The organism is Streptomyces sp. NPDC002309 (assembly GCF_053593375.1).
The window spans coordinates 228,343-286,013 of sequence record NZ_JBSFCI010000003.1; the positions used below are offsets into that span (position 1 = coordinate 228,343).

A 57,671-nucleotide genomic window follows, 5' to 3' on the forward strand; every position below is an offset into this window, starting at 1 on the left:
GTCCACGTACGTGACCTTGTCCTTGCAGAAAGCGCAGACCTTCTTCTTCGGCTTGCGCACAGGCGGCTTCGCCATGGTGATTCTCCTGTGTGATCAAGAAGTGTGGGTGGGCCCACCTTCAGCCGTGAGGCTTAGAAGGGGGGCTCGTCCGAGTAGCCGCCACCGCTGCCGCCGGAGCCGCCGCCCCAGCCGCCGCCACCGCCCTGGTTGCCACCGGCGGGAGCGCCGGTCGCCCAGGGGTCGTCGGCAGGAGCGCCGCCGGCCTGCTGACCGCCACCGGGGCCACCGCCCCAGCCGCCGCCACCCTGCTGGCCGCCACCGCCACCGCCCTGGCCACCCCGGCCGGCGGTCTTGGTGACCTTGGCCGTGGCGTTGCGCAGGCTGGGGCCGACTTCCTCGACGTCCAGCTCGAAGACCGTGCGCTTGACTCCCTCACGGTCCTCGTAGGACCGCTGCTTCAGCCGGCCCTGCACGACGACGCGCATGCCTCGCTGGAGCGACTCGGCGACATTCTCCGCCGCCTGACGCCAGACCGAGCAGGTCAGGAACAGGCTCTCGCCGTCCTTCCACTCGTTGGTCTGACGGTCGAAGGTGCGGGGCGTGGACGCGACACGGAACTTCGCGACCGCCGCACCGGAAGGGGTGAAGCGCAGCTCGGGGTCATCGACAAGATTGCCGATGACCGTGATGACGGTCTCGCCTGCCATGGGGGAACCTCTCGGCGGGTTTGCTGCTGGCTGCTGGTGTTGCTACTCGAATCCCGGGATCAGCTGAGCGGAAGCTCAGTGGGTCTCGGGACGGAGGACCTTGGTCCGGAGGACCGACTCGTTCAGGTTCATCTGGCGGTCGAGCTCCTTGACGACCGCAGGCTCGGCCTGCAGGTCGATGACCGAGTAGATGCCCTCAGGCTTCTTCTTGATCTCGTACGAGAGACGACGACGGCCCCAGGTGTCGACCTTCTCGACCTTTCCGCCGCCATCACGGACGACAGAAAGGAAGTTCTCGATCAGCGGGGAGACAGAGCGCTCCTCGAGATCGGGGTCGAGGATGACCATCACCTCGTAGTGACGCATGTGGAACCCACCTCCTTTGGACTCAGCGGCCACGGTCGTTCCGTGGCAGGAGGGTCGTGATGCGTGCGCAACGGTATCGGCCACCACTGACAATCGGAGGTCCTTGTCGGAGCTTCCTGCCATGGCCCGGGCAGACACCGGTGCAGACCGTACAGACTACCCGCACAGCGGCTTCCGGTTGAAATCCGGCCGTGGTGACCGTCAATCTGTACACGTCGGGTGTGTATGGCGCTACGATGCGCCGTTTTCCGCAGGAGGTGCCCCATGACACAGGCATTGCGACCCAACACCGCCGGATCCCTTCTCGCCACGGACGGCCGGGCCCATCCCGTTCAGGACGCGCTGCTCGCGGTGACCTTGCTGCTCGGAGTGGTCTCCTTCGTCACGGCCATGTTCCACAACCTTCATCTGATCAGCTCCTGGACCGGCCTGGTGGGAATCCTCACCGGGGCGTACGGCCAGTGGATCTCGGAGACGACCCGCGAACGCTTCGGGCTGATCGTGGGCCTCGGTGCCTCTGCCATCGGCTTCTTCCTGGGCATGGCCCACGGTGGTCTGTTCGGCGGACTGTTCTGACCCTCCCGGGCACACTGTTCCGATACCGCGCCGAGCCCTCCGGGGCCCGGCGCGGGCCGGGCCCGGCCGCGACAGGCCAGGGCCAATGATGTGCACGCCCAGTAAGGGCGCTCGTGGGGCGCAGTAGGCTTCGCCGCGAGAGCCGGAGCCCCTGAACCCATGGGGACACACCAGCCCGAGGAGCGCCCCGAATGAGCCTGACCCTGAGGACCATCAGTCGAGAGCAGCATCTGGCCTATATCCAGAGTCTGCCCTCGGCTAGCCACATGCAGGTCCCGGCCTGGGCTGACGTGAAGGCGGAGTGGCGCTCGGAAAACCTCGGCTGGTTCGACGAGCGGACCGGCGAGCTGGTCGGCGCGGGCTTGGTCCTCTACCGCCAGCTGCCCAAGATCAAGCGCTACCTCGCCTATCTTCCCGAGGGCCCGGTCATCAACTGGTTCGCGCCGAATCTGGACGACTGGATCCAGCCGATGCTGGCCCACCTCAAGCAACAGGGCGCCTTCTCCGTGAAGATGGGCCCGCCGGTGATCATCCGGCGCTGGGAGGCCACGTCCATCAAGAGGGGCATCCAGGACCCCGACGTCAAGCGTCTGCGGGACATCGAGGCCGACTTCATCGAGCCCCGCGCCTTCGAGGTCGCCGACAAGCTCCGCCGGATGGGCTGGCAGCAGGGCGAGGACGGCGGCGCCGGTTTCGGTGACGTACAGCCCCGCTACGTCTATCAGGTGCCGCTGGCGAACCGCTCCCTGGAAGAGGTCCACAAGGACTTCAACCAGCTGTGGCGCCGCAACATCAAGAAGGCCGAGAAGGCCGGCGTCGAGGTCGTCCAGGGCGGATACCAGGACCTGGAGGAGTGGCAGCGGCTGTACGAGATCACGGCCGTACGCGACCACTTCCGGCCCCGGCCGCTGGCGTACTTCCAGCGCATGTGGACGGCCCTCAACAGCGAGGACCCCAACCGCATGCGGCTGTACTTCGCCCGCCACAACGGAGTGAACCTGTCCGCGGCGACGATGCTGATCGTCGGCGGGCACGTCTGGTACTCCTATGGCGCCTCGGACAACATCGGCCGTGAGGTCCGGCCCTCGAACGCGATGCAGTGGCGGATGCTGCGCGACGCCTACGCGCTCGGCGCCACCGTCTACGACCTGCGCGGCATCTCCGACTCGCTGGACGAGTCCGACCACCTCTTCGGACTGATCCAGTTCAAGGTCGGCACCGGCGGCCAGGCCGCCGAGTACCTCGGCGAGTGGGACTTCCCCCTGAACAAGCTGCTCCACAAGGCGCTCGACATCTACATGTCGCGCCGCTGAGCGACACCGGCGGCCCCCGCCGTTCGTCTCGACAGCTCCGATCGCTTCCACACCTCTGATACACCGCAGCCACGAGAAAGGTTCCAGGTCCGGCCATGGCGCTCACGCTCTACGTCGACACCGCGCGCTGGCGGGCGCATCACAAGCACGTGCAGGAGCAGTTCCCGGGTCTCGTCCCGGTCTGCAAGGGCAACGGCTACGGCTTCGGGCACGAACGCCTGGCGGAGGAGGCCACCCGTCTGGGCTCGGACGTCCTCGCCGTCGGCACGACGTACGAGGCCGCGCGCATCAAGGACTGGTTCGGCGGCGACCTGCTGGTGCTGACGCCGTACCGCCGGGGCGAGGAGCCCGTGCCGCTGCCCGACCGCGTCATCCGCTCCGTCTCGTCGATCGACGGCGTGTACGGCCTCGTGGGTGCCCGCGTGGTCATCGAGGTGATGTCCTCGATGAAGCGTCACGGCATCAGCGAGCAGGACCTGGCGCAGCTGCACTCCGCGATCGAGAACGTGCGCCTCGAGGGTTTCGCCATCCACCTGCCGCTGGACCGCACCGACGGCTCGGACGCGGTGGAGGAGGTCATCGGCTGGATGGACCGGCTGCGGGCCGCCCGGCTTCCGCTGCACACGATGTTCGTCAGCCACCTCAAGGCCGAGGAACTCGCCAGGCTGCGCCAGCAGTTCCCGCAGACTCGTTTCCGTGCCCGTATCGGCACCCGGTTGTGGCTGGGGGACCATGACGCCACCGAGTACCGCGGCGCCGTCCTGGACGTCACCCGCGTCGCCAAGGGAGACCGCTTCGGCTACCGGCAGCAGAAGGCTGCCTCGGACGGCTTCCTGGTGGTCGTGGCGGGCGGTACGTCGCACGGGGTGGGTCTGGAGGCCCCCAAGGCGCTGCACGGCGTCATGCCACGCGCCAAGGGCGTCGCGCGCGCCGGCCTCGCCACGGTGAACCGGAACCTCTCGCCGTTCGTCTGGGGCGGCAAGCAGCGCTGGTTCGCCGAACCCCCGCACATGCAGGTGTCCATCCTGTTCGTGCCCTCGGACGCCCCGGAACCGAAGGTCGGTGACGAACTGGTGGCCCATCTGCGGCACACCACGACGCAGTTCGACCGCATCGTCGACCGCTGACGGCGGACTCGCCCCCGACAGCATGAAAGGCCGTTCACGGCATCTCCGTGCACGGCCTTTCCTCTGCGCCCGTCCCGGCGGACGACCGGACGACCTCCCGGGGGCCCAGGCCCCCTGAAGGCCTGTTCGCTCACAGTGAACTACCGGCCGCCTTGCCGTCGCCCCACTCCACCTGCGGCCCTTCGAACGGGGCCGCGTGCCGCGGCGGACGCGCCGCGGCCCCGAGTACGAACACGTCCTCTGCCCGGTCGAGCACACCCCCGGACGGATCGTCGTCACCATCGCGGCGTACCACGTCCCGGTCCGGCATGAGGATGTCGCGGACGACGAGGGCACACAGGTACAGGGTTCCGATCAGGTGCACGCCGATCGCCCAGTGATAGCCGTCGGTCGGCAGACCCTTGTGGGCGTCTCCGCTGGTCGTGTACGCGAGGTACATCCAGATCCCCAGGAAGTACGCGACTTCGCACGCCTGCCAGATCAGGAAGTCCCGCCACTTGGGCCGGGCGAGCGCGGCCAGCGGGACCAGCCACAGCACGTACTGCGGTGAATAGACCTTGTTGGTGAGGATGAACGCGGCGACGATCAGGAAAGCCAGCTGAGCGAAGCGCGGGCGGCGCGGCGCGGTGAGGGTGAGAGCCGCGACGCCGACGCAGCACAGCAGCATCAGAAGTGTCGCGAGCGTGTTGACCGTCTCGGTGCTGAGCGGGTCGCTGGAGTTCTGGACCAGGATCAGCCAGAAGGATCCGAAGTCGACGCCCCGCTCCTGGCTGAACGTGTAGAACTTCGACCAGCCCTCGAAGGCGAAGAACATCACCGGCAGGTTCACGACCAGCCAGGCGACGCCCGCGCCCGTGAGCGCCTTGCCGAAGTCCCGCCATTTGCCCGCACGCCAGCACAGCACGAACAGCGGACCCAGCAGAAAAAGCGGATAGAGCTTGGCGGCCGTGGCGAGACCCAGGAGGACGCCGAATGCCACGGAGCGACCTCGCGCCCACATCAGCATCGCCGCTGCCGTCAGGGCCACCGCCAGCAGGTCCCAGTTGATGGTGGCGGTCAGGGCGAAGGCGGGCGCCAGGGCGACCAGCAGACCGTCCCAGGGACGCCGCGCGTGCGTCCGGGTCACACAGACGGCGATGACGGCCACGCAGACCATCAGCATCCCGGTGTTGACCATCCAGTACCACTGCTGCTGGTCCTGAATACTGCCGCTGCCGGGCGTGATCCAGGCGGCGACCTCCATGAAGACACCGGTCAGCACCGGGTACTCCAGGTACTCCATATCGCCGGGGAGCCTGTCGAAGTACGGCACCAGCCCCTCGGAGAAGCCGCGCCCGCTGTACAGGTGCGGGATGTCCGAGTAGCACGCGTGCGTGTACTGCGAACTGGCGCCGAAGAACCAGGCTCCGTTGTAGCAGGGCGCCTTCTGGACCAACCCGAGGGCGAACACACCGATCGCCACGAGCACGATCACGCGCACCGGGGTCCACCACGACGTCCCGAGCAGGGCACGTCGCCCCACGGGACCGCCGATCAGCTCACTGCCACTCGCGGCGACCTCGTCGGCCTTGGTGGGCCGCACCACGTCCGGCGCGTGCTCGCTCGCTTGTGTCGTCTCTGCACTGGGCATGGGGCACATCCTGCCGTACGTGTCGAGGGATACGCCGAGGGCCGCCGCACCTGAGCGGTACGGCGGCCCCTCGTTTCACGTGAAACACTCATCCCGTTTCACGTGAAACACCCGTGATGGGCGGTTCAGCGGCTAATCGTCCGGGCCTCCGAAGAGGCCGCCCTGGCCGCCGTTGTTGTTGCCGCCTCCGTTGTTGTTCCCCTCGTCCTCGGACTCCGAGGGCGACGGTGACGAGGTCGTGCCACCGTCCGTACCACCCACATCGTTGCCACCCGGCCCCGTGCCACCGGTCTCGTCACAGTCCCAGTCGAAGGGCCGGCAGGTGTCACTCGGCGAGGGCGAGGGAATGATCTGGGACTCCGTGGGCGTCGGAGTCGGCGACGGGCTCTCTTCCTCGGTCTCAGTGACCGACGGAGTCGGCGTCGGCGACGGCTCGTCGTTGATCACCTCACCGATCGGCTCGGGGACCGGGAATTTCTTGGCCGGCTGTCCCTTGAGCGCGACCTCCATGTAGTCGTGCCAGATCTCGGACGGGAACGAGGCACCGTGGATCGATTCCTGGTCACCCGTTCCGTACATCTCCAGGAACGTACGGTTCTTGATGGACTCGTCGTCGGGATACCGGAACATGCTGATCGCGGTCGACAGCTGGGGGGTGTACCCGACGAACCAGGCCGACTTGTTGCCATCGGTCGTACCGGTCTTGCCGGCCACCTCCCGGCCCGTGAGCTGGGCGTTGGAGCCCGTGCCCTCCTCGACCACGGTCTTCAGGACGTCCGTGACGTTGTCGGCGACCTTCGATTCGAAGGCGTTCTTGTCCTTCGCCTCATGCTCGTAGAGCGTGCCGTCCTTGTCGCTGACCTTCTGCACGGAGTACGGGTCACGCTGGGTACCGCTGGCCGCGAAGGTGGCGTACGAGCCGGCCATGCGGATCGCGCTGGGGTCGGAGACACCCAGAGAGAACGACGGATAGTCCATGCCCGCAAGGCTGTCCTTCAGGATGCCCGCGTCGGTAGCCACCTCTGCCACCTTGTCCAGGCCCACATCCATGCCGAGCTGCACGTAGGCAGAGTTCACCGAGTTCCGCATCGCCTCGCGGAGGTCGATCTTGTACTTCGGTGCGTCGCCGTAGGTCGCGTCACCATCGTTGACCTGCAGCCACTCCTTGCCCTTGTCGTCGTGCCAGACCGTCCCGTCATAGTTATTGATCTTGAGCTTGTTCTTGCCGCTGTAGAGGCTCTTGGCGCTGACGACGGTGCGTTCGTCCTGGGCCTGGGTCTCTCCGTGCTCAGGATCGCGGACGCCCCACTTCATGGCCGCGGCGAGCACGAACGGCTTGAACGTCGAGCCGACCTGGGCGCCGGTCTCGTTGGCGTTGTTGGTGAAGTGCTGGGTCGCGTCCTCACCGCCGTAGATGGCCACGATGGCGCCGGTCGCCGGATCCACCGAGGCGCCACCGAACTGGACGTGTGTGTCCGTCTTCGGGCGCTTCTTGGGATCGATGTTGGCCTTCTGGACCTTCTTCACAGCCTTCTCGAGCGCGTCGATCTTCTTCTTGTTGAAGGTCGTCTTGATCGACAGGCCGCCCTCACGGAGCTTGCGCTCGGTGACGCCGGTCTCCTCGCTGTGGTTGACCAGGTAGCCGTTGGCAAGGTCGACGAGGTAACCGATCTGACCGCTCAGCGCCCTGTTGGCCCGGGGGTTCTCGACCTTGGGGAGCGTGCTGTGCTTGGCGCGCTCCGCGGGGTCCAGGTGGTCGTACTCGACCATCTTGGTCAGCGTGTCCTGCATCTGCCGCAGGGCCCGCCGCTTGTTGCCCTCCGGCGTGGCGGCAGGGTCGATGGAGGTGGCGCCGGCCGGGTCGTAGTACGTGGCGCCCTTGAGCATGGCGGCCAGGAACGCGCACTCGCCCGCGTTCAGGTCGATGGCCTCCTTGTTGAAGTACGCCCGGGCCGCCGCCTGGATACCGAAGGCGCTACGGCCGTAGTACGCGGTGTTGAGGTAGCCCTCCATGACATCGTCCTTGGAGACGGAGGTGCCCACCTTGATGGAGACGAAGAGTTCCTTGAACTTACGCGTGGCCGTCTGCGACTGGTCGTCCAGCATGGCGTTCTTGACGTACTGCTGGGTGATGGTGGATCCACCCTGCGTCGCGCCACCCCGGGCCATGTTGAAGACCGCGCGGGCGATGCCCTTCGGGTCGACGCCCTTGTCCTCCATGAAGGTCTTGTTCTCCTGGGAGATGACGGCGTACTGCATGTCCTTGGGGATCTGCGCCAGATTGACGATCTGCCGGTTCGTCTCCCCGCCCGTGGACACCATCTCGGAGCCGTCGGCCCAGTAGTACACGTTGTTCTGCGCCGTGGCCGTGTCGGCGACGTTAGGCACTCCCACCATCGCGTAACCGATGCCCGCTGCGGCGATCATGCCGCCGAAGAAGCCCAGGGACAGACCGGAGACGAGTTTCCAGGAGGGCGTCCAGCGGCGCCAGCCGTCCCGGCCGGCCCGCGGATAGTCGATGATCCGCTTCTTGCCGGGATCCATGCGCCCGCGACCGGGTCCGGCCGTGCCTGGGCGCCGGCCGCCCCGGTCGGGGTCTGCTGCTCTGCGGCGACTGCCACCACTCTTCTGTGCCGCGCGCCGGGCTTCGGCACGGCCGTTGTACGGCCTCTCCTCGCCTCCCGGTCCAGAGGAATCCGACGCGTACGCGTCGGAAGGAGACCCGGTGGCGCCTCGCGGTGCCGCTCGGCGGCCAGTGGACGAACCGGACTGGCCGCGTCGGGCCGCGGCACGTCCGCCTCCCTGCGGCGGCTGCGGTTTGCGACGGTGCTCGCTCATCGAACGACTACTCCTAGGGCAGGCGCACCCTGGCGCGCCTGGAAACGGCGGCTGGTTTCCGGTCCCCCCGAAGTACGGATGTGGTCGGTTCCTCACTCACCCGTACTGCACCAGGGACAAGGACGCCCCCGGAGGCAACTTGGTTCCCGGTGGTGTGCATGCCGCACAGACTACGCAGCTCCAAAACCCGCCTAGTCCTGAAGTTCACCCCAAAACAGGCAAGTTGCTTCCTGCGAATCGGCGATGTGACGCCGCTCACGATTCCCGCTCTTGTCGCATTCCAGGGAGCGTTCTATCGTGCTGATGTATCGAGTCGATACATCAGCACGGCATAAAGACCGTGCCGTCACGATCGCGGCAGAGAGGAGGCGACCATGAGCCGTCGTTCCGGCATCCTTGAGTTCGCCGTACTCGGCCTGCTCCGCGAATCCCCGATGCACGGCTACGAGCTGCGCAAACGGCTCAACACGTCACTGGGTGTGTTCCGGGCGTTCAGCTACGGGACGCTTTACCCCTGCCTCAAGACGCTGGTCGCCAACGGCTGGTTGATCGAGGAGCCGGGCAACACCTCGGAGGACGCCCTCGCCGCACCGCTCGCCGGTCGTCGCGCCAAGATCGTCTACCGGTTGACGGCGGAAGGTAAGGAGCACTTCGAGCAGCTTCTCGCCCAGACGGGTCCGGACGCCTACGAGGACGAGACCTTCGCGGCCCGGTTCGCCTTCTTCGGCCAGACCTCCCGTGATGTACGCATGCGCGTGCTGGAGGGCCGTCGCAGCCGGCTGGAGGAGCGCCTGGAGAAGATGCGCGCCTCCCTCGCCCGCACCCGGGAACGACTCGACGACTACACGCTCGAGCTCCAGCGCCACGGGATGGAGTCCGTGGAGCGCGAAGTGCGCTGGCTGAACGAGCTCATCGAGAGCGAGCGGGCCGGGCGCGACCTGCACGGTTCCGCCACCGGGGGGTCCGCTCAGCAGGACACCACATCTGGAGCGTCGGGCGACCTGCCCCGGACCGGGGACACCTCCCGGCCGGATTCGCCCGACGACACCGCCACGTGAGGTCCCCGTCAGGGCCTCACCGAATACACACAGGGAGCAACCGGAATGGGTTCGGTTCGCGTAGCCGTCGTCGGCGTGGGCAACTGCGCTGCGTCGCTGGTGCAGGGAGTCGAGTACTACAAGGACGCCGACGCGGCGTCCAAGGTCCCCGGCCTGATGCACGTCCAGTTCGGCGAGTACCACGTCCGTGACGTGGAGTTCGTCGCCGCGTTCGATGTCGACGCGAAGAAGGTCGGCCTCGACCTCTCGGACGCCATCGGCGCCTCCGAGAACAACACCATCAAGATCTGCGACGTGCCCAGCACGGGTGTGACCGTCCAGCGCGGCCACACCCTGGACGGTCTCGGCAAGTACTACCGCGAGACCATCGAGGAGTCCGCCGAGGAGCCGGTCGACGTCGTCCAGGTCCTCAAGGACAAGCAGGTCGACGTCCTCGTCTGCTACCTGCCCGTCGGTTCCGAGGCCGCGGCGAAGTTCTACGCCCAGTGCGCCATCGACGCCAAGGTCGCCTTCGTCAACGCCCTCCCGGTGTTCATCGCCGGCACCAAGGAGTGGGCTGACAAGTTCACCGAGGCCGGTGTCCCGATCGTCGGCGACGACATCAAGTCGCAGGTCGGCGCCACGATCACGCACCGCGTGATGGCCAAGCTGTTCGAGGACCGCGGCGTCGTCCTGGACCGCACGATGCAGCTGAACGTCGGCGGCAACATGGACTTCAAGAACATGCTCGAGCGCGAGCGCCTGGAGTCCAAGAAGATCTCCAAGACGCAGGCCGTCACCTCGCAGATCCCCGACCGGGACCTCGGCGAGAAGAACGTCCACATCGGCCCCTCCGACTACGTCGCCTGGCTCGACGACCGCAAGTGGGCGTACGTCCGCCTGGAGGGCCGTGCGTTCGGTGACGTCCCGCTGAACCTGGAGTACAAGCTCGAGGTCTGGGACTCCCCGAACTCGGCCGGTGTCATCATCGACGCCCTGCGCGCCGCGAAGATCGCCAAGGACCGTGGCATCGGTGGCCCGATCCTCTCCGCGTCGAGCTACTTCATGAAGTCCCCGCCGGTGCAGTACTTCGACGACGTGGCCCGTGAGAACGTCGAGAAGTTCATCAAGGGCGAGGTCGAGCGCTAGAGCTCACCCCCTGCCGGGCAGAGGGTCCCCGAGGCATGGTGCCCGGGGACCCTCCCCGTATGTGAGGCTGTGCCCATGGCCGTCGTACGCGATCTACGCGTCCTGCTCCGTTTCCGGAACTTCCGGCATCTGCTCGCGGTGCGGCTGCTCTCCCAGGGCGCCGACGGCGTGTACCAGGTCGGCCTCGCCACCTACGTGGTCTTCTCCCCGGAGCGCCAGACCTCACCCGTCGCGATCGCCTCGGCCATGGCGGTACTGCTCCTTCCGTACTCCCTGGTGGGCCCCTTCGCCGGCGTTCTGCTCGACCGCTGGCGCCGCCGCCAGGTGTTTCTGTACGGCAACCTGCTGCGCGCCCTGCTGGCCACGGCGACGGCCATCCTGATGGTCAGCCAGGTCCCGGACTGGCTCTTCTACGTCTCCGCCCTGTGCGTCACCGCCGTCAACCGCTTCGTCCTCGCGGGTCTGTCCGCGGCGCTGCCCCGTGTCGTTGACGAGGACCGCCTGGTAATGGCCAACTCCCTCTCCCCGACGGCCGGGACGCTCGCAGCGACCGCAGGCGGCGGCCTCGCCTTCCTCGTACGGCTGGTACTCGCGGACACGGACGCCGCCGTGGTCCTTGTCGGAGCCGCGCTGTATCTCTGCTCGGCGCTGGCGTCACTGCGCATCGGGCGCGAACTGCTGGGCCCCGACCGCACACTGGTGCACCCGCGGCTGGGGGCGGCGGTCTCCGGCACGGCGCGCGACCTCGTGGCGGGCCTTCGCCATCTCGCCGCGCCCGCACGGCGGGAGGCCGCCTGGGCGCTGGCATCCATGACGCTGATGCGGTTCTGCTACGGAGCCCTGACGGTCATGCTCCTGATGCTCTGCCGTTATGCCTTCAGCTCGAACACCGACGACGGACTGGCCCTGCTCGGGCTGGCACTGGGCGTTTCGGGGGCCGGCTTCTTCGTGGCGGCGGTCCTGACGCCGTGGGCGGCCGGGTGGCTCGGCCCCGCACGCTGGATCGCCGTCTGCGCGGCTTCCGCCGCCGTTCTGGAGCCCGCGCTCGGCCTGCCCTTCACCACCGAACCCGCGCTCGCCGCCGCCTTCGTCCTGGGCCTGACCACGCAGGGAGCGAAGATCTCCACGGACACCCTCGTGCAGTCGTCGGTCGACGACGGTTTCCGGGGCCGTGTCTTCTCGCTCTACGACGTCCTGTTCAACGTCGCCTTCGTCGCGGCGGCCGGAGTGGCCGCCCTGATGCTGCCACCGGACGGACGCTCGGCCCCTCTCGTTCTGACGGTGGCGGCCATCTACGCGCTGGTTGCGGCAGCTATGACCCGCTTTGAACGCCGGTAAGTGTCACATCAAAGACACAGAGTCACTCCTGGCCACCTTGTTGTCAGCGCCGCGCTGTAACTTACGTGCGTCTTATGCGCGGGGCTTCCCGTGCTTCTCACGTCCACATTTCCAGGGGGACCCCAAGTGACCACTCCGCCGCCGCCTCAGGGCAACCCATACGCGCAGGGCCAGCAGCCTCAGGGTCAGAACCCCTTCGCGCAAGGCCAGAACCCGTACGCGCAGGGCCAGCCCCCGCAGCCCGGCTTCCCGCAGCAGGGCGCCCCGTACGGACCGGTCCCGCCGGAGCAGCCGCGCCGCAGGCTGGGCTTCAAGAAGATCAAGAACATCGTGGTGGGCATCGTGGTCGCCGGCGTCGTGATCGGCGGGTTCATAGCCAGCCGGGACGACGCCAACACGGCGTCGGTCGGCGACTGCATGAGCATCTCCAACCCGAACAGCATCACCGACCCGGACCTGGAGGTCGTCGACTGCGGCGACGCCAAGGCGGAGTACAAGGTCGCCGACAAGAAGGACGGCACGTCAGACGGGTGCGACCGCACCAAGTACAGCGAGTACACCGAGACGGGCGGCGGCAGCGACTTCACGCTCTGCCTGGAAGAGCTCTCTGCCCAGTAGTACCTGGATCTGCCGAGGGGCGATGTTTCACGTGAAACATCGCCCCTCTCCGCTTCCCGGAGAAGCCCTCGAGACCCTGCGCCCGGTCTGTGTTTCACGTGAAACACAGACCGGGCGCAGGGTTTCCGTGCCTCAGCCCTGCTCGGCCCACCACTCCTTGAGTGCCGCAACCGCCGCACGATGCTCCATCGGCCCGTTCTCCAGGCGGAGCTCCAGCATGTGCTTGTAGGCACGGCCGACCGCGGGACCCGGCTTGACGTCCAGGATCTCCATGATCTGGTTGCCGTCGAGGTCGGGACGGATGGAGTCCAGTTCCTCCTGCTCCTGGAGTTGAGAGATGCGCTCTTCAAGCCCGTGGTACGCCCGTGACAGCGCCGTCGCCTTGCGCTTGTTGCGCGTAGTGCAATCGGAGCGCGTCAGCTTGTGGAGGCGGTCGAGAAGAGGCCCCGCGTCCCGGACATAGCGGCGGACGGCGGAGTCGGTCCACTCACCGGTTCCGTAGCCGTGGAAGCGGAGGTGGAGCTCGACCAGACGAGAGACGTCCCTCACCATCTCGTTGGAGTACTTGAGCGTCGTCATCCGCTTCTTGGTCATCTTCGCGCCGACCACCTCGTGGTGGTGGAACGAGACCCGGCCGTCCGTCTCGAAGCGACGTGTCCTCGGCTTGCCGATGTCGTGCAGCAGAGCGGCCAGGCGAAGGCTCAGATCGGGACCTTCCTCCTCCAACGCCATCGCCTGCTCCAGAACGATCAGCGTGTGGTCGTAGACGTCCTTGTGACGGTGGTGCTCGTCACTCTCCAGCCGCAGGGCCGGCAGCTCCGGCAGCACATGATCGGCGAGGCCGGTGTCGACCAGCAGGCTCAAGCCCTTGCGCGGGTACCGGGAGAGGATCAGCTTGTTCAGCTCCTCCCGGATCCGCTCGGCCGAGACGATCTCCAGCCGTCCGGCCATCTCCTTCATCGCCGTGACCACCTCGGGTGCCACCTCGAAATCGAGCTGGGCCGCGAATCGCGCCGCACGCATCATCCGCAGCGGGTCGTCCGAGAAGGACTCCTCGGGAGTGCCCGGAGTGCGCAGCACCCGCGCGGTCAGATCGTCGCGACCGCCGTGCGGGTCGATGAACGTCTTCTCCGGCAGTGCCACGGCCATCGCGTTCACGGTGAAGTCACGCCGGACCAGATCCTGCTCGATGGAGTCGCCGTACGAGACCTCCGGCTTGCGCGAGGTTCGGTCGTACGCTTCCGAGCGGTAGGTGGTGACCTCGACCTGGAAGCCGTCCTTCTGCGCGCCGATCGTGCCGAAGGCGATCCCCACGTCCCACACGGAGTCCGCCCATGGCCGGACGATCTTCAGTACGTCCTCGGGGCGGGCATCCGTAGTGAAGTCCAGGTCGTTGCCGAGCCGGCCGAGCAGCGCGTCCCGGACCGACCCGCCGACCAGCGCGAGGGAGAACCCGGCCTCCTCGAAACGGCGGCCGAGGTCGTCGGCGACAGGCGCGATCCGCAGCGACTCGTTCGTCGCGGTGGGCGGCACCTGATTCAGGTCACGGATGTCATCGTTGGCGTTCGGCACAACAGAACAGGGTACGTGGCCCGAACCACCGCGAGCGCCTCGATCAAGGGCGTGCGAACACCGCTCCCGATCCGGCACAAGACCAGCTCTCACGACGTTCGGAAGCGTTCCTCTTCATAGGCCCCCATACGGGACAGCGGCCGCCGCTCCCCCGATCTTGAGGACCGGACCGCGGCACTTCCCCTCAGCGGGCATCGTTACCATGCGTGGACGCACATCCGACGACCACTGACGACGAGGGACGGGCAACCGCGTGGCCGAGGCGGCAGACTTCCAGGGGACGAGTCCCTCAGCTGCCCGCCGGTGGCTGAGGCGCACCGGTGCGCTGCTGGCCGGGGCGCCGCTGCTGGCAGGGCTGTTCCAGCTGCCTGCGGCCCCTGCCGCGGAGGCCGCGGGGCACGACTCCGCACAGCGGGCCTCCGGCTCCCGGACCGTGTCCGTCGCCCTCGACTCGCTCAGCCCCAGTGCCCCCACGGGCGGCGACATCCTGACGATCTCCGGCACGGTGACCAACAAGGGCAAGCATCCGATCACCGACGCCCATGTGGACCTGCGCACAGGACCCGAGATCGACACCCGCTCGTCGATCGACAGCACCGCCAAGCGCACGGGCCATTCTCCGGACGCCGACGGCACCCAGATCGACGACACTTACCGCCAGGAGTTCGCCGGCCTCACACCGGGCGTCGCCCAGCGGTTCAGCATCGCCGTGCCCGTCGACGAGCTCGACCTCGGCGACGAGGGCGTCTACCAGCTCGGTGTCACCCTCTCCGGTGAGACCTCTGCGGAGCCGTGGGACCAGGTGCTGGGCATCCAGCGGACGTTCCTGCCGTGGCAGCCCGAAGAGGCGGGCACGAAGACGCGGACGACGTTCCTGTGGCCGCTGATCTCGACCGCGCACATGACGGCGGAGACGGGTTCCAACGAGCAGCAGACGCCGGTCTTCCGCAGCGACGAGCTGGCCGAGGAGATCTCCCGCGGCGGCCGACTGGAGCAGCTCGTCTCGCTCGGCAAGGACCTCGACGTCACATGGGTGATCGACCCCGACCTCCTCGCTTCCGTGGACGCGATGGCCCGCGGCTACCGCGTCCAGGGTGAGGGCGACTCCACCGTGCCCGGCAGGTATCAGGCGGTCGCGAAGCAGTGGCTGGCCGATCTGCAGAAAGCGGTGGCGGACAAGGAAGTCGTCGCCCTGCCCTACGCCGACCCGGACCTCGCCTCCCTCGCCCACAACGGCACGAACGTCAACGGCTCGCTGAGCCGCCTCAAGGAGGCCACGGACGTCGTCGCCAACACGGTGGAACCGATCCTCCATGTGAAGCCGAACACGGACTTCGCCTGGCCCGTCGACGGAGCCGTCGACCCCTCGATCGTGAAGGTCGCCACCTCCGCGGGCGCCGACAAGGTGATCGCGCGCAGCGACAGCCTGGAGGAGACCGGTGCTCTGTCGTACACGCCCTCCGCGGCGCGTCCCATCGGTGGCGGCACGACAGCCGTGGTCGCGGACGAGCGGCTGTCCAGGGCCTTTCAGGGCGATCTGACGCGGGCCTCCGCGAAGACCCTCTCCATCCAGCGCTTCCTGGCCCAGAGCCTCGCCCTGAACCTCGAGACGAACCAACAGCGCAGCATCGTCGTCGCACCCCAGCGGATGCCGACCGCCAGCCAGGCCCAGGCCATGGCCGAGGCGATCTCGTCACTGCAGACCGGCGGCTGGAGCGAGGCGCAGAACCTCGGCGCGGCCGCCAAGGCCAAGCCGGACCCCGCGGCGTCCACGAACGTGCCGTCGGCCTCGGAGTACCCCTCCCCCTTGCGCAAGCAGGAACTGCCGCGCGGGGCCTTCGAGCAGATCGCGCGGACGCAGGCCAAGCTCGACAACTTCAGGGTCATCCTCACCGACCAGTCCCGCGTGGTGACCCCCTTCGGCAGGGCCATAAACCGAGAGATGTCCACGTCCTGGCGCGGCCGGGCCACCGAGGCGCAGAACTACCGCGACGGTGTGGAGGACTACCTCGACGGCCTCGCCGCGGGGGTCACGCTGATCAACAAGTCGGAGACCAAGCTCTCCGGCCGCAGCGCCACGATCCCGGTGACCGTCCAGAACAACCTGGTGCAGGACGTCGACCATCTGGTCCTGCGGCTCACCTCGACCAGTCCGACCCGGCTCGAGTTCGGCGGGAACGGCCACGCCGAGCAACCCGTCACTGTCTCGGGCGGGCACAGCCAGTCGGTCAAGTTCGGCACATCGGCCAACGCCAACGGCCGGGTGACCGTGAAGGCCCAGTTGTTCACGAAGGACGGCAAGGCTTACGGCCCGCCCGTCTACTTCGACGTCAAGGTCACCGAGATCACCGCCACGGTGATGCTGGTCATCGGCGGCGGCGTGCTGCTCCTTGTCCTCGCCGGCTTCCGGATGTACACACAGCGCAAACGTGCGGCCGTCCGTGAGACCGAGGACGAGGGCACGGACACCTCCGGCGACGCGGCCGGGGCTCCGCAGAACCCCGAGGGCCCTTCGGACCGTCTCCAGGAGGAATCCGGCTCGCGGCCCGGGGCAGGCGACCCGGAGCAGCCGAGTGACCCTGGACCGGACACCCCAGCGGAAAGCACCGGCCCGTCCGGGACGGGTGAGAGAGTGGACCGTTGACATGTCGTGGCCGGTGGGCCCGGGACGATGAGGTGGGGCAACCATGAACGCGCCGTACGACGGTGACCGCGGCCAGGCCGCGGGCAGCTCGGGGCACCCCGAGGGCCCGCCGCCCGAGCACGGCCCGGTGCCGCCGCAGCACCCCGCGGACATGTACCTCCAGGACGCCTACGAGCAGGACCCCTACCGGGCGCAGGACCTGGCTGCCCAGGACCCGGTCACCGAGGCGCTCTACGACCGCGCGGCGCACCCGCCGCCGCCCCCGGGCACGTATCCGCCGCCGCAGCAGCTGTACGCCCAGCCGCCGCAGTCGCCGTACGCCCCCGACCCACGCGTGTGGGCCCAGACCCCGGCCCCCGAGCCGGCGGGCCCCACACAGCACCTGCCGTACGGCGACGACCCGCGCACGACCCAGTACGTGGGGGTCGACGACCTGGTGACCGAGGCCGGTGACCAGCGTCACGAGCCCGATGCCTTCGCCCATCTGTTCCGGGACCAGCAGCAGACCGGCGCCCGCCCTCCGGCCGACCACGCGGGCGTGCCAGCGCCCGCCGCACCGGGCTCCGGGAACGGTCCGGCCGGCCAGTACGGGGCAGCCGCCCCCGAGGGCCGGTACGGCGGCGCCCAGTCGCCGGCCGGGCACTACCAGGCGCCCGCACCGCGGCACGCCCCCGAAACCACCCCCGCCCCCGCGCCCGCCGCCCCGGCGAAGAGCGGACGGGCCGCGGGTCTGCTGAAGTCGAGCGCCGTGATGGCGGCGGGCACGATGGTGTCCCGCCTCACCGGGTTCATCCGGTCGGCGATGATCGTTTCGGCGCTCGGTGTCGGCCTGCTCGGTGACACCTTCCAGGTGGCGTACCAGCTGCCGACCATGATCTACATCCTGACCGTGGGCGGCGGCCTCAACTCGGTCTTCGTCCCGCAGCTCGTACGCGCCATGAAGGAGGACGACGACGGGGGCGAGGCCTACGCGAACCGGCTGCTGACCCTCGTCATGGTGGCGCTCGGCGCGCTCACCGTGCTCTCGTTCCTCGGCGCGCCCCTGCTGATCCGCATGCTGTCCGACGCGGTGGCCAGCGACCCGGCCGCCAACGAGGTCGGCGTCACCTTCGTGCGCTTCTTCCTGCCCTCGATCTTCTTCATGGGCATCCACGTGGTGATGGGCCAGATCCTCAACGCCCGCGGCCGGTTCGGCGCGATGATGTGGACCCCGGTCCTGAACAACATCGTCATCATCGCCACGCTCGGCATGTTCCTCTGGGTCTACGGCACGGCCGAGCACTCGGGGATGAAGGTCACGAACATCCCGCCGGAGGGCGAGCGGCTCCTCGGCCTCGGCGTACTGCTCGGACTCGTCGTGCAGGCGCTCGCGATGATCCCGTACCTTCGCGAGACCGGCTTCCGGATCCGGCTGCGCTTCGACTGGAAGGGCCACGGCCTCGGCAAAGCGGTGACCCTCGCGAAGTGGACCGTCCTGTTCGTCCTCGCGAACCAGGCCGGCGCCATCGTCGTCACCCAGCTGTCCACGGCGGCCGGCAAGGACTCGCCCGTCGACGGCACGGGCTTCGCCGCCTATGCCAACGCCCAGCTGATCTGGGGCCTCCCGCAGGCCATCATCACTGTCTCCCTCATGGCCGCCCTGTTGCCCCGCCTCGCGCGCTCCGCCGCGGAGGACGACGCCGGTGCCGTCCGTGACGACATCTCCCAGGGCCTGCGGACGACCGCGGTGGCGATCGTGCCCATCGCCTTCGGCTTCCTCGCGCTCGGCATCCCGATGTGCACGCTGATGTTCGGCTCCTCCGGCAGCAGCGAGGCCACCAACATGGGCTTCATGCTCATGGCCTTCGGCCTCGGCCTGATCCCCTACTCCGTGCAGTACGTCGTCCTGCGCGCCTTCTACGCGTACGAGGACACCCGCACCCCCTTCTACAACACGGTGATCGTGGCCGGCGTCAATGCCGGTGCGTCGGTCCTCTGTTACTTCGTCCTGCCCTCCCGCTGGGCCGTCGTCGGCATGGCTGCCTCCTACGGCCTCGCCTACGTCATCGGCGTCGGGGTCGCCTGGCGCCGGCTGAGCAAGCGGCTGGGCGGCAGCCTCGACGGGGCCCGCGTGATGCGAACGTACGCCCGCCTGAGCATCGCCTCGGTACCCGCCGCACTGCTCAGCGGCGCGGCCTGCTACTACATCACCCAGGCGGTCGGACAGGGCGTCGCCGGATCGTTCGCCGCTCTGGTCGCCGGCGGAGCCGTCCTCCTGGGCGTCTTCTACGTCGCCGCCCGGCGGATGCGGATCGAGGAGCTGAACTCGCTCGTCGGTATGGTCCGAGGGCGTCTGGGCCGCTGAATCGGGGGGTACGCGCACAACCATCGTCCGCCATCGTGTGTCGTGCATAGCGGCGGACTGTGGGCACAATTGGTTTCGGCGTCGAACGGCGCGCGACGGAGTTCGCCGGCGCGCTACGAATGGGGAGGCGGGAACGACGGTGGCGGAACGGAGCACGGCTGCCGTCGACGTGGCAGACAACAGCGGCGACGAGCCGCTGACCGCCAAGGCGGACCAGTCCACGGCCGACGGGGTGGCCAAGAACCCGGAGCGGGACACGGAACACGACCAGGCACAGGGGAGCGGCGGGACCGAGGGTCCCGGATCCATGGCGTCACCGCCCGAACTGCACAGCGGTCACAAGCTCGCCAGACGCTATCGTCTCGAGGACTGTGTCACCCGTCTGGACGGTTTCAGCAGTTGGCGTGCGTTCGACGAGAAACTGCGCCGCGCCGTCGGCGTACATGTCCTGCCGGCGGACCACGCGCGGGCCCGTGCGGTGCTGGCCGCGGCCCGCTCGTCCGCACTGCTCGGTGACCCCCGCTTCGTCCAGGTGCTGGACGCCGTCGAGGAGAACGATCTCGTGTACGTCGTACACGAGTGGCTGCCGGACGCCACGGAGCTCACCACGCTCCTGTCCGCGGGGCCGCTGGAGGCGCACGACGCCTACCAGATGGTCAGTCAGGTCTCCGCCGCCATGGCGGCCGCCCACCGCGAGGGCCTCGCCCATCTCCGGCTGAACCCCAACGCCGTCCTGCGCACCTCCAGCGGGCAGTGGCGTATCCGCGGCCTGGCCGTGAACGCCGCGCTGCGCGGCATCGCTTCCGACACCCCGCAGCGCGCCGACACGGAGGCCATCGGCGCCCTGCTGTACGCGTCGCTGGTGCAGCGCTGGCCGTACGAGAGCGACGCCTACGGCCTGTCGGGGCTACCGAAGGACGTCGGCCTCATCCCTCCCGACCAGGTCCGCGCCGGGGTCCATCGCGGCCTGTCGGAACTCGCCATACGCGCGCTCGTCAACGACGGTGCGACCGCCTCCCGACACGAGTCCCCCTGCACCACGCCGGAGGAACTGGGCAAGGCGATCAGCGAGATGCCCCGCATCCGGCCGCCGGAGCCCGCGTTCACCGCGCCACCGGACTACCAGCGCACCACGTACCAGCAGGGCACGTACGGCCGCACGGCCTCGCACCCCGGCGTCACCCAGCCGGTCCCGTCCCCGCCGCCCCCGCTGCAGACCCGCACCGGAAAAGCCCTGAAGTGGGCGGTCTCCGCGCTGCTCATCGCCGCGCTGGGGCTGGGCAGCTGGCAGCTCGCGGACGCGCTGATGGAGCGCGGCCACCAGTCGGACGACCCGAACAAGTCGCAGACGACGGACGGGAACGAGAAGGGCTCCACGGAGAACAAGGTCACCACCAAGCCGCTCACCATCGAGGGGGCACAGGAATACGTCGCCAGCGGTGATGCCCAGGCCGCTGCCGATGTCGGCCTCACCCACGACGGCGACAGCTCGACGTACTGGCGCACCAAGCGCTACACGGACGGTCCGGCACTGGCTCCCTACAAGCCCGGCGTCGGCATCGTCTACGACCTCGGCTCCTCCCAGGACGTCTCCGCCGCCTCGATAGGGCTCCGGTACATGGGCGACCACACGACGGTCCACCTCTACGCGACCGACTCCCTGACCCCCTCGACCGGAGTCGACGGGATGCAGGAGATCGGAACCGCCACGACGAGTGGCACCTCTCTGAACGTGAAGGCGTCGAAGCCGGTGAGGACGCAGTACGTGCTGCTGTGGATCACGGCAGTGCCGAACGCGCCCAGCGACGGCTACAGCAGCGCCGGCTGGAAGCAGGCCGTGACAGACGTGAAGTTCACGGGCTGACGTCTCACCGAAGGGGGAGGGGGTCCGGATGGCGGAGCGCGCCGGGTACGAGACGGCGAGCGATCAGGATCTGCTCGCCCGCCATGTGGCGGGCGACCCCGATGCCTTCGGTGAGATCGTCCGGCGTCACCGCGACCGTCTCTGGGCGGTCGCCCTGCGCACGCTGGGCGACCGCGAGGAAGCCGCTGACGCCGTCCAGGACGCCCTCGTCTCCGCCTACCGGGCCGCCCACACCTTCCGCGGCCAGTCGGCCGTCACCACCTGGCTGCACCGCATCACGGTGAACGCCTGCCTCGACCGCGCCCGCAAAGCAGCGTCCCGCAAGACCTCCCCGGTCGATGACACCGAGCGGCTGGAGCAGCTGCTGGAGCCACACGAGTCGGCCTCGGCACCCGCCGAACGCAACGATCTGCACCGCCAGCTCCTCGAAGCGCTCGGCACGCTTCCCCCCGACCAGCGAGCCGCCCTCGTCCTGGTGGACATGCAGGGCTACCCGGTCGCCGAAGCCGCCCATGTCCTCGACGTCCCGACCGGCACGGTCAAGAGCCGCTGTGCCCGCGGCAGAGCCAGACTGCTCCCGCTGCTCACCCATCTGCGTCCGGGGAGCACCGGGCACGACGGCGAAGAGCCGGCCGCCGGACGGAACCGGACGCAGGGGACATCCGTCCCACCGGCAGCGGGACCGCACGACGCGGGCCCGGGCGATCCAGGGCCAAGCGACTCAGCTGCTGTGAAGGGCGGAGGTGGGCGAACGTGACTTCCACGACGGGCACAGCCGGGCACCCGGACGTCTCGGAGATCTCCGACCTCACCGAAGGCCTGCTCCCGCCGTCCCGGAAAGCGGAGGTGCAACGCCATCTGGACGAGTGCGAGCTCTGCGCGGACGTCTACGCCTCGCTGGAGGAGATCCGCGGCCTGCTCGGCACACTGCCGGGCCCTGCCCCGATGCCCGCCGATGTCGCCGAACGCATCGACGCCGCCCTCGCCACGGAGACACTGCTCAACGCCACGACGCCCGGCACGGTCAGCGCCGCCCCTCCCGCCAAAATGACGCTCGGGAGCGACGACGCGCATGTTTCACGTGAAACATCGCCTCCGGCCGCTCGGCCCGCGGGTCACGCTCGTACCTCCACCACCGGTCCGGGCCGCAAGGAGCGCAAACCCGGCAGCCGCCGCCGGGTGGCCATCCTGAGCGCCGTCCTCTCCGTCGGCGCCCTCGGACTGGCTTCCCTGCTGGTGTCCTCGATGGAGAGCGACCCGGGAGACACCACCGAAGGGCGCCACACCACGGCCGCGGACACCCTCACCGAGGAGAAGCTGGAACAGCGGGTCGTGGACCTCCTGGCCAAGAGCGAGGCCGGCATCGTCTCGGGTACCCCCCGCGATCAGGGCGTGGAATCCGCCCCGGACACCAGAGGTCCACGCACCCTCACCAAGCCTGCGGTCCCGGTGCCCGAGTGCGTACAGAACGGCATCGGTCGCGACGACGAGGCCCTGGCGACCGAACCCGGCACATACAAGGGGACGACCGCCCTGCTCGTCCTCATGCCCGACACCTCGAACCCCGCACAGGTCACGGCCTACGTCGTGGATGCCACATGTGTGAAGGAGTTCCCTTCCGGATCGGCCGAGGTCCTGCTGAAGCAGTCCTACAAGCACTCGTGAGCACGCCGGTACTTCTCAGGACACAAGTCCTTCCGCGACGGCACACCCACCCCCGGCCTGGCCCGTTCCCCCATGGGTATCTCCTCCGGAAACGGGACTCCGTGTGCCCGGGCACAGCGGGAATGCAAGCCCCTTAGGATCCGTTGGGTGGGGTGAGAGTCCCTAGTGGACTCCCACCCGGTCGAAGACGCCGTCCAGAGACGAGGAAACAAGCCGTGAGCGACGTCCGTAACGTGATCATCATCGGCTCCGGGCCTGCCGGCTACACGGCTGCGCTCTACACCGCGCGCGCGTCGCTGAAGCCACTGGTGTTCGAGGGAGCCGTCACCGCCGGCGGCGCCCTGATGAACACGACGGACGTGGAGAACTTCCCGGGCTTCCAGGACGGGATCATGGGCCCGGAGCTCATGGACAATATGCGCGCCCAGGCAGAGCGTTTCGGTGCCGAACTCATTCCGGACGACGTCGTCTCCGTCGACCTGACCGGTGAGATCAAGACCGTGACCGACACCGCCGGAACGGTGCACCGGGCCAAGTCCGTGATCGTGACCACGGGCTCGCAGCACCGCAAGCTGGGCCTCCCGAACGAGGACGCGCTGTCCGGCCGCGGCGTTTCCTGGTGTGCCACCTGTGACGGCTTCTTCTTCAAGGACCAGGACATCGCCGTGATCGGCGGCGGTGACACCGCGATGGAGGAGGCCACTTTCCTCTCCCGCTTCGCGAAGTCCGTCACCATCGTCCACCGCCGGAACACCCTGCGCGCCTCCAAGGCGATGCAGGAGCGTGCCTTCGCCGACCCGAAGATCACGTTCGTCTGGGACAGCGAAATCGCCGAGATCCAGGGCGACCCGAAGCTCGCCGGACTGAAGCTGCGCAACGTGAAGACCGGTGAACTCTCGGACCTCCCGGTGACCGGGCTGTTCATCGCCATCGGCCACGACCCGCGCACCGAGCTGTTCAAGGGTCAGCTGGAGCTGGACGAGGAGGGGTACCTGAAGGTCGAGGCCCCCACCACCCGGACGAACCTGACCGGTGTCTTCGGCGCCGGTGACGTGGTGGACCACACCTACCGCCAGGCCATCACCGCGGCCGGCACGGGCTGCTCCGCCGCCCTGGACGCCGAGCGCTTCCTCGCCGCTCTCGCGGACGAGGAGAAGGCCGAAGCCGAGAAGTCCACTGTCTGATCCCCACCCACGCACCAACCAGTTAGGAGCCCGCCGTGGCCGGCACCCTGAAGAACGTGACCGACGACTCCTTCGAGCAGGACGTCCTCAAGAGCGACAAGCCCGTACTGGTGGACTTCTGGGCCGCCTGGTGCGGCCCTTGCCGCCAGATCGCGCCGTCCCTCGAGGCGATCGCCGCCGAGTACGGCGAGAAGATCGAGATCGTCAAGCTCAACATCGACGAGAACCCGGGCACGGCAGCCAAGTACGGCGTCATGTCGATCCCGACCCTGAACGTCTACCAGGGCGGAGAGGTTGCCAAGACCATCGTCGGCGCCAAGCCGAAGGCCGCGATCCTGCGCGACCTCGAGGACTTCATCGCCGAGTAGGAGGCCGCCGTCGACCGGCGGTGCATGTTTCACGTGAAACACGAATGGGCCAACCCCGTCGGGGTTGGCCCATTCGTTCTGCCCAGAACCGTGGCGCCGGACCGCGACAGTTGTAGCAGGGGATGACCTCGGTCGCTGTACCCGACTAGAGCGGTCTCAACGCCGGCTCCTTCTGGACGGCCCCGAGCAACCGGTCCAGTGCCATCTCCACGTCTTCCTTCCAGGACAATGTGGTCCGCAGCTCCAGCCGCATCCGCGGGAACGTGGGATGCGGCCGAACCGTCTTGAAACCCACCGCCAGCAGATGATCGGCCGGCAGTACGCAGGCCGGTTCCTTCCAGCGCGCGTCCCCGAACGCCTCGATCGCCTTGAAGCCCCGCCGCAGCAGATCCTTCGCGACCGTCTGGACCATCACCCTCCCGAGTCCCTGTCCCTGGTACCCCGGCACGATGAACGCGGTCATCAACTGCACCGCGTCCGGTGACACAGGACTTGTCGAGAAGGCCGTCGAACGCGGCACATACGCCGGGGGCGCGTAGAGCACAAAGCCCACCGGTACGTCGTCGACATAGACGACCCGGCCGCAGGAACCCCACTCCAACAGGACGGCCGAGATCCAGGATTCCTTCTCCAGGGCGGACCTGCCCGCCTTTACCGCGGCTTCGCCGCTGACCGGGTCGAGCTCCCAGAAGACACACGTGCGACACCGCCGGGGAAGGTCCGGAAGGTTGTCCAGCGTGAGCGGTACGAGCCGACGCCCCATGAAGGCTGTTCCTCGCTTCCCTCGCCCGCAGCGTCACGGGCGGCAGTCAGAGCACTCCGTTCCCTGAGCAGGCTGCCGACGAACCCGCCGACGGCTCCCAGGCCCAGTCCCGCGCTCAGCAGTCCGGTCCGGCTCATCGTTCGCATGGCCCCCGCCTCCCCATAGACGTACCGCAGACGTACTGCCAGGTGGATGCGCCATACCCGATCGCATCGTATCCATGAAGCGATTCCATCGATACCGCCAGAAAGCAAAGGGCGGGCCGTGTTCCGGTACACACCGGACACGGCCCGCGCGAGCAGCCACGGAGCGGGGACACGCCGCCCCGGGACTCTCAGTCTTCCGTCTCCTCGGACTCGCCGCCGTCCAGCAGGCTCCTCTGCAGGACAGGGCCCTCACCCGGGGCGAAGGAGCCGAGAATCCGCTCAAGATCCTCCATGGAGGCGAACTCCACCGTGATCTTGCCCTTCTTCTGACCGAGGTCGACCTTGACCCGCGTCTCGAAGCGATCCGAGAGGCGCGTGGCGAGATCTGTGAGCGCCGGGGAGACTCGGGCACCGGCCCGCGGCCCCTTGGAGCGCTGAGCCGTCGTGGGTCGCGATCCCATGAGGGTCACGATCTCCTCGACAGCACGCACCGAGAGGCCCTCGGCGACGATCCGGTGGGCCAGCCGGTCCTGCTCCTCCGAGTCCTCCACGGAGAGCAGCGCGCGTGCGTGTCCCGCGGACAGCACACCCGCCGCCACCCGGCGCTGAACCGCCGGGGAAAGCTTCAGCAGACGCAGTGTGTTGGACACCTGCGGACGCGACCGGCCGATGCGATCGGCCAACTGGTCGTGCGTGCAGTTGAAGTCCTTCAGCAGCTGGTCGTACGCGGCCGCCTCCTCCAGCGGGTTCAGCTGCGCTCGGTGGAGGTTCTCCAGCAGCGCGTCGAGAAGGAGCTTCTCATCGTCCGTGGCACGCACGATCGCCGGGATGGCATCGAGACCCGCCTCACGGCACGCCCGCCAACGCCGTTCGCCCATGATGAGCTCGTAGCGGGCGGGACCGAGCTGGCGCACGACGACCGGCTGGAGAAGACCGACCTCCTGAATGGAGGTGATGAGCTCCTGCAGCGCGTCCTCGTCGAAGTACTCACGGGGCTGGCGCGGGTTGGGTGTGATCGAGTCGAGCGGCAGTTCAGCGAAGTAGGCACCCATAGGAGGTGCGGGCACGTCCACTACGTCGTCCACCGAAGGATCTTCGGTTTCACGTGAAATAGGCGGCAGCGTGGCCACCTTGGCCGCGGCCACCCCACGGTCGGACGTCAGCACCGGCACCGCCGTGGGTGACGCGGATGCAGCACCCCCCACCGCGGCCTGGGCCGGCGTCCTCTCAGTCGGGGCCGCAGGGATCAAAGCCCCGAGACCACGGCCCAGTCCCCTCCGTCGCTCGCTCACTGGATGCCCTCCACCATGCTGTGGTCGCTCTGAGCGCCGATATGGGCCTGCGCCGCGTCGTAACCGACGCCGACACCCTTCAGCGCGATTTCACGTGCCGCCTCCAAATAGGAGAGGGCACCACTCGAACCTGGATCGTAGGTCAGAACCGTCTGCCCATAGCTCGGCGCCTCGGAGATACGGACCGAGCGCGGGATGCTGGTCCGCAGCACCTCGTCGCCGAAGTGGCTGCGCACCTCGTCGGCAACCTGGGAGGCGAGGCGCGTCCGGCCGTCGTACATGGTGAGCAGAATGGTCGAGACATGCAGGTCGGGGTTCAGGTGTCCCCGCACCAGGTCGACGTTCCGGAGCAACTGCCCGAGTCCCTCCAGCGCGTAGTACTCGCACTGGATCGGGATGAGGACCTCCTGGCCCGCCACAAGTGCGTTGACCGTCAGCAGGCCCAGCGAGGGCGGGCAGTCGATGAGGATGTAGTCCAGCGGCTGCTCGTACGCCTGGATCGCTCGCTCAAGACGGCTCTCACGCGCCACCAGAGACACCAACTCGATCTCCGCACCGGCGAGATCGATCGTGGCGGGGGCACAGAAGAGACCCTCGACATCGAGGACCGGCTGAACGACCTCTGAGAGCGGCCTGCTCTCCACCAGCACGTCATAGATCGATGGGACTTCGGCGTGGTGGTCGATCCCCAGAGCGGTGGACGCATTGCCCTGCGGGTCGAGGTCGATCACCAGGACGCGGCCGCCATGCAGAGCCAGCGAGGCAGCCAGGTTGACGGTCGTCGTCGTCTTGCCCACCCCGCCCTTCTGGTTGGCGACAACGATGACACGGGTCTGTTCAGGCCTTGGCAGACCTTCCCCGGCCCGCCCCAGAGCCTCCACCGCCAGTTGGGCAGCACGACCGATGGGAGTGTCGTCCATCGGGGGCGGTGTTTCACGTGAAACATCCTCCCCCGGCGACTCGGTTCGGGGACCGGGGACCGGATCGGTCATCGGTCCCGCGATGTTGGCGTCGGACCGCAAGGATTCACTCTCCTCGACTTCAGGCTCGCAATGAACAGAGCCTCCCATGTCTTCGGGGTCGCGAACCAGTGAGGCCTGTTGTTCTGTGGAGAAATCCACCTCTGTGGACAACTCCGGACCCCTTGAGGGGGATGGAGTGTCATCGAAAGCGGCCGAAGCCCCGCCGAGTGAACCCAGGGGCTTACGGTCTCGGGGTTCGGCCGCGGCCCGGCCGCGGCCGATGATGCCGTGCAACAGTGAGCGACGTTTCACGTGAAACACGATGCACAGCGGCCGTGACCGGACAGTCGCGACACTCCGGGATGCATAGGTTTGGCAGCTTGTGTGGAGTACGTCTCGTCCTCAGGACGGATCAGCGCCGTCGGCGCACCGTCAGCGGCGCCGACGTACCCGACCCGTCCGTGCGGCCTTCGCACGCTTCGCGGCGAACCGCACGCCGCCGGGACTCTCCCCGACCTCGACCCGCACCACGGTGGACAGGGGATCCACGACGCCCTCACCCACATGCAGGACGGACGTGCCCACAGCCCCGAGCTTCGTCAGCGCGGCGCCGGCAGCCTTGAGCTCCTCCTCCGCAGTGTCACCCTTGAGCGCGAGCATCTCGCCGTAGGGACGCAGCAGCGGAATGCCCCAGGTGGCCAACCGGTCCAGCGGAGCCACTGCCCGGGCGGTCACCACATGGACCGGAGGGAGCTTGCCCATCACCTCCTCGGCACGACCACGCACGACGGTGACATGGTCGAGGCCCAGCAGCTCGACGACTTCGGTGAGGAAGTTCGTCCGCCGCAGCAGGGGCTCCAGCAGCGTGATCTTCAGGTCCTCCCGGACCAGGGCCAGCGGGATGCCCGGCAAACCGGCACCGGAGCCCACATCGCACACAGTGACACCCTCGGGAACGACCTCAGAGAGCACCGCGCAGTTCAGCAGATGCCGCTCCCAGAGACGGGGTACTTCCCTGGGGCCGATGAGTCCTCGCTGCACGCCTGCCTCGGCCAGCAGCTCCGCGTACCGGACCGCGTCCGCGAAGCGATCGCCGAACACCGTACGCGCTTCCTCGGGAGCGGGGGGGAGCTCCGCTGCCTCCGTCACGGGGACCGTCCTTCCGTACCCTCCAGCGCACACGCGCTGATGAACAGGCTGACAAAGACCGGCCCCGTCTGCGCAACAGACGGGGCCGGTGAAGCATGAGACCGCTCAGGCGGGCAGCACGACGACGAAGCGCTGCGGCTCCTCGCCCTCCGACTCACTGCGCAGCCCCGCGGCCTTGACGGCGTCGTGCACGACCTTGCGCTCGAACGGCGTCATCGGCTTGAGCTTCACGGGCTCACCGCTGTTCCTGGCCTCATCGGCAGCCTTGGCGCCCAGCTCGGAGAGCTCGGAGCGCTTCTGGGCGCGGTATCCGTCGATGTCGAGCATCAGCCGGCTGCGGTCACCGGTCTCCCGGTGCACGGCCAGGCGCGTGAGCTCCTGGAGCGCCTCCAGCACCTCACCGTCTCGGCCGACCAGCTTCTGCAGGTCTCGGCCGCCCGCGTCGCTGATGATCGAAACAGCGGCGCGGTCGCTCTCGACGTCCATGTCGATGTCGCCGTCGAGATCGGCGATGTCGAGCAGGCCTTCGAGGTAGTCCGCCGCGATCTCGCCCTCCTGCTCCAGGCGGGTCAGGGTGTCTGCGCCCTCGGCAGCGGCGGACGTGGTGCCTTCCGTCACGGGATGGACTCCTTCTTACTTCTTGGAAGAGGACTTGGGCCGCTGCGGACCCTTGCGCTGGCCGGACTGGGCCCGGCTGCGGCCCCCGCTACCGGTCTTGGGCGCCGCCTTGCCGACCGCGTCCGCCGATCCGGCGTCCTGCGGCTCGTCGGACTTGCTGAGCGAGATCGTCGGCTCGGTGCTCTCGGCGCCAGACTTCTCGGCACCGCCCGCGGGCTTGGGACCGCTGCCGGCCTGGCGCTTCGCCTTGGGCTGCTGCCGCTTGGGCTGCTGACGCTTGGGAGTCCCGGCGGCGGTGGTCGGCATGCCGTCCTCGGTCACGGTGGCCACCGCGCCCTCGCTCTTCACGACGTTGCCGTCGGGCTGGGCCGCGAGACCGGCCTTGCTCAAGCCGTTGATGAACTTACGCTCGTACTCGTTGCGGTCCCGGCCCTTGGCGACGATGGCCTTGACGACGGCCCGCTCACCGCGGTTACGGGTCTTGCCGTGGTGCGTGACGTGCTTGGTCAGACGCTCCAGGTACGCGGCCTGCGCCTTGGAACCCGGAGTCGGGTTGTTGTGGATGACGTACATCTGCTGGCCCATGGTCCACACGTTGGTCGTCAGCCAGTAGACCAGGACACCGACCGGGAAGTTGATGCCGAAGACGGCGAACATGACCGGGAAGATGTACATGAGCATCTTCTGCTGCTGCATGAAGGGCGTCTTCACCGTGGTGTCGACGTTCTTCGTCATGAGCTGGCGCTGCGTGTAGAACTGCGACAGCGACATCAGGACGATCATGATCGCGGTGATGATCCGCACGTCGACGATCGACGAGCCGAGCGCCTCGACCTTGTCCGCGTTGTCCGTGAACTTGGCGGCGAGCGGGGCACCGAAGATGTGTGCCTTCTGCGCGCTCGCCAGCAGCCGCTCGTTGATCACGCCGATCGTGTCGTTCGACGCGATGCTGTTGAGCACTTGGTAGAGGGCGAAGAAGAACGGAGACTGCGCCAGGATGGGAAGGCACGAGGACAGCGGGTTGGTACCCGTGTCCTTGTACAGCTTCATCATCTCTTCGGACTGACGCTGCTTGTCGTTCTTGTAGCGCTCCTGGATCTTCTTCATCTCGGGCTGCAGCGTCTGCATGGCCCGGGTCGCCTTGATCTGCTTCACGAAGAGCGGGATCAGGCAGATACGGATCAGGATCACCAGCGACACGATGGACAGGCCCCAGGCCCAGCCCGTGTCAGGGCCGAAGAGCGCACCGTACAGCGAGTGGAACTGGACGATGACCCATGAAACGGGTGTGGTGATAAAGCTGAACAGGCTGGCAATCGTGTCCACTAATCATGCTCCTTGGGCATGGGACGAGGTCTCTGCGGCCGGGCTCGAAGGAGCATCGCTCGAAGAACTCGAATGAATGTTCTCTTCGGTGGCCGTTTCGGCGGCGGAGGGCCCGCCCTTGCGTGCGCGCCATGAGTTGCGCAGCAGCTCGTGCCACCGAGGACGCTTACGCGACGGGACATGGTCCACGCCGCCCAGCGACCACGGATTGCAACGCAGGATGCGCCAGGCCGTGAGTGCGGTGCCCTTGAGGGCACCGTGCCGGTCAATGGCCGTGTAGCCGTAGTGGGAACACGACGGGTAGTACTTGCACACCGGCCCGAGCAGCGGGCTGATGGTCCACTGGTACAGCTTGATCAGCGCCAGCAGCGGGTACTTCATCGCGCGCCCCCTCCCAGGAGCCGCTCCAGAGCGGCATCCAGGTCTCGGGCCAGCTGTGCGTGGTCGGCGTCACCCGAACCGGGCAGCGCTCGTACCACTACCAGGCTACCGGGGGGCAGCAGGCCGACTCGGTCACGCATCAGATGGCGCAGTCTGCGCTTCACTTTGTTGCGTACGACCGCACCGCCCACAGCCTTGCTCACGACGAAACCCGCACGTGTCCGGGGAGCGCTCTCCCCAGGCGCGTGCGGGTTCGTGGCACCGCTACGAAGGTGGACGACGAGGAGCGGGCGTCCGGCCCGGCGCCCTCGTCGTACCGCGGTCGCGAAGTCCTCGCGCCGCCTCAGCCGGTTCTCGGTGGGCAGCACGACGTCATGACCTGATCGGAATCAGGCGGACAGACGGGCGCGACCCTTGCTGCGGCGGGACGCGAGAATCGCGCGGCCGGCACGGGTACGCATACGCAGCCGGAAGCCGTGGGTCTTGGCGCGACGACGGTTGTTCGGCTGGAAGGTGCGCTTGCTCACTCGGGGGCTCCAGAAGAAATCGGGGTTCTGCGGGGTGCCGTCCTGGCTGTCACCGTGCGCCCACGAGTAGCTCGCGTTACGCCCGAGTGCACCGCTTTCCGATCACCTTGACGCGATCTGTGCCCATCGGAGGCAGGCGGCAGCAGCCATCGACAACTCGACCTGTTTACGGTACGCGCGGCTACGCCATTCGGTCAAACCAGGGGTCACGGGGAGACACTGTCCACAGGCTGGGGACAACAACTTGAACCCTACCCGTCGCCCTGACTACCGTGACGGAACCCCGATTCGTTCCCTTATCCCCGCCCGACCCGATTTACATCCCGACCCGTCCCACAACCACACGTTCGTGGGACCCGTGAGAGAGCGTGCCCTGTGGCTGACGTACCTGCCGATCTTGCCGCAGTGTGGCCACGCGTACTCGAGCAACTCCTCGGAGAGGGCCGTGGACAGGGCGTCGAGACCAAGGACGAACACTGGATCCGGCGCTGCCAGCCGCTCGCGCTGGTCGCCGACACCGCCCTGCTCGCCGTACCGAACGAGTTCGCCAAGAATGTCCTGGAGGGACGTCTCGCACCGATCGTGAGCGAGACGCTCAGCCGTGAGTGCGGCCGCCCGATCCGGATCGCGATCACCGTCGACGACTCCGCGGGCGAACCCCCGCAGGCCCCCCCGGCACCCCCGGCCCAGCACCAGCACCAGCACCGCTACGAGGAACCCGAGCAGCACCCGTCGTCCGGTCAGTACGAGGGGTACGGCCGGCACCGCGCCGAACCACTCCCGGGCTCACCCGGCGATCAGCTGCCCAACCCGCGCCCCGCCTATCCGTCGGAGTACCAGCGCCCCGAGCCGGGCGCCTGGCCGCGACAGCAGCAGGACGAGTACGGCTGGCAGCAGCCGCGCCTCGGCTTCCCCGAGCGCGACCCCTACGCGACGCCGTCCCGGGAGCCGTACGACTCGCAGGACTCCTACGGACCGCCCGACGCCTACGGCTCACAGGACTCGTACGGACCGCAGGACTCGTACGGGCCCCCGTCCCGCGACTCCTACGGCCCGCCCGCGCAGGACTACCGTCCGCAGGGCCGGGAGCGGACGTACGAACAGCGCTCCGAGTACGAGCCGCCACGTGGCGACTACGACCAGCGCGACGCCCGGCGGGAACTGCCGGAGCAGTCCGTCGGCGGCGGGCAGATGCACCGCGGCCCGGTCGGCTCTCCGGGACCGGCCTCCAGCGGCGCACCCGGCCCGCTGGCCGCGCAGCCCGCGCCGGCGACCGGTCCCGGAGAGCCGACCGCGCGGCTGAACCCGAAGTACCTCTTCGACACGTTCGTCATCGGCGCCTCCAACCGGTTCGCGCACGCGGCCGCCGTGGCCGTCGCAGAGGCGCCCGCGAAGGCCTACAACCCCCTGTTCATCTATGGGGAGTCGGGGCTCGGCAAGACCCACCTGCTGCACGCGATCGGACACTACGCGCGGAGCCTCTACCCGGGCACGCGCGTGCGGTACGTGAGCTCGGAGGAGTTCACCAACGAGTTCATCAACTCCATCCGCGACGGCAAGGGCGACAGCTTCCGCAAGCGGTACCGCGAGATGGACATTCTGCTCGTGGACGACATCCAGTTCCTCGCGGACAAGGAGTCGACGCAGGAGGAGTTCTTCCACACCTTCAACACGCTCCACAACGCGAACAAGCAGATCGTGCTGTCCAGCGACCGGCCGCCGAAGCAGCTGGTCACGCTGGAGGACCGGTTGCGGAACCGTTTCGAGTGGGGCCTGATCACGGACGTCCAGCCGCCGGAGCTGGAGACCCGCATCGCGATTCTGCGCAAGAAGGCGGTGCAGGAGCAGCTCAACGCCCCGCCGGAGGTACTCGAGTTCATCGCCTCGCGGATCTCACGGAACATCCGTGAGCTGGAGGGTGCGCTGATCAGGGTGACGGCGTTCGCCTCGCTCAACCGGCAGCCGGTGGACCTGGGCCTGACCGAGATCGTCCTCAAGGACCTGATCCCCGGCGGCGAGGACTCCACCCCGGAGATCACCTCGACGGCCATCATGAGCGCCACCGCCGATTACTTCGGCCTGACGGTCGAGGACCTGTGCGGCAGCTCCCGCGGGCGCCAGCTCGTCACGGCCCGGCAGATCGCCATGTACCTGTGCCGTGAGCTGACGGACCTGTCGCTGCCGAAGATCGGCGCGCTGTTCGGCGGGCGGGACCACACGACGGTGATGCACGCCGACCGCAAGATCCGCAATCTGATGGCCGAACGGCGCTCCATCTACAACCAGGTGACCGAGCTGACGAACCGCATCAAGAACGGCTGACAGCAGCCGCCAGAGGCCGCCGAGGGCGCTCCGGGGACGAGATCCCCGGGGCGCCCTTCGTCGTTGCGCGGTCATCCCGTGTTCGAATACCTGCCGGGTTACGGCCACTCTCCACAGATTCGGTGACTTTTTGCCGTCCACATGCTGGGGACTGGGAAGTTGTCCAGATCGCGTCCACAGCCGAGCCTGTCGAAAGACCATCAGACCAGGTCAACTGCTTGTGGATTGGTGGACGAAGGATCTCCACAGCTTGTGGACAGCGGCGGCGTCCACAAGCTGTGCACGGAGTTGTCCACGGGCAACCCACAGGCTGGGGTCGGTTGTCCCCAGCGATCGCCAGCTTCTCCACAGCTCTGTCCACTGTTCGGCAACCCGGCACGCCTGATCACCGGGTCGAGTGAAAGGCGTCACACAAAGATGCCAGGTTGGCCTGTGGGAAACATGGGTAAAGCTGGGGACAGCCCTGGGGAGAAGTCGCCTCGGCCTGTGCACGGGGTGTGCAGAACTTTCTTTTCTCCACAGACGGGCTCAGTTGTCCACCGCCGTCGCCCACAGGGCCCGTGGATAAAATATCCGCTCTGAGCTGCGCAAACGCGGTTATCCACGGTATCCACAGCCCCTACTACTACTCCCAACCAGAGAGAGTGAGAAAGTCGCTTCGAAGGGGGTCCTGTGCACAACTTGCCCTTCGGTGCCCGGCTGCCCCTCGTCACGACTTGACCTCGAGAGGCACCTACTGTCAGTGCGGTGCGTCAGACTGGTCCCCGGTGTCCTTCCCTCCCCAGGGCCGGCGACACCGAGACAGACGACGAAGCCAGGCAGGGCGAGAAGCGCCGGCAACGGCAGGAGGCGGCAACAGTGAAGATCCGGGTGGAACGCGACGTACTCGCGGAGGCCGTGGCCTGGGCGGCACGCAGCCTTCCGGCGCGGCCGCCGGCGCCTGTCCTCGCCGGCCTGCTGCTCAAGGCCGAGGACGGCCAGCTGAGCCTGTCCAGCTTCGACTACGAGGTCTCCGCACGCGTGTCGGTGGAAGCCGAGGTCGAGGAGGACGGCACGGTCCTCGTCTCGGGCCGTCTGCTCGCCGACATCTCCCGTGCCCTGCCCAACCGGCCGGTGGAGATCTCCACAGACGGTGTACGGGCGACGGTGGTGTGCGGCTCCTCGCGATTCACACTCCACACCCTGCCTGTGGAGGAGTACCCGGCGCTGCCGCAGATGCCGAACGCGACGGGCACGGTCCCCGGTGAGGTCTTCGCCTCCGCGGCCGCCCAGGTCGCCATCGCCGCCGGCCGGGACGACACGCTGCCGGTGCTCACCGGTGTGCGCATCGAGATCGAGGGCGACCGGGTCACGCTCGCCTCCACCGACCGCTACCGCTTCGCGGTCCGAGAGTTCCTGTGGAAGCCGGAGAACCCGGAGGCCTCCGCGGTCGCCCTGGTGCCCGCCAAGACGCTCCTGGACACCGCCAAGGCGCTGACCAGCGGCGACAGTGTCACGCTGGCGCTGTCGGGCTCGGGTGCGGGCGAGGGGCTGATCGGTTTCGAGGGTGCCGGGCGGCGTACGACGACCCGCCTGCTGGAGGGTGACCTCCCGAAGTACCGCACGCTGTTCCCCACGGAGTTCAACAGCGTCGCGGTCATCGAGACCCCGCCGTTCGTGGAGGCCGTCAAGCGCGTGGCCCTGGTCGCCGAGCGGAACACCCCGGTGCGGCTGAGCTTCGAGCAGGGCGTGCTGATCCTGGAGGCCGGCTCCAGCGACGACGCACAGGCTGTGGAAAGGGTGGACGCGCACCTGGAGGGCGACGACATCTCGATCGCCTTCAACCCGACCTTCCTGCTGGACGGCCTGAGCGCCATCGACTCCCCGGTGGCGCAGCTGTCCTTCACGACGTCCACCAAGCCCGCGCTGCTCAGTGGCAAGCCGGCGCTCGACGCCGAAGCGGACGAGGCGTACAAGTACCTGATCATGCCGGTGCGGCTCAGCGGCTGACGCCGGCCGGCCGGACAGTCCGGTGATCCACAGTCCTCGCGGTCCTGTGGATCACCGGATGCGAAGCCGCAGGTGGGGCGGTACGCGTGAGCGCGTATGCCCACAGATGTGCGCGACCGTCCGGGTCTAGGCTCGGACATGGGTACGAAAGTGCCCGACGCACTTCGCCACACCTGTCGCAACCTAAGGAACACAACTGATGGAGCTCGGTCTCATCGGCCTCGGCAAGATGGGCGGCAACATGCGCGAGCGGATCCGCCGCGCGGGCCATACCGTCGTCGGATACGACCGCAATCCGGATCTCGCCGATGTCCACAGCCTGGAAGAGCTTGTGGGCAAGCTCAGCGGGCCGCGTGTGGTGTGGGTGATGGTCCCGGCGGGTGCCGCCACCCAGTCGACCATCGACCAGCTGGCCGAACTCCTGGAGCCCGGGGACGTCGTCGTGGACGGCGGGAACTCCCGCTGGACGGACGACGAGAAGCACGCCCAGGAGCTGGCCGCCAAGGGCATCGGCTTCGTCGACTGCGGTGTCTCCGGCGGCGTCTGGGGCCTGGAGAACGGCTACGCGCTGATGTACGGCGGCGACGCGGCGAACGTCGCCAAGGTGGCGCCGGTCTTCGACGCGCTGAAGCCCGAGGGCGACTTCGGTTCCGTGCACGCCGGCAAGGTCGGCGCGGGCCACTTCGCGAAGATGGTCCACAACGGCATCGAGTACGCCATGATGCAGGCCTACGCCGAGGGCTGGGAGCTCCTCGAGAAGGTCGACTCGGTGACCGACGTCCGGGAGGTCTTCCGCTCCTGGCAGGAGGGCACCGTGATCCGCTCCTGGCTGCTGGATCTCGCGGTCGACGCTCTCGACAAGGACGAGCACCTGGACAAGCTGCGCGGTTACGCACAGGACTCCGGCGAGGGCCGCTGGACCGTGGAGGCCGCGATAGACAACGCCGTGCCGCTGCCCGCGATCACGGCCTCCCTGTTCGCGCGGTTCGCGTCGCGCCAGGAGGACTCCCCGCAGATGAAGATGATCGCGGCGCTGCGGAACCAGTTCGGCGGCCACGCGGTCGAGAAGAAGTAGCCCGGCGGACGCGAAGGACCCGAAGAACCCCACGTACGCAAGCAACAGCCAGCACCACAGCAGACCGGGGGAGGTCGGCGCACCACCATGCACGTCACGCATCTGTCGCTCGCCGACTTTCGCTCGTACGCCCGGGTCGAGGTCCCGCTCGACCCGGGCGTCACCGCCTTCGTGGGTCCCAACGGCCAGGGCAAGACGAACCTCGTCGAGGCTGTCGGCTATCTGGCCACGCTCGGCAGCCATCGCGTCTCCTCCGACGCGCCCCTGGTCCGGATGGGCGCGGAGCGGGCCGTGATCCGCGCCCAGGTCCGTCAGGGCGAACGGCGGCAGCTGGTCGAGCTGGAGTTGAACCCCGGCAAGGCGAACCGGGCGCGGATCAACAGGTCCTCGCAGGTCAGGCCGCGTGACGTGCTGGGCATCGTCAGGACCGTGCTGTTCGCCCCCGAGGACCTCGCCCTGGTCAAGGGCGATCCAGGGGAGCGGCGCCGCTTCCTGGACGAGTTGATCACCGCCCGTTCCCCCCGCATGGCCGGCGTCCGTTCCGACTACGACCGTGTCCTGAAGCAGCGCAACACCCTGCTGAAGTCGGCCGCGCTCGCCCGCCGGCACGGCGGGCGGTCCATGGATCTGTCCACTCTCGACGTCTGGGACCAGCACCTCGCGCGCGTGGGCGCCGAGCTGCTCGCCCAGCGGCTCGAACTGATCTCCGCGCTCCAGCCGCTCGCCGACAAGGCGTACGAGCAACTGGCGCCCGGTGGTGGTCCGCTCGCCCTGGAGTACAAGCCGTCGTCCCCGGGCGACGCCCACACGCGCGAGGCGCTGTTCGAACAGCTGATGGCCGCGCTCGCGGACGCGCGCAAGCAGGAGGTCGAGCGGGGCGTCACCCTGGTGGGACCCCACCGGGACGATCTGAACCTCAGGCTCGGCGAGCTGCCCGCCAAGGGCTACGCCTCCCACGGCGAGTCCTGGTCCTATGCCCTGGCGCTGCGCCTGGCCTCCTACGACCTGCTGCGCGCCGAGGGCAACGAGCCCGTGCTGATCCTCGACGACGTCTTCGCGGAGCTCGACACCCGTCGCCGCGAGCGGCTGGCCGAGCTGGTCGCGCCCGGCGAGCAGGTGCTGGTGACGGCCGCGGTCGACGACGACGTACCGCATGTGCTCGTGGGGGCGCGGTACACCGTGGCCGACGGGGCGGTGGAGCGCGCATGACGGCGGAGGGACCGGCCCCGAAGAAGGCCCCCGAACCCTCGGGTGTCGACCTCGCCAGAGTGGCGCTGCGGGCGGCGAAGGAGGCCGCACGCGCGCGTGGGGACGCCGTGCAGCAGAGGAAGCAGGCGCGTCGCGGCGGCCTGCGCTCCGGCGCGCGCGCTGACGGACGCGACCCCATGGCGCTCGGATCCGCGATCAACCGGCTGATCAGCGAGCGCGGCTGGGAGGCTCCGGCCGCGGTGGGCGGTGTGATGGGTCGCTGGCCGCAGATCGTCGGGGACGACGTGGCCAAGCACTGCGTCCCGGAGAGGTACGACGAGGAGGAGCGGGTGCTCGTCGTGCGCTGCGATTCCACGGCTTGGGCGACCAACCTGCGACTGCTCGCCCACACGCTGGTCGCCCGGCTCAACGAGGACCTCGGCCACGGCGCGGTCAAGGCGATCAAGGTCCAGGGTCCCAGTGGCCCCACGCGTCGCTATGGCCCCTTGCGTGCCCCGGGGAGTACCGGTCCCGGCGACACGTACGGCTGAGCCGCAGGCATCACAGGGTGAGCTGCGTCACATCTTGTATGTGACCTGCGCCACTGCATCCGTACCTGGCGGGCTGTGTTTTCCACAGGTGTGCACTGATCGTCGTACAACCGCACGCGGTTGCGAATCCTGACCTGACGCCGGAGTAGCGAAGGGTTGACACCTGGAAGCGCTGAGTGCCTCCGTGAGCCTCTTGGAGACCCCTTCCACATATCGGGACCCGGAAGAGGATGGTTCAGGGCGGCACATGCGGACTCAGGTACCGGCAAACCCCCATCACTGTCGGCGCTACCGGTAGACTGAGAGACAATCCCGCCCCCATCGTGGGGACCGCCCGGGAAAAGTTGAGCAACGCTGAACAAGGCTTACCAACGCAACATGCCGCAGCCGCTCCGGCAACCCGCCGACGAGCCAGGCTCGTGCTGTGCCAGAAAGGGCGCTTCGTGGCCGATTCCGGCAACCCCAACGAGAACATCCCGTCCACCGACGCCGGCGCGACCGCCGCGGCCACCGCATCGAGCGGCGAGGTCACCGCCTCGTACGACGCCAGCGCCATCACCGTCCTCGAGGGTCTGGACGCGGTCCGCAAGCGCCCCGGCATGTACATCGGCTCGACCGGTGAGCGAGGGCTGCACCACCTCGTGTACGAGGTGGTCGACAACTCCGTCGACGAGGCGCTGGCGGGGCACGCGGACACCATCGACGTCACGATCCTGCCCGACGGCGGGGTCAGGGTCGTCGACAACGGCCGCGGCATCCCGGTGGGCATCGTCCCCTCGGAGAACAAGCCGGCCCTCGAAGTGGTGCTGACCGTGCTGCACGCGGGCGGCAAGTTCGGCGGCGGCGGCTACGCGGTCTCCGGTGGTCTGCACGGCGTGGGTGTCTCCGTCGTGAACGCCCTGTCCTCCAAGGTCGCCGTCGAGGTCAGGACCGACGGCCACCGCTGGACGCAGGACTACAAGATGGGCGTCCCCACCGCCCCGCTCGACCAGCACGAGGCCACCGACGAGACCGGCACGTCCGTCACGTTCTGGGCCGACGCCGACATCTTCGAGACCACCGAGTACTCCTTCGAGACGCTGTCGCGGCGCTTCCAGGAGATGGCGTTCCTCAACAAGGGCCTGACGATCAAGCTCACCGACGAGCGTGAGTCGGCCAAGGCCACCACGGGCGCGGACGAGGCGGGCGCGGACGAGAAGCAGGAGCCCAAGACCGTCACGTACCACTACGAGGGCGGCATCGTCGACTTCGTGACGTACCTCAACTCCCGCAAGGGGGACGTGGTGCACCCGTCGGTCATCGACCTGCTGGCGGAGGACAAGGAGAAGGCCCTCTCCCTCGAAGTCGCCATGCAGTGGAACAACGGCTACACCGAGGGCGTCTACTCCTTCGCGAACATCATCCACACGCACGAGGGCGGTACCCACGAGGAGGGCTTCCGCGCCGCGCTGACCTCGCTGATCAACAAGTACGCGCGGGACAAGAAGCTGCTGCGCGAGAAGGACGACAACCTCACGGGCGACGACATCCGCGAGGGTCTGACGGCGATTATCTCGGTCAAGCTGAGCGAGCCCCAGTTCGAGGGCCAGACCAAGACCAAGCTGGGCAACACGGAGGCGAAGACCTTCGTGCAGAAGGTCGTCTACGAGCACCTCAACGACTGGCTCGACCGCAACCCGGTCGAGGCCGCGGACATCGTCCGCAAGGGCATCCAGGCGGCCACCGCGCGCGTGGCGGCCCGCAAGGCGCGTGACCTGACCCGCCGCAAGGGCCTGCTGGAGAGCGCGTCGCTGCCGGGCAAGCTGTCCGACTGCCAGTCGAACGACCCCATCAAGTGCGAGATCTTCATCGTCGAGGGTGACTCCGCCGGCGGTTCGGCCAAGTCCGGCCGCAACCCTGAGTACCAGGCGATCCTTCCGATCCGAGGCAAGATCCTCAACGTCGAGAAGGCGCGGATCGACAAGATCCTGCAGAACCAGGAGATCCAGGCGCTGATCTCCGCCTTCGGCACCGGTGTGCACGAGGACTTCGACATCGAGAAGCTCCGCTATCACAAGATCATCTTGATGGCGGACGCCGACGTCGACGGCCAGCACATCAACACCCTGCTGCTGACCTTCCTGTTCCGCTTCATGCGGCCGCTGGTCGAGGCAGGCCACGTGTTCCTGTCCCGCCCCCCGCTCTACAAGATCAAGTGGGGCCGGGAGGACATCGACTACGCGTACTCCGACCGCGAGCGCGACGCGCTGATCGAGATGGGCCGGCAGCGCGGCAAGCGCGTGCGGGAGGACTCGATCCAGCGCTTCAAGGGTCTCGGTGAGATGAACGCCGAGGAGCTTCGCATCACCACGATGGACCAGGAGCACCGCGTCCTCGGCCAGGTCACCCTCGACGACGCCGCGCAGGCGGACGAGCTGTTCTCGGTCCTGATGGGCGAGGACGTCGAGGCGCGCCGCCAGTTCATCCAGCGCAATGCCAAGGACGTCCGCTTCCTCGACATCTGAGTCGGTCTCAGCTGACCGCACCAGGAAGGATCTTCACCAGCCATGGCCGACGAGACCCCCAACACTCCTGTCACGCCCGAGGACCAGGGCCAGGTCCTGCGTGTCGAGCCCGTCGGGCTCGAGACGGAGATGCAGCGCTCGTACCTCGACTACGCGATGTCCGTCATCGTCTCCCGCGCGCTGCCGGACGTCCGGGACGGCCTCAAGCCCGTCCACCGCCGCGTCCTGTACGCCATGTACGACGGCGGCTACCGCCCGGAGCGCGGCTTCTACAAGTGCGCGCGCGTCGTGGGCGACGTCATGGGCAACTACCACCCGCACGGCGACAGCTCCATCTACGACGCCCTGGTCCGCCTCGCCCAGCCGTGGTCGATGCGCATGCCGCTCGTCGACTCCAACGGCAACTTCGGCTCGCCGGGCAACGACCCGGCGGCGGCCATGCGCTACACCGAGTGCAAGATGGCGCCGCTGTCGATGGAGATGGTCCGCGACATCGACGAGGAGACCGTCGACTTCACGGACAACTACGACGGCCGCTCCCAGGAGCCGACCGTCCTGCCGTCCCGCTTCCCGAACCTGCTGATCAACGGTTCGGCCGGGATCGCGGTCGGCATGGCGACCAACATCCCGCCGCACAACCTGCGCGAGGTCGCCTCGGGCGCCCAGTGGTACCTGGAGAACCCCGAGGCCTCGCACGAGGAGCTGCTGGACGCGCTCATCGAGCGCATCAAGGGCCCCGACTTCCCCACCGGCGCCCTGGTGGTCGGCCGCAAGGGCATCGAGGAGGCGTACCGCACGGGGCGCGGCTCCATCACGATGCGCGCCGTGGTCGAGGTCGAGGAGATCCAGGGCCGGCAGTGCCTGGTGGTCACCGAGCTGCCGTACCAGACCAACCCGGACAACCTCGCGCAGAAGATCGCCGACCTGGTGAAGGACGGCAAGATCGGCGGCATCGCGGACGTCCGGGACGAGACCAGCTCGCGCACGGGTCAGCGTCTGGTCATCGTCCTGAAGCGGGACGCGGTCGCCAAGGTCGTGCTGAACAACCTGTACAAGCACACCGACCTGCAGTCGAACTTCGGCGCCAACATGCTGGCCCTGGTCGACGGGGTGCCGCGCACGCTGTCGCTGGACGCGTTCATCCGCCACTGGGTGACGCACCAGATCGAGGTCATCGTCCGCCGTACGCGCTTCCGGCTGCGCAAGGCCGAGGAGCGGGCGCACATCCTGCGCGGCCTGCTGAAGGCCCTGGACGCCATCGACGACGTCATCGCCCTCATCCGGGCCAGCGACACCGTCGAGATCGCGCGCACGGGCCTGATGGAGCTGCTGGAGATCGACGAGATCCAGGCCAACGCCATCCTGGAGATGCAGCTGCGCCGATTGGCCGCCCTGGAGCGCCAGAAGATCGTCCAGGAGCACGACGAACTCCAGGCGAAGATCACCGAGTACAACGCGATCCTGGCCTCGCCGGTCCGCCAGCGCGGCATCGTCAGCGAGGAGCTCGCCGCGATCGTCGAGAAGTTCGGTGAGGACCGCAAGACCACGCTGGTGCCCTACGACGGCGACATGTCCATCGAGGACCTGATCGCCGAGGAGGACATCGTCGTCACCGTCTCGCGCGGCGGCTACGTCAAGCGCACCAAGACCGTCGACTACCGCGCGCAGAAGCGCGGCGGCAAGGGCGTGCGCGGCACGAAGCTGAAGGAAGACGACATCGTCGACCACTTCTTCGTCTCCACCACGCACCACTGGCTGCTGTTCTTCACCAACAAGGGCCGGGTCTACCGCGCCAAGGCGTACGAACTGCCGGACGCCGGCCGCGACGCGCGCGGGCAGCATGTCGCGAACCTGCTGGCCTTCCAGCCGGACGAGGCGATCGCCGAGATCCTCGCGATCCGCGACTACGAGGCGGCGCCGTACCTGGTCCTGGCGACCAAGGGCGGCCTGGTGAAGAAGACCTCGCTCAAGGACTACGACTCCCCGCGTTCGGGTGGCGTCATCGCGATCAATCTCCGTGAGCGTGAGGACGGATCCGACGACGAACTGATCGGGGCCGAACTCGTATCGGCCGACGACGATCTGTTGCTGATCAGCAAGAAGGCGCAGTCGATCAGGTTCACCGCTACGGACGAGTCGCTCCGCCCGATGGGAAGGGCGACATCCGGTGTGAAGGGCATGAGTTTCCGCGAGGGGGACGAACTGCTCTCGATGAATGTTGTTCGACCCGGTACGTTCGTGTTCACTGCCACAGACGGCGGGTACGCGAAGCGGACCGTCGTCGACGAGTACCGCGTCCAGGGTCGCGGCGGCCTCGGTATCAAGGCTGCCAAGATCGTCGAGGACCGTGGTTCGCTCGTCGGCGCGCTGGTGGTCGAGGAGACGGACGAGATCCTTGCCATCACGCTGTCCGGCGGTGTGATTCGTACGCGAGTCAACGAGGTCAGGGAGACGGGCCGTGACACCATGGGCGTCCAACTGATCAATCTGGGCAAGCGCGATGCCGTGGTCGGTATCGCTCGTAACGCCGAGGCGGGACGCGAGGCGGAAGAGGTCGACGGCGGTGTGGGCGTCGACGACTCCGCGGAGGGTGCCGAGGGTGCCGTTACCACCGGCACGGACGAGGGCGCGGCGCCCTCGGCCGAGTAGCACGAGGAGTGAGTCAGCGTGAGCGGAGCCACGGGCGCCGGGTCGACCGGTATCCCGGCCGGTAGTTCGACCGGCGCGGAGACGGACGGCGGCGGCCGTGGCTCCGCCGCGCCAGCGGCGGACCCGCACACCACCCAGTTGCGGGCGATCAAGTCACCCGCCAAGGATGCTCAGAAGACCGCGACCTCAACCTCGCCCGACACTCATGGATCCCAGGGGGGAACTGTGACGGACACCCGTGGCCCGCATGCCCAGCACTACGCGGCTGGAGCGGGCCCGGCCGCTTCGGCGGGCGCCCAGCAGCCGGCGGGCGCTCAGCAGACGGCTTCCCCGCTGCCCGGCGAACGGCAGGCCGAGCAGCACGCCTCCGGGCCGTACCACCCGCCGCAGGCCTACCCGGCCGCGCCGGGCGCCGCGAACGCGGTACGCCGGCCGCGTACCGGCGCGCGCACCACGCCGCGGGTACGCAAGGCCCGGCTGCGGGTGGCCAAGGCCGACCCGTGGTCGGTGATGAAGGTCAGCTTCCTGCTCTCCATCGCGCTCGGCATCTGCACGATCGTGGCGTCGGCGGTGCTGTGGATGGTCATGGACGCGATGGGCGTCTTCTCCACGGTCGGCGGCACGATCTCCGAGGCGACCGGCTCGAACGAGTCGAACGGCTTCGACCTGCAGGCGTTCCTGTCGCTGCCCAACGTCCTGATGTTCACGGCGATCATCGCGGTCATCGACGTCGTCCTGGCCACGGCGCTGGCGACGCTCGGTGCGTTCATCTACAACCTCTCCGCGGGCTTCGTCGGCGGAGTGGAGCTGACGCTGGCCGAGGACGAGTGACGGTCCCCCAAACGTCCTGCGACTATCGATTTTGGGAGTGCCGCAGTCGTGCGCTAATCTTCAGGAGTCGGCGCGCGGGACACACCCCGCAGAGCGCGGCGGGGCTATAGCTCAGTTGGTTAGAGCGCATCCCTGATAAGGATGAGGCCACAGGTTCAAATCCTGTTAGCCCCACCAGCACGAAGACCCCCGGTCCCCTTGGGCCGGGGGTTTTTGGCGAACGGGGTCGGCGACGACACGGGGGAGGTCGCGGTCTCGGTGGGTGACGGCGAGCGTCGGTGGGTCGGGGCGTGGCATGTTCCGCTGAACCTCGCCGCCATGCATCTGAGCGGCGTGGTGCTGGGGCATGCGGGTCCGGGATACGGGCGCGCGTGCGGGGCATGCCGACTGCCTTGGATGCCGGTCGGCCGGGCGATGCCGTGAGCGGGCCTCACTGCCGTACGCGCTTCCTCTGCCCGCCGTCGGCCGGACCGAGTGATCCTTGCCTGACGGCCACCGCGGGCCCCTGAGGGCCTCAGTTGTTTCCTGCTGTCAGGCGTTCCACGCGTGCGGCAGCCGTCCTGGCCCGGCGTCGGGCCCCGCTCACACGGCGGTCGGCGAAGCGGGAGCGCTCGCCGGCCCGACGTTCGGCCGCAGCGGCCTGCCGCTGTTCCTCCTCCGCCCGCTCCAGCTCCTCGGCCAGGTCGCTGACGTGCTGTTTCAGCCGGGCGGTGTGATCTTTGGCGCTCTGCGCGCCGGCGGCGGCCACGCCCGCATCCTCCTCCGCGGCGCGGAGGTCGTGTTCCGCGGCTTCGGACTCGTCGCATGCCTTTCTCAGGCGTTCCCGTCGGGCCTCGTCCGCCGCGCGCTCGCGGCGGACGGTCGGCGGTGGTGCCTTTGACGGTGCGGTGGACGGTGGTGATGCCTTTGGCGGCGCCGTGGACGGTGGCGCCTCCGGCAGTGCGGTGGCGGGCCGTACGGCATGCTGTCCGACCGCCGGGAAGCCGACAGCGGCGTCGAGCGGCTTGACCAGCCTGCCCGCCGCCCACTGTCGGGCCGCCTCCGGGTCGGCGAGAACGGCCTGCAGGGTGTTCTCCACCTCCTGTTGCGCGTCCGGCGTGATCGGGCGGCCTGCCTGTGCGGCGAGTCGGCCGGCATGGCGGGACAGGGTGGCGACCAGGGCTCGTTGCCGACGGATGAGTTCGCGCAGGCGGGCGCCGTCCAGGTCGTGGTGGGCCTGGCGAAGGCCCTCCCCGAGCCGCAGAAGCGGTTCGACGTCGTCCGGATGTCGGCGGACCAGGAGGTTGCTGGCCCAGGCCGACAGGCTCGGGCGGCGCAGCTTGCCGATCTTCTCGGCGAGGGCGCGGTCCCCGGCCTTGCGGGCCGCGACCACGTGGGCGTCGCGGGCGGTCGTGAAGTTCTCCGGCCTCAGCCCGTACAACTCGTCGGCGACAGCGTCGAAGTCCACGGGTGCGCGCTCCTTTCCACGTGGGGGGCGGCGTGGGGCGGCGTAGGGAGCCGTCATGAGCGGGCGGTGTACCGATTTTCCCAGAGCGGGCCGCGGGAGGGCGGGCGCGTGCGTGCGTGGCTTGCGGGGGTTGTCGGGATCGGATCGCATGGGCTCGCGGGATCGCTCGGGCACGTTGCATCGCACAGGTTCGCTGGATTGCTCGCGCTCGCTGGTCTTGTGGGTGGGCAACACGTAGGCCCGGCCACTGTGAGGAGTGGCCGGGCCTCGGCTTGGACGCGGGGTACGCAAGTTCGCCGCGACGACAGGGTGAAGAGAGAGGGATGGAAGGGGTGGGAGAGACAGGTGGCTCAGGGGGAGACCGATGGAGCAGGAGGAGCAGGAGGAGCAGGGGGGAGGCAGGTGCGGCGTGCTCAGCGCTGGAGAGGCGTCGACGCGGGGCCGGCAGCGAGGGGCGTCTCCGCGTCGCAGTCGTCCGTCCACGCGGCGGTGGCGATGTCCGGGGCGTCGGCGGAAGCGGTCTGGTCGGTCTCGGCGAGGGGGTGGTTCCGGCAGCTCGGGGACTTTCCGTGAGCCTCGGCGCGGATCCGCTGTTTCATCGTGGGGGGCAGCGACCTGGCATGTACCCAGGCCCAGGGAGACACCGTCGGCACCGTGACGCTCGCGGCGCTGTTGCGAGCCGGCTCGGGCTGCGGTACGGCCGCAGCGGCGGAGGTGGTGACCAGTCCGAGCGCCGTGAAGAGCGCGAGGAAGGCGGTGACGAGGACGTTCCACAGTTTCATGACCGAGTTCCGGGCCATGGCCCCTCACTTTCGGGTTGGGCGATTTGCGTACTTTCCTCATGATGTGTATGGGGCTCGCGAAGTGTTGGACCGACGCCCGCGACGCGTGGATCTTCGGATGAACACCACTCGGATGGACGCAAGAGCCCAGAAAAGCACGGGATGAGGGAGGAATACGGCGAAGTAGGGGTGAATCTCACCTTCCGTGAGGAGGTGATCACCCTCGGATCGAGGAGGTGTCGACCATCGGGGCCCGGCTCTTGATGCTGCTTGTAATGCGTGATTCCGGTGGGAAGTTGGGGCGCCCACGCAGGTCACCGATCGGTATCGGCCGGTGTGTATAGTCGGGCGGCAGAGGTCCCCTACGTCAAGGAAAGACGAGGTCGCGCGGTGAAGAAGCTTCTCCTGGTCGCACTGGCCGCCATCGGCGGGCTCCTCGTGTACCGCCAGATCCAGGCGGATCGCGCCGAGCAGGATCTGTGGACGGAGGCGACTGACTCCGTGCCCACGGGTTCGTGAGTACCGACAACCGAATCTGAACAGACCCCGACCGCCACGCGGTCGGGGTTTTGCGTGTAGCGGGTGCTCGCCCAGAGGCCTGCGGGGCAGGATGTGCCAGGCACGGACGGTTCGAGGTCGGAACTTCCCGGGGGTGGGTTGCACGTGATCGGGCGGCGGTGTACCGCGTGGGGGCGTGCGGTGGCGGGGGCGCCGGCGCGAGTGCTGACGCTGGTGGGTGTGGTGCTGTTGGTGCCTGGGGTGCCTGGGGTGCCTGGGGTGCCTGGGGTGCCTGGGGTGCCTGGGGTGCCTGGGGTGCCTGGGGTGCCTGGGGTGCCTGGGGTGCCGGGACTGCTGTCGGGCTCCGGCTCCGGCTCCGGCTCGGTGGAGCTGGTGGGGGGCTTGGGGTCTTCCCGGCTGTCTCGTACGTCAGCTCTATCTGACCTGTCTCGGATCCCCGAGGTCGTGGTGGCTGCTGAGGCGACGCCGGGTGGAGCCTCCTTCGCCTTCGCGGAAGATGCTCGTCCCGTTTCCGCCGCTGCGGGTACCACCGACGCCGTACGCCTGGAGCCGGGCCACACCTACCGGAGCACGCTGCCGAGCAGCGGTGAGGCGTACTACCGCCTTGTACTCGACGCCACCTCGAACGCGTACGTCTCCGCCACCGCCGTACCCGAACCGGATGCCACCGTCTCCGCGATCGAGGGCGTCAAGGTCTCCGTGCAGGACGCCGACGGCCGGTCCTGCTCGTCAGAGACGACCACCTTCGGAGCTGCCAGCAGTCCGCATCCGATCGCTGCCGGGGCCTCGCGGGAGACCGGCGGAACCCGCTGCGAGGACGCGGGCACGTACTACGTGGTCGTCGAACGAACGGGTACGGCTGACGTGGCGCAGGCCGACTGGGAACTGGAGCTCACGGCGGTCCAGGAGCCCGGGCTGGCGCAGGCCGGAGCCACGGAGGCACCCGAGGACTGGGACTCCGCCACGCCCGCACCGCCCACGGACGAGCCCCGGGAGCGCCGTGGTGGCGCCGGATTCACGACGGCGGCCCCTGTCGGGCAGGGAGTCTGGACCGACGACGTCGCACCCGGGCAGACACTCTTCTATGAGGTCCCGGTCGACTGGGGCCGTCAGGTGTCCGCCACCGCCGAACTCGGTACGGCTGCCGGAGGTTCCGGCTACGCGAGCAGCGCACTGGACCTCTCCCTCTACAACCCCGTGCGCTCCTTCGTCGCGGACAGGAGCGTCGGCTACGACGGCAAGCAGCGGACGGCCACGCTCGCACCGCTTCCGCCGGTCGACCACGCCAACCGCCGCTCCTTCACCAGCCGCGTGAGCGGGATGCGCTTCGCGGGCTCCTATTACCTCGTCGTCCACCTCTCCGCGGACGTGGCCGAGAAGTTCGGCGACGGTCCGTTCGGGCTGACCTTGCGTGTGGGGGTGAAGGGGGACGCGCAGGACGGGCCCGGCTATGCGGGGGAGTCCGTACCTGAGGGACTGTTCGCCGTCCAGGGAGGGGCTTTTGGCGGCGGCTTGGGGGGCGCAGGTGGTGGTGTGGGAGAGGAACACGGTCGTGACGGGGTCATGACAGCTGTTGCCGTGGGTGGGATCGGCACGGGCAGCCTGATCCTCGTGGGGCTCGGTGTGTGGGTGGTGGCGGCGCGACGGGGGCCGGGGTCACCCGACAGTTCGGGCGGGCGATAGGAATGCCGGGGTCGCGCGTCCTGGATCCGCTCAGATGCGTGTGAGCGCCCAGAACCCGATCGCGTAGCAGACCAGCGCGAGCAGGAGCAGCGCGACCATCGCCGCTTTCGTGGGCGGTCCTGGGCGCCGGGCTGCGCGGCGGCCGGCGCGGCGGTGACCGGCGGGCGACCGTGAAAAGAGGGCCGCAGAGGTGGGGGCCGCAGAAGCGGGGTCTGCAGAGAACGGGGCCGCAGAGAAGGGAGCTGGGGTAGTAGGCGCCGCGGGAATTGGGGTCGCGGAAGACGGAACCTGCGGGTCTTGAGCGGTGTACGAAACAGTAGAGGCATCGGCGCGCTGCGGCGCAACCGTGGGGGCATGGAGGGGCGCCGAGGCGGGAGGGAGCGGCGCGTGCGACTGGGGGGAGGCGAAGGAAGGGTGCTGTGGGCGCGGGGGGAATGGGGGCTGAGGGTGGTGCTGGGGCTGTGGTGCGCTCTGCTGCCGGTAAGGCCGCTGCTGGTGCTGCTCCTGGCGCTCTGCGGGCGGCCGGTGAGTGGTGACCGTCGGCTGCGGTGGCGGCAGGTGGAAGCTGCCGGTGTCGGACATATCGGCCGGATGCGCGGGCGCCGCGTGCTGATGCCGGGGATCGAGGGGTACGTCCATCGCGCCGGGGCGAGCCGTGACCGAACCCGTCCCGGGCCATGGGTTCTCGAACTCCCGCGGGTTCCCCGCGTCGGACGGCAGCGCACCGCCCCTCGCCTGCGGCCCCTCGGGAGCCGTCGGACCGCTGCTCGCCCGCGCCGCCTCGGACCTTGCGGAAGCGCCTGTCGGATCCGAGCCCTCGGGCGAAGGACCTTCGCCTGTGCGTGCCACCTCCGGCGGTACGGAACCGCCGCCCGGACCGGCGCCCTCGGCGGGGAGCCCACCGTCGCCCCGACTCCGGCCCTCGGCCGAGAGTCCACCGCTTGCCTCTCGCGAGCCCTCGGCCGGACCCTGCACGCGGGTCGCGTGTTGGGGTGTGAGTGGACCGCCGGTCCCGAACCCCGGTGGCAGCGGCCCGACTTGGTCGAAGATCTCGATCTGCTCGTCGTCGGCCCCGGAGTCGGGCAGCAGCTCGGCCGCGGAGGCCAGCGCCTTCCGCGCCCCCGTGGCCGTGCGGAAGCGCGCCCCCGGATCGGGTTGCAACAGCGTGGCCACGACCTGCCACAGAGGTCCCGGAATTCCGGTGGGCGCACCCGGCGTCCCGTGCTCGACGAAGTACTGGACGAGCGCCTTGGCGTCCGGCTTGGCGCCCTCCAGCAAGTACAGCGCCACCAACCCCACGGCGAACAGGTCGGACGGGAAGTCAGGTTCCACGCCTGTCATCTGCTCGGGTGCGAGATACCCGGGCGTGCCCACGACGAGGTTTGTCTCGGTCAGCCGCGGTTCACCCAGCCGCATGGCTATCCCGAAGTCGGACAGCCGCAGCCGCGGCCGACCGGTTCCGGTGGCTTCCAGCAAGATGTTGGCGGGCTTGATGTCACGGTGCACGACACCTTCCGAGTGGACCGCGGCCAGGCCCGACAGCAGTTGGTCGAGGAGCGTGCACACGAAGGACGGCGGCAGGGGACCGTAGTCCCCGACGACATGGACCAGCGACCCGCCGGCGACCAGGTCCATGGTGAACAGGACCTTGTCGTCGTCGGCGGCCCAACTGGCCGGCGCCAGGACATGGGGGTGGTCGATTCGCAGTGCCTGTTCGCGGACGAAGCGCAGCAGGGAGTGCGCGTCTCGCTGCTGCAGCACCTTGGCGGCCACATAACGGCGGCGACGGTGGTCCCAGGCGCGCCATACGGCGCCCACTCCTCCGCGTCCGATCGGGTCGACCAACTCGTAACGGCCGGCGAAGATCTCACCCATCGCTGTGCGCCGCTCCTCCCCCTGCGGTCCCGTTCAGCCCCGGTTCCGTCCAGGGCTCCCCCGTTGTGCCCTTCGGCGAAGAGGAGACCCCCTCGCTGACCGTGCGCCGCACCCCCTACGGCACACCCGTCACAGGGGGCGCCGCACCCCCAGGCGGCGCACCCCTCGCCATGACCGGTCCCAGGCTCAGCTCTGGTGTGACTGGTAGTGCGCCACGGCGTCCGAAGTGCGGCCCGCGCCGTACACCCGGAGGAACTCTGCCAGCTCCGGGTGGCTCGGGGCGAGGGTGTCCGCGGCATCGATGATGTCGCCCGCGGCGGCCACGGACCGCAGCAGGGACTGGATCTCACGAACCACCCGCTTGACCGTCGGCGCTCCCGAACTGTTCGTCGTCTGCGTGGTGTTGCTGAGCACCGAGCCCCCCTGGGACTTCTTGATCTCGTCCATCCGGTCGGTGGCCTCGGCCGCACTCACGCTGCCGTCCGCCACCTGGGCGGCCAGATCCTGGAGCAGCTGCACCCGCTGGACCACCGCAGGATTGCCGATCTTCGCCCGCTGACCGCTCATCAGCTGGGACAGCATCGGTGCGGACAGTCCCAGCACCCCCGCGAGACGAGCCTGGTTGAGACCAAGATCGTCGATGAGCTTACGGAAGAGCGCCCCCAGCGGCTCCCCGTACCAGTTCCGCTGCAGTTCCCGCGCTCTCGCGGTCGCTTCCTGCTGTGCGGCGTCCATTGCGTCTCCCCATCGCTTCCCCAAAAACGGCGGTTCGCTGTCGCGAACCACGCCGAGCATCTTACGGAGAGTGGTCGTTCACGGGGACCCCCCAATCTTTTTGCGAGATACCCCGGGTGACCCGCTACTCTGGTCTCCGGCACCAGCCGGTACGCGGTACTTCCGGCGGCTGTCTCTCTTCTCGGGGCCTTAGCTCAGTTGGTAGAGCGCTGTCTTTGCATGGCAGATGTCAGGGGTTCGACTCCCCTAGGCTCCACGGTGACAAGACCCCCTCTGAACTGCGAAAACGCAGATCGGAGGGGGTCTTTTGCTGCTACTGGCGAGCACGTGCCGGGCGCCAGTGGCGGCAGGCGGAGTCGACGGTGCTCCTGCGTTGGTGCGGCCAGGGCGTTTCACGTGAAACATGACCGTGGGGCGGGCGACCGTTCGGTCACCCGCCCCACAGTGCTTCTGGCGATCTCGGCTCAGCCGCGGTCGTCGCGGTGCGCGGCCTCGTTCTCGGCCTGCTTGGCCTGTACCTCGGGGTCGAGGATGGACTGACCGCTGCCGTCCACCGATGTGAGCCTCCCGGATTCGGGGACCTCGGTCGCGGCGGGGGGCTCGACCAGCCAGTCGGGATTGGCCTGCTTGTCCCACCACTTCCAAGCGGCGAAAGCACCGCCCGCGAGGACGCCGATCACAGCCAACACCTTCACGGCCCGGCCGGTCCTGGCCCGGCGCTCGTGCTTGCGGACGAGCTTCTGGATCTCTTTCGGCGAGACCTGGCCGCGCAGCGCGGCCAGCGCGGCGGTACCCCGGGCCGCGGCCTCGTCCTTGACGGGTCCTGCCGCGGCCACTGCCTGCTCGATCCTCGGCAGGGAGTAGTCGGCGGCCTGGCGCGCGGCCTCCCGGGCGCGGGCGGCGGCTTCATGGGCGGCGTGGTCGACCTTCGGCGGCACATGTGTGCGGACCTGGTAGCGAGCCTGCTCCAGGTGCGGCGCGAGATGCGACGCGTACTGGAGGCGGGCCTGCCCGGCGGCCTGCGACACCTTGGGCGCCAGCCGTACGCGTGCCTCGTGTGCGTAGTACGAGGCACGGTCCTTGGCCGTGTCGGCGTAGGGCGCCACCACTTCCGCGGCGTGCAGCACGCTGTCCTTCGCCGAGCCGGTCGCGGCGCGCACGCTGTCGATGCGGGTCACGGGTTTTCCTCCTCCTCGGTGGCGTACGGTATTTCGACTTTCCACCCTTTTACGGATCATGCATGTCGGAGAGTGAAGCGGCATGCGAGGGCGGGCATCCGGGTCACGATCGCAGTGCGATAGCGGATGAATAAGGGGCAACACGAGCTTGTCGTCGACAATGCCACGGATCGGTGCCTGACGCCCGTGTCCCGGAACGACTCGACCGGAATTCCGCAAGCGAAACGCCCGGATACCCGGCTCAGGGAGGCCGTCGGGCGACGCCGGGCGTGGACCGTGCGAGGATCGTGGAGTCACAGGAAGACAACGGAAGGCAGATCGTGGCTGAGCAGCTTTACGCCACCCTGAAGACCAACCACGGCGACATCGCGGTTCGGCTGTTCCCGAACCAGGCGCCGAACACGGTCAAGAACTTTGTCGAGCTCGCCCAGGGCGAGCGGGAGTGGACCCACCCCGCCACGGGTGAGAAGTCCACGGACAGGCTGTACGACGGCACGGTCTTCCACCGGGTCATCAGCGGCTTCATGATCCAGGGCGGTGACCCGCTGGGCAACGGCACGGGCGGCCCGGGTTACCAGTTCGGGGACGAGTTCCACCCGGACCTGCAGTTCGACAGGCCGTACCTGCTGGCCATGGCGAACGCCGGCCCGGGCACCAACGGCTCGCAGTTCTTCATCACCGTCTCCCCGACGGCATGGCTGAACCGCAAGCACAGCATCTTCGGCGAGGTCACCGACGCGGCCAGCCAGAAGGTCGTGGACTCCATCGTGGGCACCCAGACCAACCCGCGTACCGACCGTCCGCTCAACGACGTCGTCATCGAGTCGGTCGTCGTCGAGACCCGCAAGGCCTGAGTCCCGCGAGACCCGCGACGCCGGTTCCGCGAGGCGCGCGAGGTCTGAGCTTCACGAACCCGCGTCCCGCGGGGCATCGCGAAGCGTGAGGGCCGCGAGGTCCCGCGAGGCACGCGAGATCCACGCACCGGCCCGGTCCCCCAGCGCCGAGGTACGGCCCCGTTCGAGAGGCCCGAGGCCTCCCGGTGGGGGAACCAAACGCCCCGCTCGTCCGTAAAAGATGAGCGGGGCGTTGCAGTGCCACGACGACTTAGGGGAGCTCATGGACCAGGCGCAGGGCAGTCAGCCGGACGCGCAGAGCCCGCCTGTCTGCTATCGCCACCCCGGTCGCGAGACCGGTGTGCGCTGCACGCGCTGTGAGCGTCCGATATGCCCCGAGTGCATGGTCAACGCCTCGGTCGGCTTCCAGTGCCCCGAGTGCGTGCGCGACGCCACCGGCACCGGCCACGCGCCGGGCGCCTCCCGCCCCCGCACCCTCGCGGGCGGCACCGTCGCCGCCGACCCCCGGCTGCTCACCAAGATCCTCATCGGGATCAACCTCGCGGTGTTCCTCCTGGTCCAGGCCCGCCCGTCGGTGCTGAGCGACCTGGTGCTGATCGCCGAGTGGCCGCCTGCGCCCTGGGGCCCGACGGAGGGCGTGGTCGAGGGTGAGTGGTACCGCCTGGTCACCTCGATGTTCACACACGAGGCGATCTGGCACATCGCGTTCAACATGCTCAGCCTCTGGTGGCTCGGCGGCCCCCTGGAAGCGGCCCTCGGCCGGGCCCGCTACCTCGCGCTGTACCTGATCTCAGGCCTCGCGGGCAGCGCCCTGACCTTGTTGCTGGCGGCCCCCACGACCGCCTCGCTCGGGGCCTCCGGCGCCGTCTTCGGGCTCTTCGGCGCGACGGCGGTCCTGATGCGCCGGCTCAACTACGATCTGCGGCCCGTCCTCGCCCTGCTGGCGATCAACCTGATCTTCACGTTCACGGTGGGTGGCATCGCCTGGGAGGCGCACATCGGCGGCCTCGTCGGCGGTCTGGTGATCGGCTACGCGATGGTGCACGCCCCGCGTGAGCGCCGGGCCCTGGTGCAGTACGGCGTCTGTGCGCTGATGCTGGCCGTGGTGGTCGCCGTGACGCTGCTGCGGACGGCTCAGCTCACTTGAGCCCGAGGGTTATCCACTGAGCTGCTCAGTTGTCCACAGCGTGTGGCGGATCTTGTGCACACAGTGCGGGAACGCATGTGCCCCCTGTCGCTGACCAGTGTTTCCGCTGGTCAGGCAGGGGGCGAACGAGCATTCGATGGATCGTGCGACGGTCGTACCGGCGTCAACGTCCGAGGGGTTATCCACAGATCTTCGTCTTTTCCCCAGGTCGGGTGTGGAAATTCAACCGGCTGTGGATAACTCAGCGGATAGCCCTGGGCAGAGCTCCGTTCACCGCCCGGTGGCCCGTCCTTTCACGGACCACGGCCACCGGGCGGAGACGGGCTACTTCCACTGCGTGGAGACGCCGAACCCGGCGGCGATGAAGCCGAAGCCGACCACGATGTTCCAGTTGCCGAGCGACTCGACGGGAAGCGAACTGTTGGTCACATAGAAGACGACGATCCAGGCCAGACCGATGAGGAACAGGGCGAGCATGACCGGTGCGACCCACGCGCGGTTCGTCAGCTTGATGCTGGTCGCCTGCTTCGAGGGCGGCGGCGTGTAGTCGGCCTTCTTGCGGATACGTGACTTCGGCACGAGGGTCTCTCCTGTCGATGCGCTGCGTGGCCGCGCAGGGAACTGGGTCGGGCTCGGGGCAGCGTACAAGGGGACTCCGAGCGCTCCCCCGGGCGTCCGTTAGCGTAGTGCTTCCGTGGCGCCGAAGGAGATAAGGGTACGTTGAGCAATTCTGCCGACTCCCCCGGGACGGGATCCAGTACGGGGCGCCGATGGGCTTTCCGGCCCGTGCGGCTGCTCACGGTGGCCGTCTTCGCTCTCGCGGGGCTCATTTTCTTCACCAGCTTCCACACGGCCAAGGGCACCAACATCCGCACGGACACGTCCCTGCTGAGGCTCTCGGACCTGATCCACGAGCGCAGCCGCAGCAACGGCGAGCTGGGCGAGGCCAACGCGGCGCTGCGCGAGGACGTGGAGTCCCTGGCGGACCGCGGCGACGGCAGCACCAAGGCGGAGGACGACAAGCTCGCCGCCCTGGAGAAGCAGGCAGGGACCCACAAGCTCACCGGGGAGGCGATCTCGGTGACCCTGAACGACGCCCCGCCGAACGCCACCGCCAAGCTACCCGGCTATCCCGAGCCGCAGCCCGACTACCTGGTCATCCACCAGCAGGACCTCCAGGCCGTGGTGAACGCCCTGTGGGAGGGCGGCGCCAAGGGCATCAAGGTCATGGACCAGCGGCTGATCTCCACCAGCGCCGTGCGCTGCGTGGGCAACACGCTGATCCTCCAGGGCCGTGTCTACTCACCGCCGTACAAGATCACCGCGGTCGGCGACCCCGCGAAGCTCCAGCAGGCGCTCACCGCCTCGTCGGCGATCCAGAACTACATGGTGTACGTCAACGTGTACGGCCTCGGCTGGAAAGTGGAGGAGCACGGGACGGTGACTCTGCCGGGCTACTCGGGCACAGTGGATCTGCGGTACGCCCAGCCCATGGAGTGAGCGCCTTCCCAGGAGCCGCCGGTGCGCTTAGTCGTCAGGACCTTCAGCGAACTGTGCATCACCGTCGGCGCCGTGATCGTGCTGTTCGTCGTCCACGTGCTCTTCTGGACGGGCGTGAAGGCCGACGCCGTCATGGACGACGAGATCGACCGGCTCCAGCGGCAGTGGGCGCAGGGAGACGTCCGCCCGACGGAGGCGGCGGCTCCGGGCGCCCCCGCCGCGCCCCGGGAGCCGTCGGCGTACGAGAACGGCCGGGCTTTCGCGATCATGTACATCCCGCGGCTCGGTTTCACGTGGAACAAGCCCGTCCTCGAAGGGACCGGCACCGCGACCCTGAAGAAGGGCCTCGGTCACTACGCCGGCGCCGCGCGGCTGGGGCAGAAGGGCAACTTCGCCGTCGCCGGGCACCGGCGGACCTACGGGGACCCCTTCAAGGACTTCCCTCGGCTGCGGCCCGGTGACGCGGTGGTGCTGACGGACGGGACGACCTGGTTCACGTACCGGATCGACAAAGGGCCGTACAAGACCGTTCCGGCGGACATCGAGGTGATCGACCCGTTGCCACGTAAGTCGGGGTACACACGTGCGGGCCGCTATCTGACCCTCACGACCTGCGAACCGGAGTGGGGTCACAGTCACCGCCTGATCGTCTGGGCGCATCTGGATGCCACACAGCCTGTGGAGGCCGGGAAACCAGCAGCCCTGCGCCGTTAGTCTGGTGGTGTACGGCGTGGGTTTCTGGTGCCGTGGTGCGACGGAAGGGACGGCATGTACGGCTGGATCTGGCGGCATCTGCCGGGGAGCGCGTGGATCAAGGCGTTGATCTCACTGGTGCTGATCCTGGCCACGGTCTACGTCCTGTTCCAGTACGTCTTCCCCTGGGCCGAACCGCTGCTGCCCTTCAACGATGTGACGGTGGACAACCAGTGAGCGCGCGCATTCTCGTCGTCGACAACTACGACAGCTTCGTCTTCAACCTGGTCCAGTACCTGTACCAGCTCGGCGCCGAGTGCGAGGTCGTGCGCAACGACGAGGTCTCGACGGCGCACGCGGGCGACGGTTTCGACGGTGTGCTGCTGTCCCCCGGCCCCGGCACGCCCGAGCAGGCGGGGGTCTGCATCGACATGGTCCGGCACTGTGCCGCCACCGGCGTCCCTGTCTTCGGCGTCTGCCTCGGGATGCAGTCGATGCAGGTGGCGTACGGCGGTGTCGTGGACCGGGCGCCCGAGCTGCTGCACGGCAAGACCTCGCTGGTCGAGCACGAGGGCAAGGGCGTCTTCGCGGGACTGCCCACGCCCTTCACGGCGACCCGGTACCACTCGCTCGCCGCCGAGCCAC

51 protein-coding genes, 2 tRNA genes and 1 pseudogene (2 of these 54 only partly in view) are annotated in these 57,671 nt (G+C 68.5%); 33 read left to right on the forward strand and 21 right to left on the reverse strand.

Annotated features, from left to right (window positions below; genetic code table 11):
* From rpsR to rpsF, 3 genes are all read right to left on the reverse strand, one after another.
* On the reverse strand, window positions 1-75 hold the 5' end (the start) of the coding sequence (rpsR, locus tag ACWCPM_RS04080; RefSeq protein ID WP_003949403.1) for a 30S ribosomal protein S18. The gene continues 162 nt to the left of window position 1, outside the view; the window shows 75 of its 237 coding nt (coding positions 1-75); its start codon is at window positions 73-75; the stop codon falls past the left edge of the window.
* Between the two features lie 56 nt (window positions 76-131).
* Entirely contained in the window at window positions 132-707 is a 576-nt protein-coding gene (locus ACWCPM_RS04085) for a single-stranded DNA-binding protein (RefSeq protein WP_450974567.1), read from the reverse strand.
* 75 nt (window positions 708-782) lie between these two features.
* Window positions 783-1,073 carry a 30S ribosomal protein S6 gene (rpsF, locus tag ACWCPM_RS04090; protein ID WP_019324683.1) on the reverse strand — a complete coding sequence of 97 codons (291 nt, stop codon included), beginning with the start codon at window positions 1,071-1,073 and terminating at the stop codon, window positions 783-785.
* A gap of 264 nt (window positions 1,074-1,337) precedes the next feature.
* Between rpsF and ACWCPM_RS04095 the strand changes: the two genes are divergently transcribed.
* The 3 genes from ACWCPM_RS04095 (at window position 1,338) to ACWCPM_RS04105 (ending at window position 4,089) form a co-directional block, all read left to right on the forward strand.
* Window positions 1,338-1,649 (forward strand): hypothetical protein, encoded by a 312-nt coding sequence (locus ACWCPM_RS04095; RefSeq protein WP_450974568.1) that lies wholly within the window; start codon window positions 1,338-1,340, stop codon window positions 1,647-1,649.
* Between the two features lie 191 nt (window positions 1,650-1,840).
* Complete coding sequence (femX, locus tag ACWCPM_RS04100) at window positions 1,841-2,962, forward strand: peptidoglycan bridge formation glycyltransferase FemX (protein ID WP_450974569.1); 1,122 nt, start codon at window positions 1,841-1,843, stop codon at window positions 2,960-2,962.
* 95 nt (window positions 2,963-3,057) lie between these two features.
* Window positions 3,058-4,089, forward strand: coding sequence for an alanine racemase (locus tag ACWCPM_RS04105; RefSeq protein WP_450974570.1), 1,032 nt, complete (start codon window positions 3,058-3,060; stop codon window positions 4,087-4,089).
* A 130-nt stretch (window positions 4,090-4,219) separates the two neighbouring features.
* Here ACWCPM_RS04105 and ACWCPM_RS04110 read toward each other — a convergent pair whose 3' ends face one another.
* Both ACWCPM_RS04110 and ACWCPM_RS04115 read right to left on the reverse strand, forming a co-directional pair.
* Window positions 4,220-5,719 carry a glycosyltransferase family 87 protein gene (locus ACWCPM_RS04110; RefSeq protein WP_450974571.1) on the reverse strand — a complete coding sequence of 500 codons (1,500 nt, stop codon included), beginning with the start codon at window positions 5,717-5,719 and terminating at the stop codon, window positions 4,220-4,222.
* A 132-nt stretch (window positions 5,720-5,851) separates the two neighbouring features.
* Window positions 5,852-8,557 (reverse strand): transglycosylase domain-containing protein, encoded by a 2,706-nt coding sequence (locus ACWCPM_RS04115; RefSeq protein WP_450974572.1) that lies wholly within the window; start codon window positions 8,555-8,557, stop codon window positions 5,852-5,854.
* 374 nt (window positions 8,558-8,931) lie between these two features.
* On the opposite strand from ACWCPM_RS04115, the gene ACWCPM_RS04120 reads away from it, so the two are divergent.
* The 4 genes from ACWCPM_RS04120 (at window position 8,932) to ACWCPM_RS04135 (ending at window position 12,699) form a co-directional block, all read left to right on the forward strand.
* On the forward strand, window positions 8,932-9,615 hold the full coding sequence (locus ACWCPM_RS04120) for a helix-turn-helix transcriptional regulator (protein ID WP_450974573.1): 684 nt from the start codon (window positions 8,932-8,934) through the stop codon (window positions 9,613-9,615).
* Window positions 9,616-9,660: 45 nt separating this feature from the next.
* The gene (locus ACWCPM_RS04125) at window positions 9,661-10,743 is read left to right on the forward strand and encodes an inositol-3-phosphate synthase (RefSeq protein WP_450974574.1); all 1,083 of its coding nucleotides are present in this window, start codon (window positions 9,661-9,663) and stop codon (window positions 10,741-10,743) included.
* Window positions 10,744-10,818: 75 nt separating this feature from the next.
* Window positions 10,819-12,081, forward strand: coding sequence for an MFS transporter (locus tag ACWCPM_RS04130; RefSeq protein ID WP_450974575.1), 1,263 nt, complete (start codon window positions 10,819-10,821; stop codon window positions 12,079-12,081).
* A gap of 126 nt (window positions 12,082-12,207) precedes the next feature.
* Entirely contained in the window at window positions 12,208-12,699 is a 492-nt protein-coding gene (locus ACWCPM_RS04135; protein WP_450974576.1) for an LppU/SCO3897 family protein, read from the forward strand.
* A 132-nt stretch (window positions 12,700-12,831) separates the two neighbouring features.
* Here ACWCPM_RS04135 and ACWCPM_RS04140 read toward each other — a convergent pair whose 3' ends face one another.
* Window positions 12,832-14,271 carry a CCA tRNA nucleotidyltransferase gene (locus ACWCPM_RS04140; protein WP_450974577.1) on the reverse strand — a complete coding sequence of 480 codons (1,440 nt, stop codon included), beginning with the start codon at window positions 14,269-14,271 and terminating at the stop codon, window positions 12,832-12,834.
* Between the two features lie 253 nt (window positions 14,272-14,524).
* Between ACWCPM_RS04140 and ACWCPM_RS04145 the strand changes: the two genes are divergently transcribed.
* The 7 genes from ACWCPM_RS04145 to trxA all read left to right on the forward strand — a co-directional run bounded on the left by ACWCPM_RS04145 (window position 14,525) and on the right by trxA (window position 24,340).
* Entirely contained in the window at window positions 14,525-16,915 is a 2,391-nt protein-coding gene (locus tag ACWCPM_RS04145) for a DUF6049 family protein (protein ID WP_450974578.1), read from the forward strand.
* Between the two features lie 43 nt (window positions 16,916-16,958).
* Window positions 16,959-19,259, forward strand: coding sequence for a murein biosynthesis integral membrane protein MurJ (gene murJ / locus ACWCPM_RS04150; RefSeq protein WP_450974579.1), 2,301 nt, complete (start codon window positions 16,959-16,961; stop codon window positions 19,257-19,259).
* A gap of 139 nt (window positions 19,260-19,398) precedes the next feature.
* Window positions 19,399-21,123, forward strand: a complete 1,725-nt coding sequence (locus tag ACWCPM_RS04155) for a protein kinase family protein (RefSeq protein ID WP_450974580.1) — start codon at window positions 19,399-19,401, stop codon at window positions 21,121-21,123.
* A 28-nt stretch (window positions 21,124-21,151) separates the two neighbouring features.
* The gene (sigM, locus tag ACWCPM_RS04160; protein WP_450974581.1) at window positions 21,152-21,880 is read left to right on the forward strand and encodes an RNA polymerase sigma factor SigM; all 729 of its coding nucleotides are present in this window, start codon (window positions 21,152-21,154) and stop codon (window positions 21,878-21,880) included.
* On the forward strand, window positions 21,877-22,788 hold the full coding sequence (locus ACWCPM_RS04165; protein ID WP_450974582.1) for a hypothetical protein: 912 nt from the start codon (window positions 21,877-21,879) through the stop codon (window positions 22,786-22,788). Before sigM ends, ACWCPM_RS04165 begins: the two co-directional genes overlap by 4 nt.
* Before the next feature lie 215 nt (window positions 22,789-23,003).
* The gene (gene trxB, locus ACWCPM_RS04170; protein ID WP_450974583.1) at window positions 23,004-23,972 is read left to right on the forward strand and encodes a thioredoxin-disulfide reductase; all 969 of its coding nucleotides are present in this window, start codon (window positions 23,004-23,006) and stop codon (window positions 23,970-23,972) included.
* Window positions 23,973-24,007: 35 nt separating this feature from the next.
* On the forward strand, window positions 24,008-24,340 hold the full coding sequence (gene trxA, locus ACWCPM_RS04175) for a thioredoxin (protein ID WP_365449566.1): 333 nt from the start codon (window positions 24,008-24,010) through the stop codon (window positions 24,338-24,340).
* Between the two features lie 145 nt (window positions 24,341-24,485).
* Here trxA and ACWCPM_RS04180 read toward each other — a convergent pair whose 3' ends face one another.
* The 9 genes from ACWCPM_RS04180 to rpmH form a co-directional block, all read right to left on the reverse strand.
* The gene (locus ACWCPM_RS04180) at window positions 24,486-25,103 is read right to left on the reverse strand and encodes a GNAT family N-acetyltransferase (protein WP_450974584.1); all 618 of its coding nucleotides are present in this window, start codon (window positions 25,101-25,103) and stop codon (window positions 24,486-24,488) included.
* A gap of 334 nt (window positions 25,104-25,437) precedes the next feature.
* Entirely contained in the window at window positions 25,438-26,541 is a 1,104-nt protein-coding gene (locus tag ACWCPM_RS04185) for a ParB/RepB/Spo0J family partition protein (RefSeq protein ID WP_450974585.1), read from the reverse strand.
* On the reverse strand, window positions 26,538-27,611 hold the full coding sequence (locus tag ACWCPM_RS04190) for a ParA family protein (RefSeq protein ID WP_450974652.1): 1,074 nt from the start codon (window positions 27,609-27,611) through the stop codon (window positions 26,538-26,540). The genes ACWCPM_RS04185 and ACWCPM_RS04190 overlap by 4 nt, the downstream gene beginning before the upstream one ends.
* A gap of 324 nt (window positions 27,612-27,935) precedes the next feature.
* Window positions 27,936-28,652: a 16S rRNA (guanine(527)-N(7))-methyltransferase RsmG gene (rsmG, locus tag ACWCPM_RS04195; protein WP_450974586.1), complete on the reverse strand. Its 717-nt coding sequence runs from the start codon at window positions 28,650-28,652 to the stop codon at window positions 27,936-27,938.
* 105 nt (window positions 28,653-28,757) lie between these two features.
* Window positions 28,758-29,270 (reverse strand): Jag family protein, encoded by a 513-nt coding sequence (locus ACWCPM_RS04200; protein ID WP_450974587.1) that lies wholly within the window; start codon window positions 29,268-29,270, stop codon window positions 28,758-28,760.
* 15 nt (window positions 29,271-29,285) lie between these two features.
* Entirely contained in the window at window positions 29,286-30,596 is a 1,311-nt protein-coding gene (gene yidC / locus ACWCPM_RS04205) for a membrane protein insertase YidC (protein ID WP_450974588.1), read from the reverse strand.
* Between the two features lie 3 nt (window positions 30,597-30,599).
* A complete protein-coding gene (gene yidD / locus ACWCPM_RS04210) occupies window positions 30,600-30,977 on the reverse strand; it encodes a membrane protein insertion efficiency factor YidD (protein WP_450974589.1) in 378 nt (125 codons plus the stop codon).
* Window positions 30,974-31,345, reverse strand: coding sequence for a ribonuclease P protein component (rnpA, locus tag ACWCPM_RS04215; protein WP_450974590.1), 372 nt, complete (start codon window positions 31,343-31,345; stop codon window positions 30,974-30,976). The genes yidD and rnpA overlap by 4 nt, the downstream gene beginning before the upstream one ends.
* 21 nt (window positions 31,346-31,366) lie before the next feature.
* Window positions 31,367-31,504: a 50S ribosomal protein L34 gene (rpmH, locus tag ACWCPM_RS04220; protein ID WP_003956500.1), complete on the reverse strand. Its 138-nt coding sequence runs from the start codon at window positions 31,502-31,504 to the stop codon at window positions 31,367-31,369.
* Window positions 31,505-31,879: 375 nt separating this feature from the next.
* On the opposite strand from rpmH, the gene dnaA reads away from it, so the two are divergent.
* The 10 genes and pseudogenes from dnaA to ACWCPM_RS04270 all read left to right on the forward strand — a co-directional run.
* The gene (gene dnaA, locus ACWCPM_RS04225; protein ID WP_450974591.1) at window positions 31,880-33,826 is read left to right on the forward strand and encodes a chromosomal replication initiator protein DnaA; all 1,947 of its coding nucleotides are present in this window, start codon (window positions 31,880-31,882) and stop codon (window positions 33,824-33,826) included.
* A gap of 858 nt (window positions 33,827-34,684) precedes the next feature.
* The gene (gene dnaN, locus ACWCPM_RS04230) at window positions 34,685-35,815 is read left to right on the forward strand and encodes a DNA polymerase III subunit beta (protein ID WP_450974592.1); all 1,131 of its coding nucleotides are present in this window, start codon (window positions 34,685-34,687) and stop codon (window positions 35,813-35,815) included.
* A 199-nt stretch (window positions 35,816-36,014) separates the two neighbouring features.
* Window positions 36,015-36,890, forward strand: a complete 876-nt coding sequence (gene gnd, locus ACWCPM_RS04235) for a phosphogluconate dehydrogenase (NAD(+)-dependent, decarboxylating) (RefSeq protein ID WP_450974593.1) — start codon at window positions 36,015-36,017, stop codon at window positions 36,888-36,890.
* Between the two features lie 87 nt (window positions 36,891-36,977).
* A complete protein-coding gene (recF, locus tag ACWCPM_RS04240) occupies window positions 36,978-38,099 on the forward strand; it encodes a DNA replication/repair protein RecF (RefSeq protein WP_450974594.1) in 1,122 nt (373 codons plus the stop codon).
* Window positions 38,096-38,629, forward strand: a complete 534-nt coding sequence (locus ACWCPM_RS04245) for a DUF721 domain-containing protein (protein WP_450974595.1) — start codon at window positions 38,096-38,098, stop codon at window positions 38,627-38,629. The genes recF and ACWCPM_RS04245 overlap by 4 nt, the downstream gene beginning before the upstream one ends.
* A gap of 419 nt (window positions 38,630-39,048) precedes the next feature.
* The gene (gene gyrB / locus ACWCPM_RS04250) at window positions 39,049-41,133 is read left to right on the forward strand and encodes a DNA topoisomerase (ATP-hydrolyzing) subunit B (RefSeq protein WP_450974596.1); all 2,085 of its coding nucleotides are present in this window, start codon (window positions 39,049-39,051) and stop codon (window positions 41,131-41,133) included.
* A gap of 42 nt (window positions 41,134-41,175) precedes the next feature.
* Window positions 41,176-43,782, forward strand: a complete 2,607-nt coding sequence (gene gyrA / locus ACWCPM_RS04255) for a DNA gyrase subunit A (protein WP_450974597.1) — start codon at window positions 41,176-41,178, stop codon at window positions 43,780-43,782.
* 18 nt (window positions 43,783-43,800) lie between these two features.
* Window positions 43,801-44,613: a DUF3566 domain-containing protein gene (locus ACWCPM_RS04260; protein WP_450974598.1), complete on the forward strand. Its 813-nt coding sequence runs from the start codon at window positions 43,801-43,803 to the stop codon at window positions 44,611-44,613.
* Between the two features lie 100 nt (window positions 44,614-44,713).
* Window positions 44,714-44,790: transfer RNA gene (locus ACWCPM_RS04265), tRNA-Ile, on the forward strand.
* Between the two features lie 163 nt (window positions 44,791-44,953).
* Window positions 44,954-45,038: pseudogene (locus tag ACWCPM_RS04270) on the forward strand (HGxxPAAW family protein); the annotation flags it as partial.
* Window positions 45,039-45,127: 89 nt separating this feature from the next.
* Here the strand turns inward: ACWCPM_RS04270 and ACWCPM_RS04275 are convergent.
* Entirely contained in the window at window positions 45,128-46,060 is a 933-nt protein-coding gene (locus ACWCPM_RS04275; RefSeq protein ID WP_450974599.1) for a hypothetical protein, read from the reverse strand.
* A gap of 413 nt (window positions 46,061-46,473) precedes the next feature.
* Entirely contained in the window at window positions 46,474-46,860 is a 387-nt protein-coding gene (locus tag ACWCPM_RS04280; protein ID WP_450974600.1) for a DUF6344 domain-containing protein, read from the reverse strand.
* 372 nt (window positions 46,861-47,232) lie between these two features.
* On the opposite strand from ACWCPM_RS04280, the gene ACWCPM_RS04285 reads away from it, so the two are divergent.
* Both ACWCPM_RS04285 and ACWCPM_RS04290 read left to right on the forward strand, forming a co-directional pair.
* Complete coding sequence (locus ACWCPM_RS04285; protein WP_003999697.1) at window positions 47,233-47,361, forward strand: DLW-39 family protein; 129 nt, start codon at window positions 47,233-47,235, stop codon at window positions 47,359-47,361.
* Window positions 47,362-47,805: 444 nt separating this feature from the next.
* On the forward strand, window positions 47,806-49,044 hold the full coding sequence (locus tag ACWCPM_RS04290) for a hypothetical protein (RefSeq protein WP_450974601.1): 1,239 nt from the start codon (window positions 47,806-47,808) through the stop codon (window positions 49,042-49,044).
* Window positions 49,045-49,074: 30 nt separating this feature from the next.
* On the opposite strand, the gene ACWCPM_RS04295 is transcribed toward ACWCPM_RS04290, so the two are convergent.
* Both ACWCPM_RS04295 and ACWCPM_RS04300 read right to left on the reverse strand, forming a co-directional pair.
* Window positions 49,075-50,919, reverse strand: a complete 1,845-nt coding sequence (locus ACWCPM_RS04295; RefSeq protein WP_450974602.1) for a protein kinase domain-containing protein — start codon at window positions 50,917-50,919, stop codon at window positions 49,075-49,077.
* A 186-nt stretch (window positions 50,920-51,105) separates the two neighbouring features.
* Window positions 51,106-51,654 carry a helix-turn-helix domain-containing protein gene (locus tag ACWCPM_RS04300; RefSeq protein ID WP_450974603.1) on the reverse strand — a complete coding sequence of 183 codons (549 nt, stop codon included), beginning with the start codon at window positions 51,652-51,654 and terminating at the stop codon, window positions 51,106-51,108.
* 183 nt (window positions 51,655-51,837) lie between these two features.
* On the opposite strand from ACWCPM_RS04300, the gene ACWCPM_RS04305 reads away from it, so the two are divergent.
* Window positions 51,838-51,910, forward strand: a tRNA-Ala gene (locus ACWCPM_RS04305).
* Between the two features lie 208 nt (window positions 51,911-52,118).
* On the opposite strand, the gene ACWCPM_RS04310 is transcribed toward ACWCPM_RS04305, so the two are convergent.
* On the reverse strand, window positions 52,119-52,832 hold the full coding sequence (locus ACWCPM_RS04310) for a DUF5324 family protein (RefSeq protein WP_450974604.1): 714 nt from the start codon (window positions 52,830-52,832) through the stop codon (window positions 52,119-52,121).
* 320 nt (window positions 52,833-53,152) lie between these two features.
* Between ACWCPM_RS04310 and ACWCPM_RS04315 the strand changes: the two genes are divergently transcribed.
* On the forward strand, window positions 53,153-53,686 hold the full coding sequence (locus ACWCPM_RS04315; RefSeq protein WP_450974605.1) for a peptidylprolyl isomerase: 534 nt from the start codon (window positions 53,153-53,155) through the stop codon (window positions 53,684-53,686).
* 262 nt (window positions 53,687-53,948) lie between these two features.
* Window positions 53,949-54,833: a rhomboid family intramembrane serine protease gene (locus ACWCPM_RS04320; RefSeq protein WP_450974606.1), complete on the forward strand. Its 885-nt coding sequence runs from the start codon at window positions 53,949-53,951 to the stop codon at window positions 54,831-54,833.
* Between the two features lie 324 nt (window positions 54,834-55,157).
* Here the strand turns inward: ACWCPM_RS04320 and crgA are convergent, their stop codons facing one another.
* Entirely contained in the window at window positions 55,158-55,412 is a 255-nt protein-coding gene (gene crgA / locus ACWCPM_RS04325) for a cell division protein CrgA (protein WP_381340266.1), read from the reverse strand.
* Window positions 55,413-55,553: 141 nt separating this feature from the next.
* On the opposite strand from crgA, the gene ACWCPM_RS04330 reads away from it, so the two are divergent.
* The 4 genes in view from ACWCPM_RS04330 to ACWCPM_RS04345 are tightly spaced (at most 54 nt apart) and all read left to right on the forward strand, a layout consistent with a single transcriptional unit that may run on beyond the window.
* Window positions 55,554-56,333, forward strand: a complete 780-nt coding sequence (locus tag ACWCPM_RS04330) for a DUF881 domain-containing protein (protein ID WP_450974607.1) — start codon at window positions 55,554-55,556, stop codon at window positions 56,331-56,333.
* A 21-nt stretch (window positions 56,334-56,354) separates the two neighbouring features.
* Complete coding sequence (locus tag ACWCPM_RS04335; protein ID WP_450974608.1) at window positions 56,355-57,047, forward strand: class E sortase; 693 nt, start codon at window positions 56,355-56,357, stop codon at window positions 57,045-57,047.
* 54 nt (window positions 57,048-57,101) lie between these two features.
* Window positions 57,102-57,263: a hypothetical protein gene (locus tag ACWCPM_RS04340; RefSeq protein WP_450974609.1), complete on the forward strand. Its 162-nt coding sequence runs from the start codon at window positions 57,102-57,104 to the stop codon at window positions 57,261-57,263.
* Window positions 57,260-57,671, forward strand: the 5' portion of a protein-coding gene (locus ACWCPM_RS04345; protein WP_450974610.1) for an aminodeoxychorismate/anthranilate synthase component II. The gene runs 227 nt beyond the window's last position; the window shows 412 of its 639 coding nt (coding positions 1-412); the start codon lies at window positions 57,260-57,262; the stop codon falls past the right edge of the window. The genes ACWCPM_RS04340 and ACWCPM_RS04345 overlap by 4 nt, the downstream gene beginning before the upstream one ends.

Excerpts from the sequence above, each read along its gene's own strand:
- ACWCPM_RS04085 (WP_450974567.1), bottom strand. The coding sequence starts at position 707 with ATGGCAGGCGAGACCGTCATCACGGTCATCGGCAATCTTGTCGATGAC.
- rpsF (WP_019324683.1), bottom strand. The coding sequence starts at position 1,073 with ATGCGTCACTACGAGGTGATGGTCATCCTCGACCCCGATCTCGAGGAG.
- ACWCPM_RS04095 (WP_450974568.1), top strand. The coding sequence starts at position 1,338 with ATGACACAGGCATTGCGACCCAACACCGCCGGATCCCTTCTCGCCACG.
- femX (WP_450974569.1), top strand. The coding sequence starts at position 1,841 with ATGAGCCTGACCCTGAGGACCATCAGTCGAGAGCAGCATCTGGCCTAT.
- ACWCPM_RS04105 (WP_450974570.1), top strand. The coding sequence starts at position 3,058 with ATGGCGCTCACGCTCTACGTCGACACCGCGCGCTGGCGGGCGCATCAC.
- ACWCPM_RS04110 (WP_450974571.1), bottom strand. The coding sequence starts at position 5,719 with ATGCCCAGTGCAGAGACGACACAAGCGAGCGAGCACGCGCCGGACGTG.
- ACWCPM_RS04115 (WP_450974572.1), bottom strand. The coding sequence starts at position 8,557 with ATGAGCGAGCACCGTCGCAAACCGCAGCCGCCGCAGGGAGGCGGACGT.
- ACWCPM_RS04120 (WP_450974573.1), top strand. The coding sequence starts at position 8,932 with ATGAGCCGTCGTTCCGGCATCCTTGAGTTCGCCGTACTCGGCCTGCTC.
- ACWCPM_RS04125 (WP_450974574.1), top strand. The coding sequence starts at position 9,661 with ATGGGTTCGGTTCGCGTAGCCGTCGTCGGCGTGGGCAACTGCGCTGCG.
- ACWCPM_RS04130 (WP_450974575.1), top strand. The coding sequence starts at position 10,819 with ATGGCCGTCGTACGCGATCTACGCGTCCTGCTCCGTTTCCGGAACTTC.
- murJ (WP_450974579.1), top strand. The coding sequence starts at position 16,959 with ATGAACGCGCCGTACGACGGTGACCGCGGCCAGGCCGCGGGCAGCTCG.
- sigM (WP_450974581.1), top strand. The coding sequence starts at position 21,152 with ATGGCGGAGCGCGCCGGGTACGAGACGGCGAGCGATCAGGATCTGCTC.
- ACWCPM_RS04180 (WP_450974584.1), bottom strand. The coding sequence starts at position 25,103 with ATGGGGCGTCGGCTCGTACCGCTCACGCTGGACAACCTTCCGGACCTT.
- ACWCPM_RS04190 (WP_450974652.1), bottom strand. The coding sequence starts at position 27,611 with ATGGGAGGCTCTGTTCATTGCGAGCCTGAAGTCGAGGAGAGTGAATCC.
- yidD (WP_450974589.1), bottom strand. The coding sequence starts at position 30,977 with ATGAAGTACCCGCTGCTGGCGCTGATCAAGCTGTACCAGTGGACCATC.
- gnd (WP_450974593.1), top strand. The coding sequence starts at position 36,015 with ATGGAGCTCGGTCTCATCGGCCTCGGCAAGATGGGCGGCAACATGCGC.
- recF (WP_450974594.1), top strand. The coding sequence starts at position 36,978 with ATGCACGTCACGCATCTGTCGCTCGCCGACTTTCGCTCGTACGCCCGG.
- ACWCPM_RS04245 (WP_450974595.1), top strand. The coding sequence starts at position 38,096 with ATGACGGCGGAGGGACCGGCCCCGAAGAAGGCCCCCGAACCCTCGGGT.
- gyrA (WP_450974597.1), top strand. The coding sequence starts at position 41,176 with ATGGCCGACGAGACCCCCAACACTCCTGTCACGCCCGAGGACCAGGGC.
- ACWCPM_RS04280 (WP_450974600.1), bottom strand. The coding sequence starts at position 46,860 with ATGGCCCGGAACTCGGTCATGAAACTGTGGAACGTCCTCGTCACCGCC.
- ACWCPM_RS04295 (WP_450974602.1), bottom strand. The coding sequence starts at position 50,919 with ATGGGTGAGATCTTCGCCGGCCGTTACGAGTTGGTCGACCCGATCGGA.
- ACWCPM_RS04300 (WP_450974603.1), bottom strand. The coding sequence starts at position 51,654 with ATGGACGCCGCACAGCAGGAAGCGACCGCGAGAGCGCGGGAACTGCAG.
- ACWCPM_RS04320 (WP_450974606.1), top strand. The coding sequence starts at position 53,949 with ATGGACCAGGCGCAGGGCAGTCAGCCGGACGCGCAGAGCCCGCCTGTC.
- ACWCPM_RS04340 (WP_450974609.1), top strand. The coding sequence starts at position 57,102 with ATGTACGGCTGGATCTGGCGGCATCTGCCGGGGAGCGCGTGGATCAAG.